This is a genomic window from Shewanella sp. AC34-MNA-CIBAN-0136 (assembly GCF_040309945.1).
Classification (GTDB): Bacteria; Pseudomonadota; Gammaproteobacteria; order Enterobacterales; family Shewanellaceae; genus Shewanella.
Genome location: NZ_JBEOPJ010000001.1, coordinates 173,015 through 230,685 on the forward strand (window position 1 = coordinate 173,015; position 57,671 = coordinate 230,685).

Annotated in this window: 42 protein-coding genes (1 of these 42 cut by a window edge); 24 read left to right on the forward strand and 18 right to left on the reverse strand. The window is 43.3% G+C overall.

The window, feature by feature from the left end:
- The first annotated feature begins 20 nt into the window (after positions 1-20).
- From AAEY94_RS00760 to AAEY94_RS00860, 21 genes are all read left to right on the forward strand, one after another.
- Complete coding sequence (locus AAEY94_RS00760) at positions 21-2,678, forward strand: HzsA-related protein (protein WP_350976509.1); 2,658 nt, start codon at positions 21-23, stop codon at positions 2,676-2,678.
- A 57-nt stretch (positions 2,679-2,735) separates the two neighbouring features.
- On the forward strand, positions 2,736-3,476 hold the full coding sequence (locus AAEY94_RS00765; protein ID WP_350976512.1) for an outer membrane beta-barrel protein: 741 nt from the start codon (positions 2,736-2,738) through the stop codon (positions 3,474-3,476).
- Complete coding sequence (locus tag AAEY94_RS00770) at positions 3,446-4,108, forward strand: outer membrane beta-barrel domain-containing protein (RefSeq protein ID WP_254439879.1); 663 nt, start codon at positions 3,446-3,448, stop codon at positions 4,106-4,108. The genes AAEY94_RS00765 and AAEY94_RS00770 overlap by 31 nt, the downstream gene beginning before the upstream one ends.
- Before the next feature lie 77 nt (positions 4,109-4,185).
- A complete protein-coding gene (locus tag AAEY94_RS00775) occupies positions 4,186-4,689 on the forward strand; it encodes a TlpA family protein disulfide reductase (RefSeq protein ID WP_101087756.1) in 504 nt (167 codons plus the stop codon).
- A gap of 4 nt (positions 4,690-4,693) precedes the next feature.
- A complete protein-coding gene (locus AAEY94_RS00780) occupies positions 4,694-4,954 on the forward strand; it encodes a DUF4266 domain-containing protein (RefSeq protein ID WP_137226525.1) in 261 nt (86 codons plus the stop codon).
- The gene (locus tag AAEY94_RS00785) at positions 4,941-6,095 is read left to right on the forward strand and encodes a DUF3570 domain-containing protein (protein WP_242445187.1); all 1,155 of its coding nucleotides are present in this window, start codon (positions 4,941-4,943) and stop codon (positions 6,093-6,095) included. The genes AAEY94_RS00780 and AAEY94_RS00785 overlap by 14 nt, the downstream gene beginning before the upstream one ends.
- A gap of 54 nt (positions 6,096-6,149) precedes the next feature.
- Positions 6,150-6,710 carry an AraC family transcriptional regulator gene (locus AAEY94_RS00790; RefSeq protein WP_101087753.1) on the forward strand — a complete coding sequence of 187 codons (561 nt, stop codon included), beginning with the start codon at positions 6,150-6,152 and terminating at the stop codon, positions 6,708-6,710.
- A 117-nt stretch (positions 6,711-6,827) separates the two neighbouring features.
- Entirely contained in the window at positions 6,828-8,963 is a 2,136-nt protein-coding gene (locus AAEY94_RS00795) for a tetratricopeptide repeat protein (RefSeq protein WP_350976517.1), read from the forward strand.
- Positions 8,963-12,028, forward strand: a complete 3,066-nt coding sequence (locus AAEY94_RS00800; protein WP_350976519.1) for a tetratricopeptide repeat protein — start codon at positions 8,963-8,965, stop codon at positions 12,026-12,028. The genes AAEY94_RS00795 and AAEY94_RS00800 overlap by 1 nt, the downstream gene beginning before the upstream one ends.
- Positions 12,015-12,806: a tetratricopeptide repeat protein gene (locus AAEY94_RS00805; RefSeq protein ID WP_350976522.1), complete on the forward strand. Its 792-nt coding sequence runs from the start codon at positions 12,015-12,017 to the stop codon at positions 12,804-12,806. Before AAEY94_RS00800 ends, AAEY94_RS00805 begins: the two co-directional genes overlap by 14 nt.
- 1 nt (position 12,807) lies before the next feature.
- Complete coding sequence (locus AAEY94_RS00810; RefSeq protein ID WP_350976524.1) at positions 12,808-13,161, forward strand: hypothetical protein; 354 nt, start codon at positions 12,808-12,810, stop codon at positions 13,159-13,161.
- A 190-nt stretch (positions 13,162-13,351) separates the two neighbouring features.
- Positions 13,352-14,005 carry a MotA/TolQ/ExbB proton channel family protein gene (locus AAEY94_RS00815; protein ID WP_182743854.1) on the forward strand — a complete coding sequence of 218 codons (654 nt, stop codon included), beginning with the start codon at positions 13,352-13,354 and terminating at the stop codon, positions 14,003-14,005.
- A gap of 5 nt (positions 14,006-14,010) precedes the next feature.
- On the forward strand, positions 14,011-14,577 hold the full coding sequence (locus AAEY94_RS00820; RefSeq protein WP_101088193.1) for a biopolymer transporter ExbD: 567 nt from the start codon (positions 14,011-14,013) through the stop codon (positions 14,575-14,577).
- Entirely contained in the window at positions 14,574-15,107 is a 534-nt protein-coding gene (locus AAEY94_RS00825; protein WP_101087747.1) for an ExbD/TolR family protein, read from the forward strand. The genes AAEY94_RS00820 and AAEY94_RS00825 overlap by 4 nt, the downstream gene beginning before the upstream one ends.
- 1 nt (position 15,108) lies before the next feature.
- Entirely contained in the window at positions 15,109-16,107 is a 999-nt protein-coding gene (locus AAEY94_RS00830; protein WP_350976529.1) for an AgmX/PglI C-terminal domain-containing protein, read from the forward strand.
- A gap of 368 nt (positions 16,108-16,475) precedes the next feature.
- Positions 16,476-17,357, forward strand: coding sequence for a COG3415 family protein (locus AAEY94_RS00835; RefSeq protein ID WP_101087745.1), 882 nt, complete (start codon positions 16,476-16,478; stop codon positions 17,355-17,357).
- Entirely contained in the window at positions 17,341-25,272 is a 7,932-nt protein-coding gene (locus AAEY94_RS00840) for an SDR family NAD(P)-dependent oxidoreductase (protein WP_350976533.1), read from the forward strand. The genes AAEY94_RS00835 and AAEY94_RS00840 overlap by 17 nt, the downstream gene beginning before the upstream one ends.
- On the forward strand, positions 25,269-27,362 hold the full coding sequence (locus AAEY94_RS00845) for a PfaB family protein (RefSeq protein ID WP_350976536.1): 2,094 nt from the start codon (positions 25,269-25,271) through the stop codon (positions 27,360-27,362). The genes AAEY94_RS00840 and AAEY94_RS00845 overlap by 4 nt, the downstream gene beginning before the upstream one ends.
- Positions 27,359-33,319, forward strand: a complete 5,961-nt coding sequence (locus AAEY94_RS00850; protein ID WP_350976539.1) for a hotdog fold thioesterase — start codon at positions 27,359-27,361, stop codon at positions 33,317-33,319. The genes AAEY94_RS00845 and AAEY94_RS00850 overlap by 4 nt, the downstream gene beginning before the upstream one ends.
- 20 nt (positions 33,320-33,339) lie before the next feature.
- Positions 33,340-34,968: an eicosapentaenoate synthase subunit PfaD gene (gene pfaD, locus AAEY94_RS00855; protein WP_350976541.1), complete on the forward strand. Its 1,629-nt coding sequence runs from the start codon at positions 33,340-33,342 to the stop codon at positions 34,966-34,968.
- Positions 34,969-35,031: 63 nt separating this feature from the next.
- A complete protein-coding gene (locus AAEY94_RS00860) occupies positions 35,032-35,289 on the forward strand; it encodes a hypothetical protein (RefSeq protein ID WP_162022676.1) in 258 nt (85 codons plus the stop codon).
- Positions 35,290-35,381: 92 nt separating this feature from the next.
- On the opposite strand, the gene AAEY94_RS00865 is transcribed toward AAEY94_RS00860, so the two are convergent.
- A complete protein-coding gene (locus AAEY94_RS00865; protein WP_162022675.1) occupies positions 35,382-36,074 on the reverse strand; it encodes a fumarylacetoacetate hydrolase family protein in 693 nt (230 codons plus the stop codon).
- Between the two features lie 372 nt (positions 36,075-36,446).
- Between AAEY94_RS00865 and AAEY94_RS00870 the strand changes: the two genes are divergently transcribed.
- A complete protein-coding gene (locus AAEY94_RS00870; RefSeq protein ID WP_350976545.1) occupies positions 36,447-38,483 on the forward strand; it encodes a methyl-accepting chemotaxis protein in 2,037 nt (678 codons plus the stop codon).
- Positions 38,484-38,589: 106 nt separating this feature from the next.
- On the opposite strand, the gene AAEY94_RS00875 is transcribed toward AAEY94_RS00870, so the two are convergent.
- From AAEY94_RS00875 to AAEY94_RS00890, 4 genes are all read right to left on the reverse strand, one after another.
- Complete coding sequence (locus AAEY94_RS00875; RefSeq protein WP_182743861.1) at positions 38,590-40,173, reverse strand: methyl-accepting chemotaxis protein; 1,584 nt, start codon at positions 40,171-40,173, stop codon at positions 38,590-38,592.
- A gap of 491 nt (positions 40,174-40,664) precedes the next feature.
- Entirely contained in the window at positions 40,665-41,678 is a 1,014-nt protein-coding gene (locus AAEY94_RS00880; RefSeq protein WP_101087738.1) for a succinylglutamate desuccinylase/aspartoacylase family protein, read from the reverse strand.
- Entirely contained in the window at positions 41,678-42,583 is a 906-nt protein-coding gene (gene rimK / locus AAEY94_RS00885; RefSeq protein WP_101087737.1) for a 30S ribosomal protein S6--L-glutamate ligase, read from the reverse strand. The genes AAEY94_RS00880 and rimK overlap by 1 nt, the downstream gene beginning before the upstream one ends.
- Positions 42,584-42,586: 3 nt before the next feature.
- Positions 42,587-43,018 carry an ATP-dependent zinc protease family protein gene (locus tag AAEY94_RS00890; protein WP_011636685.1) on the reverse strand — a complete coding sequence of 144 codons (432 nt, stop codon included), beginning with the start codon at positions 43,016-43,018 and terminating at the stop codon, positions 42,587-42,589.
- Positions 43,019-43,488: 470 nt separating this feature from the next.
- On the opposite strand from AAEY94_RS00890, the gene AAEY94_RS00895 reads away from it, so the two are divergent.
- Together AAEY94_RS00895 and AAEY94_RS00900 are read left to right on the forward strand one after the other, a co-directional pair.
- Complete coding sequence (locus AAEY94_RS00895; protein WP_192115330.1) at positions 43,489-44,160, forward strand: DUF2461 domain-containing protein; 672 nt, start codon at positions 43,489-43,491, stop codon at positions 44,158-44,160.
- Between the two features lie 443 nt (positions 44,161-44,603).
- Positions 44,604-45,980, forward strand: coding sequence for an RsmB/NOP family class I SAM-dependent RNA methyltransferase (locus tag AAEY94_RS00900; RefSeq protein WP_335690308.1), 1,377 nt, complete (start codon positions 44,604-44,606; stop codon positions 45,978-45,980).
- Positions 45,981-46,067: 87 nt separating this feature from the next.
- On the opposite strand, the gene AAEY94_RS00905 is transcribed toward AAEY94_RS00900, so the two are convergent.
- The 13 genes from AAEY94_RS00905 to flhA all read right to left on the reverse strand — a co-directional run.
- A complete protein-coding gene (locus tag AAEY94_RS00905) occupies positions 46,068-46,466 on the reverse strand; it encodes a DUF2802 domain-containing protein (RefSeq protein ID WP_059747932.1) in 399 nt (132 codons plus the stop codon).
- Positions 46,467-46,560: 94 nt separating this feature from the next.
- Positions 46,561-47,055, reverse strand: a complete 495-nt coding sequence (locus AAEY94_RS00910; protein WP_011636681.1) for a chemotaxis protein CheW — start codon at positions 47,053-47,055, stop codon at positions 46,561-46,563.
- 2 nt (positions 47,056-47,057) lie between these two features.
- A complete protein-coding gene (locus tag AAEY94_RS00915; RefSeq protein ID WP_101085372.1) occupies positions 47,058-48,140 on the reverse strand; it encodes a chemotaxis protein CheW in 1,083 nt (360 codons plus the stop codon).
- Positions 48,124-48,918 carry a ParA family protein gene (locus AAEY94_RS00920; RefSeq protein WP_101085373.1) on the reverse strand — a complete coding sequence of 265 codons (795 nt, stop codon included), beginning with the start codon at positions 48,916-48,918 and terminating at the stop codon, positions 48,124-48,126. Before AAEY94_RS00920 ends, AAEY94_RS00915 begins: the two co-directional genes overlap by 17 nt.
- 45 nt (positions 48,919-48,963) lie before the next feature.
- Positions 48,964-49,428: a membrane anchored protein in chemotaxis locus gene (locus tag AAEY94_RS00925; protein WP_162022670.1), complete on the reverse strand. Its 465-nt coding sequence runs from the start codon at positions 49,426-49,428 to the stop codon at positions 48,964-48,966.
- A complete protein-coding gene (gene cheB / locus AAEY94_RS00930; protein ID WP_350976556.1) occupies positions 49,421-50,617 on the reverse strand; it encodes a chemotaxis-specific protein-glutamate methyltransferase CheB in 1,197 nt (398 codons plus the stop codon). The genes AAEY94_RS00925 and cheB overlap by 8 nt, the downstream gene beginning before the upstream one ends.
- Before the next feature lie 30 nt (positions 50,618-50,647).
- A complete protein-coding gene (locus AAEY94_RS00935; protein ID WP_350976559.1) occupies positions 50,648-52,861 on the reverse strand; it encodes a chemotaxis protein CheA in 2,214 nt (737 codons plus the stop codon).
- A 15-nt stretch (positions 52,862-52,876) separates the two neighbouring features.
- Positions 52,877-53,614 carry a protein phosphatase CheZ gene (locus tag AAEY94_RS00940; RefSeq protein WP_101085377.1) on the reverse strand — a complete coding sequence of 246 codons (738 nt, stop codon included), beginning with the start codon at positions 53,612-53,614 and terminating at the stop codon, positions 52,877-52,879.
- A gap of 13 nt (positions 53,615-53,627) precedes the next feature.
- Entirely contained in the window at positions 53,628-54,011 is a 384-nt protein-coding gene (gene cheY / locus AAEY94_RS00945) for a chemotaxis response regulator CheY (RefSeq protein ID WP_011919599.1), read from the reverse strand.
- Positions 54,012-54,055: 44 nt separating this feature from the next.
- Positions 54,056-54,775, reverse strand: coding sequence for an RNA polymerase sigma factor FliA (locus AAEY94_RS00950; protein ID WP_101085378.1), 720 nt, complete (start codon positions 54,773-54,775; stop codon positions 54,056-54,058).
- Positions 54,768-55,649: a MinD/ParA family protein gene (locus AAEY94_RS00955; protein ID WP_011636672.1), complete on the reverse strand. Its 882-nt coding sequence runs from the start codon at positions 55,647-55,649 to the stop codon at positions 54,768-54,770. The genes AAEY94_RS00950 and AAEY94_RS00955 overlap by 8 nt, the downstream gene beginning before the upstream one ends.
- 4 nt (positions 55,650-55,653) lie before the next feature.
- Positions 55,654-57,039, reverse strand: coding sequence for a flagellar biosynthesis GTPase FlhF (gene flhF / locus AAEY94_RS00960; protein ID WP_162022667.1), 1,386 nt, complete (start codon positions 57,037-57,039; stop codon positions 55,654-55,656).
- 29 nt (positions 57,040-57,068) lie between these two features.
- A protein-coding gene (gene flhA, locus AAEY94_RS00965) for a flagellar biosynthesis protein FlhA (protein WP_350976565.1) crosses the window boundary here: on the reverse strand, positions 57,069-57,671 show its end. Its footprint extends 1,497 nt past the window's final position; only the last 603 of its 2,100 coding nucleotides appear in the window; its start codon lies off the right edge, out of view; its stop codon occupies positions 57,069-57,071.

Here is a 57,671-nt window from a genome sequence, read left to right on the forward strand (position 1 = left end):
TAAATCGTTAAGGAAAACAAATGAGGCCGACTTTGGGCTATAACATTATGATGTTTACGGTAATTACATTGTTATTGGGATGTAACACCGAAACAGCAATTAAAGATCAACAGCCTGATCCCGTTCTTGTTGAATATCCTGTGGCTTATATTGAGCGTAATTTAACTGCGGTCGATCAAAATCCTGCACAATTTGAAGATCTTAATCCAGGCCATTTTAATCCTGGCGCGCAACTGATCATTAAACGCAATGCCTTCGCTGATTCACCTGCGACGAATTTAACAGCCTCCTTATTTGCTGAAGATCAGTTGATTGATATTCGCGATTTGTCGGTGTCAGATGATGGTCAACAACTGCTTATGGCCATTCGCGCACCTGAAATCGACGGTGTTGACGACGATGAACAACCTAAATGGAACATCTGGCGTTATACGGTAGCAAGCCAAATCTTAGAACGAATCATCAGCAGTGACATAACGGCAGAGCAAGGCGATGATTTAATGCCGGCGTTTTTGCCCGATGGCAGAATTATATTTGCCTCAAGCAGGCAGCGTTTATCTCGGGCAATTTTGCTTGATGAAGGTAAACCACAATACACAGCATTAGATGAAAGCCGTGCTAATGAAACCTTTAACATCCATGTAATGGACCCAGACGGCAGCGCCATTAAGCAGTTAACCTTTAACTTAAGCCATGACTTTTACCCATTGGTTCTGCAAAGCGGAAAGATTTTATACAGCCGCTGGGATCGAATGGGCGTCGACCACGGAATTAACCTGTACCGTATGAATCCAGACGGAACAGAAAACGAATTAGTATTTGGCTGGCATTCGCATCAATTGACCCTTGACGGCCAAACCGAATCGATTGATTTTATCAAGCCACAACAATTAGCTAGCGGCGAAATATTGATGTTGCTTTCATCACAGGACGACACCAGGATTCAAAAACGTCCGGTGCTGATTAATATTGACGACTACATTGATGCCCAGCAAGCCACTGCCAATTCTGGCGCGCAAGGCGAAGCGATTACAGACGCCACGTTATCAGAATTTAACTTCTCATTTTCTGCCGCATTATCAGAAACAGGTAGAATCAATCATTTATACCCACTGCCCGATAACAGCCAGCGCTTTTTAATGAGTTGGGATTTGTGTCGTGTTGTTGTAAATGACATCGTCCGCGCCTGCGGTCAACTCACCGCGGAGCAACTCGCTGACGATAATCTGATTCAAGCCGATCCCTTATACGAGCTATGGCTACTCAACAATGCCAACAACACCCAACAATTGGTGGCCACAACAGCTCAAGGGACGGTGCTAACCGAATCGGTGGTGATGCAACCTAGCGCACAACCAAAAACCTTTATCGCGGACAAGGTCGTCGGCAACGAACTTGATTCACAGCTAAGTCAAGAATTGGCTGGTTCTATCCACATTCGCAGCGTATATGACTTTGATGGTATCGACACCACTGCCAACGTAGGTGGTATTAGCCGTTTAAGTGACCCATCGCAAACACCCGCAGCCAACTTACCGGCTCGCTTTTTACGGATTGTGCGTGGTGTTCCCATGCCACCCGACGATGTTAGAGACATTGCCAATACCGATTTTGGCCGCAGTAATAACCAACTCATGCGCGAAATTGTCGGTTATAGCCCAATTCAACCCGATGGTTCAGTCAAAATAAAAGTGCCTGCTAATGTCCCATTGGCCATCAGTGTGTTAGATATCAATGGTCAGCGTATTGGCGGACGCCACAATCAATGGATCACGTTAACTCCGGGTGAAACCCTAGAATGTACCGGCTGTCATACTGCTAACAGTCAACTGCCTCATGGCCGACTCGACGCCCAAGCCCCTAGCATTAATACCGGAGCCGCGGGTGGTTCTGCCTACCCTAATGCCACGAGTAATATCATTCCTGCGCAAGGACAAACCATGGCCGAAGCCAATGAAATGGTCAATGGCCTTGCCGAGCTTAGCGACAGTATTAAATATCAAGATATTTGGACTAACCCAGTATTGTCTGCCGTTAATCCAAATGTTGAATACAGTTACAGTAATTTGGCCACACCGGCGCCTAATGGCAGCGAATGCTTTGACAATTGGACGCCCTATTGCCGCATTCAAATCAATTATGTTGAACATATTCAACCGCTGTGGGACTTAGCTCGACCCGTTATAGACGCAACAACTCAAATAATCGTTGCCGATAACACTTGTACCAATTGCCATAATATCGTCGATGCCGATGGCGCGGCGCAAGTGCCTGCGGGACAGTTGTCGTTAATCAATTCACCTTCAAGCGATCAAGCTGCACACTTAACCTCATACCGTGAACTGTTTTTTAACGATGTTGAGCAAGAAGAAGTCGATGGTATTTTAATCGACAAATTAGTTGAAGTGCTTGATGCCGATGGCAACGTAGTTTATCAAGTAGACAGTAATGGTGAGCTTATTCTTGACGCTGACGGTAACCCTATCCCGGTGTTAACCACAGTCAATGTGCCGGCAATTTTATCGACTAATGGCGCGCGTTCAAGTAACACATTTTTTGAGGTGATGAATAACACCACCCATCAAAATATGCTGTCGGCCGATGAGCTCAAATTACTTAACGAATGGTTAGACATTGGCGCGCAATATTACAACACGCCATTTTACTCACAGGACTAACAAAGCATGCCACAAGCAAAACCATAGGTTTGCTTCATGACTTTGCGATAGGGAATTATGCAAACATATTTACGAAACACCTTTTTGCTACTGACAATACTGTGTTTAAGCCCCGTATTACAGGCCGACGACAACCCAAGTTTGCGGATCGATGTGCCCTTTATTGAGCTGCATTCAGGGCCAAGTGATGGCTATCCGGTGGTTTCAGTTATCGAGCAAAACGAAATGGTAACGGTGTTGCTTAAGCGAACGTCTTGGTTAAAAGTACTAAACAAACGTGGCGTTGAAGGCTGGTTTCATGAAGATAACCTAAAGGGTTTATCCCAAAATGGCCAAGCCATTGACGTTAACTTGATAACAGAACAAGACGTCATCAATCGCCAAATTGAAGCCGGTGTAATGTACGGCGATTTAGAAGGTGCCAACTTCTACAATATTTATGCGGGCTATGCATTTACCCCAGTATTTAGCGCTGAAATATCAGCAGGTAAAGCACTGGGGAGTATTTCAGACAGTGACGTATTTGAAGTCATGCTGTTTAGCCAACTTTTACCCGAGTTAATTGTCGTGCCATACATTGGCGTTGGCGCGGGGATCATTAATACCGAACCCCATAGTGTGTTAGCCGACACCGAAGCGCGCCGCAGCACCATAATGAGTGCGGCAGCTGGCATTAAATATCACCTTGCACGTAACTTTTTATTACGGGCCGAATATAAACTCTCGTTAGCCTTAACCGACCGAGATGAAAATGAAGAGATCCAAACATGGAAAATAGGATTCAGCGTATTTTTTTAGTGCCTTTGTTCACTGCTAGTACTTTAGCGTTGACCGCATTAATGCCAAGCTCAGCAGCATTTGCCGCAGACGATGCCCCTAATACCGTCAAAGCCGATGTAGAACGTCGCACTGTGCTTGATGATGTTATCGATACTGAAAACGTTGAAGTGGGTATTCAAGGCGGTATTTTGTCGATTGAAGATTTTGAATCAAACCCTTGGATAAGTGCGCATGTGGGTTACCACATCAGCGAACATTTTTATGTCAAAGCGCGTTATGCCCAAGCCAAAGCAGGTGAAACCAGTTTTGAAAAACTGTCTAACGCAGCGCCATTGCTAACTGATGCTGAGCGTGAGTTAACTTATTACGGCTTGAATATTGGTTATAACTTACTGCCTGGTGAGATCTTTTTCAGCAAAGACACAGTGTTTAACAGTGTGTTTTCGGTTGAACTGGGCGGCGGCAGTACCGAGTTTGCCGGTGACGAGCAATTTACCGTCAACCTGACTGCAAACTACCGAGTGTTTTTAACCGACTGGATTGCATGGGATTTAAGCATGAGTGATTACCTGTTTAATACCGAGGTCACTGGCGCATCTAAAACAACCCATAACCTGAATTTTGCTACGGGTGTGTCGTTCTATTTTTAATCCACCTCGATAGTGGTCGTTAAAAGAGACCATAGAATATTCGAGTAGCAAAAGTGAAAAACCAATAAGGAAATACAATGTTGTTCAGTCGATTTAGTGGTAAATGTCTTATTGCATTAGGTGCAATATTGTTGTCGATGCAGGTACAGGCGCTCACGCTTGGCCAAGCAGCACCCGACTTCACCTTAAAAAACCAGCAAGGGACTAACCTCAATTTAGCCGAGCAACGTGGCGAGATTATCTTGATCAACTTTTGGGCATCTTGGTGTGGACCATGCCGTAAAGAAATGCCGATTTTGCAAAAATTACAAGACAAGTATCAAGACCTCGGCGTTCAAGTCTGGGGCATTAATGTTGAACAAGAAAACCAAGCAGGCAAAGACTTTCTAGCCGATCTTGATTTACGTTTCCCAATATTTTTCGACCAAACCAATTCTTTGTCTAAGACCTATCAAGTTGAAGCCATGCCAACCACAGTGATTATTGATCGCGATGGTAATGTGCGCTTTGTATTTCAAGGCTATAAAGACGGCTTTGATAAAAAGTATGCTGCCGCTATTAAACAGCTGATTAGGGAGTAAATTGATGAAAAAAACCTTATCTCCTCGTATCACTGCTTTATCGCTTAATTGCATTGCGCTATTAAGCTTAATTACTTTGAGTGGCTGCACGAGTATGGGCATTGAGCCTTGGGTTAAACCTTACGAGCGTCAAAATTTAGCCGACCCCATCATGCGCTTAAATCGCCATCCAAGTGCCAGCATGCATATGGCTCACGTACTTGAAGGTCGTGAATCGGCCCGTGGCGCTGAAGGAACCGGAGGTGGTGGTTGTGGCTGTAACTAATTTGCTCAATAAAAGCATTAAGCTATTCACGGCATTACTTGTCAGTATGACGTGCTTGTCTGCCCAAGCTGCAGTGCTCGATCCTGATCGCGCTGACGTGTTGTATCACAGCTACGAAGGCGGCGGCATGACCATTGATGGCCCGTCAGTGTTACTCAGAAAAAAGACCTCTGAATCGGTCGCATTTACCGCATATTATTATTTAGACAGTATTTCATCCGCATCTGTGGACGTTATCAGCACTGCCAGTGCGTACACAGAAAAGCGTAACGAAGGACAATTTGGGGTTGAATACCTGCATGACAAAACCTTGATGTCGTTTAACCTGCGCCAAAGTGATGAAGATGATTATTTAGCCCAATCATTTAGCATCAATGTGTCACAAGACACCTTTGGCGATTTAACCAATTTAAATCTGGGTTTGTCTTATGGCGATAATGAGATTCGCCGCAATGGTGACGACCAGTTTGAAGAGCAAAGCGAGCAATATCGGATTCGCGCTGGCATCAATCAAGTATTAACCCGCAACCTTACCGCCAGCTTTAACGTTGAAGCGATAGCAGACAGCGGCTATTTAAATAACCCATACCGCACAGTGAGATACATAGACAACAGCGTTCCATCTGGTGTGGCTTATCAGGCAGAAGTGTACCCAGAAACCCGCAACTCGTTTGCAGCAAAGTTCTCGGCCAGTTACTTTTTACCTTATCGCGCAGCCTTGTTTTTTCATTACCGCCACTTTAACGACAGCTGGGAAATCACCGCCAGTGATGTAGAGCTTGGATATCGACATCCACTAGGCGACAGTATCGAATTAGAATTTAAAGTGCGTTATTACCAGCAAACTCAAGCTGAATTTTACAGTGACTTGTTTCCTTATCGCGACGCGCAAAACTACCTTGCACGCGACAAAGAACTCAGTGACTTTAGCGACATCACTTACGGGATAGGCATTACCTATCAATTACCCGCCTCGGTATCGTTTGGCGACACTCGTTCAGAAGCATCGCTGCAATGGGATTATATTGACTTTCAATACAATAACTTTAGAGACCCTACCGCAGATGGCGGAGTGGGCAACGAACCGTTTTATGGGTTCTCTGCCAATGTCATCCGCGCTTTTGTCAGCGTGTATTTTTAATTGTTCGCCCTAAATATTGATACTTTTAACAACGTAATTGCCAAGGCCATAACTATGACTACCGACCGTAAATGGGGTGCTTTTTTAACGCGGTTATTCGCAGCAACGTTACTGATTGCTGGTTTATTTGCATTACCAGCCCAAGCTGAAGATACCAAACAAGGCAATGGTGCATTAGCCAGCGAGCTTGAAGACATTAAAAGCCAAGTACTAAAACTCAATCGCGATCTATTTATTTTAGAAGAAGATTTATTGTTTCCTGCCAGCACCCAAATCGCGGTTTTTGTGTCGGTTGATGTGGGCCGATTTCTCAAACTCGACAGTGTTGAGTTAAAAATTGACGACAATAATGTTAGCGGTTTTTTATATACCGAACGTCAACGCAAAGCATTAGAGCAAGGTGGAATTCAGCGTATTTACCTGGGTAATCTTAAAATGGGCCCTCACCTGCTAACCGCAATATTTACTGGCAATGATGCCGAAGGTCGTACAGTGCAACGGGCCATTAGCCATAATTTTGATAAAACCGATGAAACAGTAATGATAGAACTCAAAGTCGAAGACAGTGAATCAAGCTATCGGGCTGATATCAAAGTCGAACAGTGGGTATTGTAAACAACAATGGCCGTTAACACTCAATCATTTAGCCTTATGCTAGCTCACATCAGTAACCAACTCACACGACGTTTCGGCTGTGCCGCCATGTTTTGCAGTTGCTTGGCACTCTTGCACATGACTGTTCTTCAAGCGGCAGACCTTCAAGCTGCAGAAAATGCTGTGAAGGACTCAATGGAGGCAACGGCAGCTAAAACAGACTTAGAAGATAAGTTTTACCGTCAATCATTGTACTTTTATTTTGCTGGCGATTATGGCGCAGCATTAAGACAAATTAGCCTCAACCGTCAACGCAAAGAGATCTATTCTGATCGCAGCCAATTGTTCGAAGCCGGACTACAAGTGTCGATTGGCTTGCACGAGCAAGCCACCCAAACCTTGGCACAATTTGAACAACAACAAGCAAATACTTCGACCCAAACCACAGCGAATAACAGTACTAATACCAATAGCAGCAAAACGAAGTCAGCCACATCGCCAACTGAATTATTATTAATCGCTTTGTTACAGCTCAGCGAACAACAAATTGAACACGGCGACATTGATACAGCCAAACTTACGCTAGGCAGAATTACCACATTACTGCCCGATTATGTCGAGCAGTATCATGTATTAAACCAATTAGCTTATTGGCCAGATACGCCGCCATTAACCGCGCAAGTACAGCAACAATCAACATCAGAAGATGACCAGCCACCAGCAAGTTCATCTGTCGCTTACATCGCCTTAAACCAGGCGTTGTTGCACATGAAGCAGCAACAATACAGTGCGGCACAACCTATATTAATTGAGCTTAAAAGCCAACAATGGCAGCCACCCAAGATTAATTTTTGGCAGCAAGTGTTTAACCCTTTTGTAGAGCCCGACATTTTTGACGATAACGATGAGTTATTGCCAGAAGTTAAAGACGCCTTGTTGCAACAACAGGCCATCAATGATTATGCAAAGTTACTGTTGGCACAGTTGTATGTCGCCAATAAACAATACGATTTAGCCTATAACGAACTGAGCGATTTTCCTGAGCAAAGTCCTTATGCTGAATCCGCTTTGTTTTTATTTGCCTACTCGGCCCAGCAACAACAGCACTATGACATGTCGTTTAAGTTGCTATCGCTATTGCAGCAGCAATACCCCTACTCAAATTTAGCCTGGCAAGCCGCGTTGTTAACTGCAAAACAAGTCAGTGAGCAGCAATCTTTAGCACAAGGATTAACCTTGTATCAGCAAGCTGAACAACTGTATTTACAAAAAATTGTCGAGATAAAAGGGTTTGCAGAAACAGTTAGCACCATTAGCAATGTCACCGACTTTGCCAGTAAGACAGTAGATCAACAAACACCTTCCTTGGCAACCAAGTCTGACGCGTTAGAGCTTATCCTTACCGAGCGTTTTAGCACTGATTCGCCTTGGCTAAAAAAAGCCTTAAATGATCCGCAATTAGCGACCGATTATCACACCTTATTAAGCCTTGATTTACTTAGCGACAATGTGCAAAAACAACAGATTAACAGTCAATGGTTAAAGGACACCTTAGCCCTCAACACCGAGCGCCAAGCCCGCGTCATTGAACAACAAAAACAGCTCGCCTACACAGAGATGATTAATACGCTAGACGAGCAAAAACAACGTATTGCTAAGATTATTCACCAAGCTGAAGCAGAGCAAAATGGGCAAGTGTTTGCCGACCCAAGCCAGCAACAGTGGATAGACCGTATTGATGCCAGCCAAGCCAGGTTAACTACATTGGCGACTCAACGTAATATCGACGACGAACAACAACGACTTGATAGGATTAAAGGGGTGTTGCAGTGGCAATTACAGCAAACATTGCCACAACGACTTTGGCAGCATAAAAAAAGCCTGAAGCAATTAACAACACAACTTGAACAGCTTGAACGACAAGCCAATCGATTTAGTGCATTGTCGAGTAACACCCGCTTGTTATCTGACTTTGAGTTACGTCAACAACAAACCCAAACCGACATTAACAGCACGAACGTTAATATTACCGGACTGCGTGATAAAACCGACCGAGATATTCGTGGCAAAATGAGCATTTTTACCCAGCAACAACAATATACGTTACAGCAACTACTGCTCACCACTCGCCACCAAATGGCCAATGTATTAGAACAAATGTCACAAGCAGACACTGCGCCAATCAATCCCTTCTCAGCAAACGAATCGGCGGTAAACAAATCGACTGAAAGTGATTCCACTGTAGTTGAGTCAGCTGCACAAGGAGCGCGCTAATGTCAGTATCGGCTTATTTATCAGGCGCATTAATCTTAATCAGTGGTATTGCATTATCGGGGTGCTTTAGCAGTGGCCAGGCTGATTATGCTCAACAAGCTAAACGCACTAGCTTAGGCGATTTGGCCAACAAACGCAGCAGCGAAACGGTGGCGAGTGTTGAAATGAGCCAAACTCAACGCAGTGCCAAGTTGGCTAATATTTATCAGCAATTGCTGACACTTGAACCCGATCCTGAAATCCGGACGCACGTTGAATATCGCTTAGCGCAAATCAATACCGAATCATTTGAAGCCCAGTCTTATGCAGACCTCGATGATGAGTCGCAACCAGACAGTCAAGTGCTAGCTCAGTTGACTCAAAACGATGCGGCACTGCAAAAATTAGTTAACGAATATCAACAATTATTACAGCGTTATCCGCAACGACCTGAAAACGAACACATACAATATCAATTAGCTAAAGCGCTCGATTTACAGGGTAAATTGGATGCGAGTTTGGCTGAAGTTGAATCATTACTGCGACACTATCCGCAGACAATGTATCTTGCCGAGCTTAACTTTAGACGCGGTGAAATCTATTACAACTTACAGAATTACTCTGCAGCCATTACAGCATATCAGCAAGTATTAACCGCTAATGATAATCAAAAATACCAACTGAACAGTTTATATATGCTCGGCTGGTCCGAATTTAAACTCAATCGACTTGCCAATGCCGACAAAGCATTCTTGCAAGTGTTTGAAGCCTTAGTGGCCGGCCAGCAAAGTAATCGTGATATTGCAAACTTAACCTCCGACAACTTTGCTTTTGAAAAGCTCGGCAGCCGCGCGCAAAATTTGGCGATTGATACTCAAAGAGTATTGAGCATTTCTTTAAGCCAACAACTGCAATCTCAGTCGTTAGTTTCCTTAGTTAACGCGAATCAATCCTTGCCGAATATCAACTTATATCAGCATGTATTATTTGCCAATTTGGCCCAATTTTTACTCGACAAAAAACTCGACTACGATGCAGAACTAACTTATCAGGCATACATCGATTTGGCGCCAGACAATATCTGGGCAGCTCGCTATTCGCTAAATTTGCTCGACCTTTATCAGCGTCAAGGCAAGTTTGCCGCCATGCATCAGCTGAAAAATGACTATGTTAATCAATATGGTCTTAGCAGCACTTTTTGGGTAAATGCCAGCACAGCGCAGCAAGCAGAGTTATTACCACAACTGCTTAGCTTTAGTGACGAGCATAGCCGCCGTTTGTATGCCGATGCACAAACTCAGCAAGGTGCACAACGAATTAGCGCTTTCGCACAGGCTGCCAGCGCATTAAACACCTATTTACAATTGGCCAAATTACCTCAAGCCAGCAAGTTACTCACTAAAGATATTCTTAATGACGAATACTTGTTTGCCGACGCCAATTTTGAAGCAAAACAATATCAGCAAGCCCTTGCCAGTTATTACGCCATTGCCTATGACACCACAGAAACGTCGGCAGCCTTGCGTAAGATACAACAGCAATCGGCTTACGCAACAACCGTCACCATACGCGAAATCATTTCGCAACATGATCAAAGCCAACAAGGTCAGAACCAACAAAAACAAAGTGGTCAAAGTAATACTGATGATTACAATAAACTCATTTCACAACGTAATCAGCTAGATAAAGACTTTATCAATCAGTATCCATCTGACGAGCGTGCCTTACAGCTCGCCAGTAACGCCGCCCAATATTCGTTTGATGCTAAAAACTACACCGGCCTTAAATACTTTACTGATTTTGTATTACAAGCCCACGACATTCACACGATCAATAATGCGGTAAGCTCAGTGCAAACTGCCACGCCGTTGTCAGACGTTGCCCGTAAACAAGTGCAGTTTGTCAGCCAGCTTTATGCCAATAGCTTGTATCAGCAAGAGCAATACGCGCAAGCTGAAGAGGGTTACATTTTAGCGCTGCAGTACACAGACAAGAGCACAGACTCATGGTCAGAAATGCGTAACCTGTTGGCTTCAAGCATTTATTTCCAAGCGCAAGCCGTTAAACAAACCGAGCCAGAATTAGCCGTAAGCCAGTTATTACGCGTTGCTCAAGCGGTGCCCGAATCAAAATATGCGGTTAATGCCGAACTCGATGCAGCAAACTTATTGCTTGAACAACAACGCTGGCAAGAAGCGGTCGACGTACTAAAACCGTTTCAGCAACGTTATCCAAACCATGAGTTTAGCGCGGTCATTCCAGCTAAATTAGCTCAATCCTATGAAGCTCTAGCCCAATGGGATTTAGCCGCCGAGCAGCTTTTGATCATTGTCGCCAATGAAAAGCCCGGCGCATTAAAGCGTGAAGCTCAATACACTGCGGCGGAGTATTATTTAAAAGCAGGCGATAACAGTAGCGCACTCAGCACCTTTAGAACTTATGCTAAAACCTACCCACAACCGTTTGATGTAGCACAAGAGGTTCGCTTTAAAATGAGTGAGTTTTACCGCCAAAGCGGTGAAGCTAATAAGCAATATTACTGGTTTAGACAAATCCTAAGCTTTGATCGCAAACAATTGCAGCAAGATGCGAATGCCATTCAAGCTCGTCAAATTGAACTTGCCTCTATCGCAGCATTTTCCTTGGGTGAAGCTGAACAACGCAGTTTTGCGGCAATTAAACTCAACGCACCGTTGCAAAAAAGCTTGAAGCGCAAACAAGATACGATGAAAAAAGCCATTGGTTATTATCAACAAGTGCTCGACTTTCAATTAGCCAAATACGTTCCTCATGCAACATATAACCTCGCTGAAATGTATCGCCAACTTGCAGCCGACATGATGAGCTCACAACGCCCTGGCGACTTAGATGAATTAGCCTTGGAAGAGTACGAGATTTTACTCGAAGAGCTGGCTTACCCGTTTGAAGAGAAAGCCATCGAAATTCACATCAGCAATACCCAAAGAGCATGGGATGATATTGTTGATCAATGGATTGAAAAAAGCTTTGAACGCTTGGCACAAATGTCCCCTGCCCTTTATCAAAAACAAGAGTTAACGCATGAGGTTATCGATGCTATCCATTAAGTCATTATTTACCTCATCGACACCGAAACTGGCACTATTCGCGCTAGTAAGCCTTATGCTGTTACCCGGTTGTAGTACGTCACCTAGCGGCACTTACGCCAACAAGCAAACCACTACGGACCCAAGCCTAAAGGGCATGGACAAAGACATTGTCGACTTAGTTAGCCTCAATACAAAAAGTGTCAATAACAGCACCAGTATCAGTGCTGGCTCAACAGATAACCGTAATGTGTATCTTGAACAAGCCTCACAGCGGTTAGCCGATGTGCCCACATCGGTATTGAGTCAATATCAGCAAGCCATTAGCCAAATGAAAAACCAGCAATGGCAAGCGGCGAATAGTTTGTTTGATAAAGTGATTGTTGCAGAGCCTCAATTGTCGGGCGCCTATGTCAATAAAGCCATCATAGCGATAAATCAGCAGCAATTAGATCAAGCCGATGCACTGCTCGCAAAAGCGATTGCGGTTAATAACAGCAATCCTTATGCGCACCAAATTAAAGCTAATATAGCAAGGGTACAAGGCCAGTATGCTCAGGCTGAGCAAGGTTATTTAACGGCGCTAACTCTGTGGCCTCAATACCCACAAGCACAATTAAATTTGGCGATTTTATTAGAGTTATATCGCGGTAAGTTGTTGCAAGCCCGCCAATACTACCTGGCGTATTTGGCTAACCAGCCAAATGATGAACAAGCCAAACATTGGCTCGCTGGCGTAGAAATAAAAATTCAACGCGCAGGGTTAACATTACCCGACAATGCTAATGGAGCAGGCTAAGATGACCATGCTAAAAGTGTTTCAAACAACGCGTTGTCTTGGCGCATTGCCGCTGTTTTTAGCCACTTGTTTACTGAGTGTCTCTGCTCAGGTGGTTGCCAATGATGACACTGAAAAGCAACAAGCGGTGAAACCTGCGAGCAACAAACCTGTCGTCATTCAAAGCCAAGTGACGGGCTCACAAGAGCAACCCAAAGTGCTTTATATTATGCCGTGGCAAGGGATCAATAATCCGATAGACATTAACAACGAAGGCATGCGACTGACGCTGCCTGAGTTTAGGCCTATCAATCCAAAAGTATTTCGACAACAAGTCAGGGATTTTGCTAGTAGCGCACAAGAAAAAGTTCAATAAACACCCTGTAACAAGCTTTTAAATAAGCTTTTAAATAAGCCATTAAATAAGCCATTAAATAAGCCATTAAATAAGCCATTAAATAAATAACATGCTAGCCAAAAACTGAGTAATACCTAACAAAAACAATTGAACACCTGTAGCCATTACCGCCAGGGTTCAATACGACAATAAAGAGAAGGAACATCACATGAGTTTTACCGACCATATCATTGCGTTTTTACAAAATGGCGGCACATTTATCTACCCTATCGCATTAGTTTTAGTGGTCGGTTTGGCCATTACCATTGAGCGCTGGTTATATTTAAGCTCTGCACATCGTAGTAATCAGCACGCTTTTGCACTGATTAAAAATGCCTTAAAAACAGGTGACATCAATACCATTAGTCAGCATGCACAAAACCATAAAGCGCCTGTGTTTGACGTGTTGCAGTCTGGTATTGCCCGTATATCAAGTGCAAGTCGCCGTGAAGACGTAGAATACGCCATGGAAGAAACCGTGATGGAATACATGTTACGCCTTGAAAAGCGTACGCCATTTATAGCAACGCTCGCTAACATCGCCACCTTATTGGGTCTATTAGGTACCATTATGGGCTTAATCGCAGCATTCTCGGCAGTGGCTAGCGCCGATCCAGCTGAAAAAGCCAACTTATTGTCTTCTAGTATTTCTGTTGCGATGAACACCACCGCATTTGGTTTGATTACCGCCATTCCGCTGATTTTATTTCACTCAAGCCTACAGACTAAAACGGCAACCATCGTTGACTCAATTGAAATGGCAGGCATCAAACTGCTCAATTCATTGTCATTTAACAAGCAAACGGATAACAACCGAGGCTAATGAGTATGAGACGCCGTCGTCGCCCTAATACCCAAGACGCAGAACTGGATATCACCTCATTCATGAATTTGATGATTGTGTTAGTGCCAGTACTCCTGTTGAGTTTGGTGTTCTCACAAGTGCGTATTTTAAATCTGCAATTGCCAGTATTGTCTGAAGCAGAACAAGCACAAGATGATCAAGAGCCCAAAATACTCGAACTAGTGATTACCCCTGCGCGCTTAGCACTAAACTACCCAGCAGGCATGTCACTTAAACAGTTTGAACTGACTGATAAAGGTTATGATTTCGCCGCATTGTCTGTTTATCTACAAGACTTAAAGCTGACATTTCAGCAACAAGGCATAGAAAAAAATGACATCGTATTGTTACTTGATCCTGCGGTTGACTATCAAACCATCGTGTCCGCCATGGACACGGTACGATCATTTAAAGCGGTAGTGGCAGCCAATTTGGTAGATGCGGAACTGTTTCCGATGATCTCATTAGGTGATGCTCCGGCCACTAATGACGCCGATGCTGCTCAGCCGATACAAGCCACTATTGGAAAACCAGTAGGAGCTAAGCCATGATGAAGCAATCGGCAAGAAGCCGCAGATTAGCTAAACACCACAAACGCTTAAAAGCTGGCAGTAAGCTCAACCTTGTTGCATTAATGGATATTTTTACCATTTTGGTGTTTTTCTTAATTGTGAATCAATCTGAAGTGCGAGTACTGCAAAATATCGAAAAAATCAGTTTGCCCGTGTCTGTTGCAGATGTACTGCCAGTTGAAAACCTGGTGATTACAGTGTTTACCGACACCGTATTAGTGCAAGAGCGCCCTATATGGCAAAAAGGTACTGATGAAATAGGCTTAACCGAACAACAAAATCCTGAGTTTATTAATGCCTTAACCAACGAATTGACCTATCAAGCCAGTAAACGCAGCGAGCTTAGCGAAACCGAGCAACAAAATGGCCGGGCAGTAACCATTATTGGCGATGCATCCACGCCTTATGTTGTTCTTAAGCAAATTATGGCTGCTTGTGCTGCAACCGGTTACCGAGATATTTCGTTGGCGGTTGAACAACAAGCAAAACAAGCTAATGGTGAGGGCTAATATGACAACAGCAACCTTACACCATCACCAAACCAATCAGAGCTTTAATGATTTAGGCGACTTATTTAAACCCAGCAAACAAGACAAACTGTTTAAACAGATTTTGTGGTTGTTGCTGTTAGTTTATGTCGTCTTTGCGGTCGTAGTACCCATGCTTGAACAAATTGAACTTCCACGTGAAGTAAAAGAGCAAGTACCACCGCAATTAGCCAAAATCATCTTGCAAGAAAAGCAATTACCGCCACCGGCCAAACCAGAAGAGAGGCCAGAGGTGAAACCGCCTGAGCCATTGCCTGAACCGGAGCCTGCACCACCAGAAGAAAAGGCACCCGAAAAGTCTGTTGAACAAGCTGTAAAGCCATCAATAGTTCAGCCGACGACGCGTGAAGCAGCAAAAGAGAAAGCCAGCACATCAGGCTTAGCGGCGATGAAAGATGAGCTTTTTTCAATGCGCGAAGCCTTTGATGTTAAACCCGCAGCGCAACGTAAACTTGACCAAACGACAGCACAAGAAGTCAAAGTAAAACGCGACTTGTTAGCTGGCGCGGCCAATAAGCAAACCGACAGTTTGGCCAAATCGACCATAAGCCAAACCGTTGCAGCAGAATCGTTAAGTGGCAACCAAACTCAACAAATACGTTTAGCAAAAGAAGAAGTATTAGCTACCCAAGGGGCCGTTTCTGAAAAAGCCAGTCAAGCTAGCCAAGGTGGGCAACGTTCTGAAGCGGCTCTTAGGCGTACATTGGAAGCCAATAAATCGCGGCTTTATTCGTTGTACAATCGCGCACTTCGAAAAGATCCTTTTTTAAAAGGCAAGGTGATGTTTGAAATTGTCATCCAACCCAATGGCAATATCAGCAAGGTAACGATTAAATCAAGTGAGCTCAATAACCCTAAGTTAGAGCGCCAATTAACCTTGGTATTACGTTCAATCAGCTTCCCAGCAGAAAAAGTTGCGCTAATGACCACCATCTGGGCAATCGACTTTTTCCCGAGTTGATGGGTATTAGATGTCGATTGATCAAAAAAACAGGTAATGAGACAACTCATTACCTATTTTTTATTTGGGGGAAAGTATCAAATGATTAACTGACAACATAATCGCCAAAACAAGGTAAATTCAGTGCAATTTTAGATCTAGAGATGCCTTGACCTATTTCTCAGATAATCATTTTTTACACCTCATATCTTGTTTTCAGTCTCGGGTGATTGTATCGGAGTGAAACCTCAGGTAATCTGCTTTGTGTTAAAAAAAGCATAAATGGATATTTAGACTAATTTTTTATCTTCTTTAAGTATGACTTAAGTAAGTATCGGTAAGTTTAAATGCGCTAAAGTCCCAATAGATTATTTGGAATTCCTGTCTAGATGACAAAAAAGATAACCACACATTTAGAATCTGGTCTATTTAAGGGTAAGCCTCGCCCAAAAACGGTCCAACACCGTAATGCGACGACAACACCTGAAATGCGTCAATTTATTCAGCAATCCGATTACAGCGTCAGTCAATTATCCAAAATCCTCAATATCAGCGAAGCTACAGTACGTAAGTGGCGTAAACGTGACTCAATCGATAACACCCCAAATACCCCGCACAAACTCAACACGACACTATCTCCGATGGAAGAGTACGTGATGCTGGGTTTGCGTTATCAATTAAAAATGCCTTTAGATAGGCTATTAAAAGTCACCCAAGAATTTATCAACCCCAATGTCTCTCGCTCCGGTCTTGCCCGCTGCTTAAAGCGTTTTGGGGTCTCTAAACTAGACGAATTTGACAGCCCTTTTGTGCCAGAAAAATTCTTCAATCAGCTGCCTATTACTCAAGGCGCCGATATTCAAACCTATACCGTTAACCCGCAGACATTAGCCGACACTTTAGCCCTGCCGAGTCCAGATCCAGACAACGTAGTGCAAGTAGTGTCGTTAAGTATTCCGCCTCAATTAACGAAGCAGCAAGCCTATTCTGTTTTGCTTGGAGTCGATTTTAAGTCTGACTGGGTTTACCTCGATATTTATCAAGACAGCCATACCCAAGCGAGTAATCGCTATATCACGCATGTCTTAAAGCACGGACCATTTCATTTACGTAAGTTATTGGTTCGCAATTATCACACTTTTCTTGCTCGATTTCCTGGAGCAGGTCAACCAGCCGCAGTATCCACTAGCACCATTGATGCAGCTGGATCCCAACACCAGATAACTGAACCTCAGTTATCAAACGGAGACTCATATGAGCCAATCCAGTAATAAAGATAAGCGTTTAAACAAACGCTTAAAAGACATGCCTGTCGCGATTGTCGGCATGGCGAGTATTTTTGCTAACTCACGTTACCTAAACAAGTTTTGGGATTTAATCAGCGAAAAAATTGATGCGATTATCGACGTTCCAGAAAGCCATTGGAATGCTGAAGATTACTACAATGCCGATAAATCAATGGCCGACAAAAGTTACTGTAAACGCGGTGGTTTTTTACCTGAAGTCGATTTCAATCCAATGGAATTTGGCTTGCCCCCTAATATCCTCGAACTAACAGACACCTCACAACTTTTATCGTTAGTGGTCGCCAAAGAAGTGCTAGCTGATGCAGGTATTGATGCACAGTACGATACCGATCGCATCGGTATTACACTAGGCGTCGGCGGTGGTCAAAAAATTAATCACAGTCTCAGCGGTCGCTTACAGTACCCAATACTCAAAAAAGTATTTAAAAATAGTGGTCTAAGTGATGAAGACACTGAGATGTTGATCAAAAAGTTTCAGGATCAATATATTCACTGGGAAGAGAACTCATTTCCAGGTTCACTCGGCAATGTGATTGCTGGGCGTATCGCTAACCGCTTTGATCTAGGCGGCATGAATTGCGTGGTTGACGCAGCTTGTGCAGGTTCTTTAGCGGCAATGCGCATGGCGATTACAGAGTTAGTTGAAGGCCGCAGTGACATGATGCTCACTGGTGGTGTGTGTACCGATAACTCGCCTTCTATGTACATGAGCTTTTCAAAAACACCGGCATTTACCACTAATGACACCATTCAACCTTTCGATATCGATTCTAAAGGTATGATGATTGGTGAAGGTATTGGCATGATGGCGCTTAAACGTCTTGATGATGCTGAGCGTGATGGTGACCGAATTTATGCTGTTATCAAAGGTATTGGCTCATCATCAGACGGTAAGTTTAAAAGTATCTACGCACCGCGCCCAGAAGGCCAGGCAAAAGCATTAAGACGCGCTTATGACGACGCAGGTTTTGCGCCGCACACTGTTGGCTTAATTGAAGCCCATGGTACTGGTACTGCAGCTGGTGATGTCGCAGAGTTCAATGGTTTAAAATCAGTGTTTGCCGACGGTAATGACACTCAACAGCACATTGCTCTTGGGTCAGTTAAATCACAAGTTGGCCACACTAAATCAACAGCAGGAACCGCTGGTGTGATTAAAGCAGCGCTGGCTTTGCATCATAAAGTGTTGCCACCGACCATTAACGTCAGTAAGCCGAATCCTAAATTAAACATTCAGGACTCGCCATTTTATTTAAATACCGAAACCCGTCCATGGTTACCAAGAGTCGACAATACACCGCGCCGCGCGGGTATTAGTGCCTTTGGTTTTGGCGGTACCAACTTCCACATTGTGTTGGAAGAATATCGTCAAGAACATGTTCGAGGCGATAAGTATCGTCAACGTTCAGTGCCACAAAGTCTATTGATCCATGCTGAAAACAAAGCCGCATTACAGGCTCAATTAACCGCACTGCAAAGTGAAATTAATGCTGTTGATACCACACAGCAAAATCGCCAAGAAATTGTATTAGCCGATTTTGGTAAACGTTTTGCCTTGAATACCATCGCCCCTAATGCGGCCCGTATAGGCTTAGTGGTTGCTTCATTAGCAGACTTAACCATTCAGCTGACTCAGGCGCTGGCGCAGTTAAGCTCAAATACTGCCGACAGCTGGCAGTTGCCTTCTGGCACCAGTTATCGCGCGGCTGCATTGATTCATCCTGAAGCGGCAAGCCATAAAGTGGCAGCACTATTTGCCGGACAAGGGGCGCAATATCTGAACATGGGCGCCGATTTAGCCTGTTTGTATCCAGAAATGCGTCAGCAACTGATGCAAGCAGATAAGGTGTTTGCCCAACATAAACAAACACCACTATCGCAAATTATGTACCCAAATCCTGCTTTTGAAGCCGAAGATATTGCCGCGCAACAGGCAGCATTAACCAATACCGCCAATGCCCAAAGTGCTATTGGTGCGGTGAGCATGGGCCAATATGCATTATTGACTCAAGCAGGTTTTAAAGCTGATATGGTTGCCGGCCATAGTTTTGGTGAACTGTCAGCATTATGTGCGGCAGGCGTTATTAGCCAAGCTGATTATTATCAATTGGCCTTTGCTCGTGGCCAAGCAATGGCGGCGACACCTAAAGATCAAGACGCTGGGGTAATGTACGCCATTATTATCCCCGCTCAATCTGTTGACAACGGTGTTGAAAAGCTTGAACAGTGCATTAGTGCATTTGAAGGCGTCAAGGTGGCTAATTACAATGCACCAACCCAATTGGTTATTGCAGGCCCAACAGCGTCATGTACCCTAGCGGCACAAGCAATCACTACTGAACTTGGTTTTAAAGCAATCGCCTTGCCGGTTTCTGGCGCGTTCCACACTCCATTAGTAGCCCATGCTCAACAACCTTTTGCTGCGGCAATCAATAAGATTAAATTTGCTAAGCCAAAACTAAGCCTTTATGCCAATGGCACAGGTAAAGCACATCCTAACGATGCTAAAGCAATCCAAGCAGCATTTAGTGAACATATGTTGCAATCGGTTCGTTTTAGCGAGCAACTAAACGCCATGTATGATGCGGGTGCTCGAGTATTTGTTGAGTTTGGCCCTAAAAACATCCTCCAAAAATTGGTGGAGGCTACCCTAGGCAATAAAGCAGAATCAGTCAGTGTAGTGAGCTTGAACCCAAATCCTAAAGGCAATAGTGACACTCAACTGCGCCAAGCGGCTTGTCAGCTTGCAGTATTAGGGGTGGCATTAACTGAGGTTGATCCGTATCAAGCGCCTATCGCTGAGCTTGCCAAAGTGTCACCGATGAACGTTAAGTTAACCGCGAGTAATTATATTAGTCCGGCCACTCAAGCCAAAATGCAAAAGTCATTGCAAACCGGCACCGTTACCAGCCAGACAGTGGAAGTGCCTGTCGAGAAAGTTGTGGAAAGAATTGTGGAAAAAGAAGTCATTAAAACTGAATATATTGAAGTGCCAGCAACATCCGCACCAGCTCAAGCGCCAGCATCTGCAACAGCGGCACCTTTAACGGCAACAGCTCCTATCGCTAAAGCTCAAGCAGTTAGCTCAAGTGTGTCAGCGTCGACCGATAGTATCGGTGCATTTTTTGCGGCGCAGCAACAAACCGCTGAATTACATCAGCAGTTTTTAGCCATACCACAGCAATATGGCGACACGTTTGCTCACCTGATGACAGCCCAAGCGCAAATGGCGTCATCGGGATTAGCCATTCCAGAAAGCTTGCAACGTTCGATGGAGATGTTCCACCAGCATCAAGCACAAACATTGCAAAGTCATACTCAATTCTTAACGTTGCAAGCACAAGCAAGCCAAGCTGCGTTAGCCATGTTGCAAGGGCAAACACCAATGCCAATGGCGGCTTCTGCACCTGTATCGCTACCTGCTGCATCAGTACAGCCTGCGTTTGTGCCGCAAAGCCAAGTTGCTCAAGCAGCAATACCTTCGCCAGTGGTAGCACCCGTTGCTCCAGCTTCAGCTCAGGTTCAAACAGCTCAAACAGCTCAAACAGCTCAAACCGCTCAAGCGGTTCAACCTCAACCGACAGCCAGTATACCTGTTCAAGCTCCTGTGGCTCAGCAAGTTAGCTCAGCAGCGGTTTCTGCACCAACAGCCGGACTAACACAGCAACAAGTGTTAGACACTATGCTCAATGTGGTCGCAGACAAAACCGGTTACCCAACAGAAATGCTTGAACTTGGCATGGACATGGAAGCAGACCTTGGTATTGACTCAATCAAGCGGGTAGAAATTCTCGGCACAGTCCAAGATGAGCTTCCAGGTTTACCAGAACTGAGCCCAGAAGATTTAGCCGAGTGTCGCACCCTGGGCGAAATCGTTAGCTACATGCAAACTAAACTGCCTGCGGCAAACACAACTACTATAGCGTCAACAGGATCAACATCGGTAGTTACTGCAGCACCAGCATCAACGGGCTTAACCGCTGAAAACGTTCAGCGCACCATGCTCGCTGTGGTTGCCGACAAAACCGGTTACCCAACTGAAATGCTTGAACTTGGCATGGACATGGAAGCAGACCTTGGTATTGACTCAATCAAACGTGTAGAAATTTTAGGCACAGTACAAGATGAGCTTCCAGGCTTACCTGAACTGAGCCCTGAAGATTTAGCTGAGTGTCGCACCTTGGGCGAAATCGTTAGCTACATGCAAACCAAATTACCAGCGGCCAACTCGGTTGCTGTAGCGTCAACGGGATCAACATCGGCAAATGCTGCTGCACCGGCAGCAACGGGCTTAACCGCTGAAAACGTCCAACGCACCATGTTAGCTGTAGTTGCCGATAAAACTGGTTACCCAACGGAAATGCTTGAACTGGGCATGGACATGGAAGCAGACCTTGGTATCGACTCAATTAAACGCGTTGAAATTCTCGGCACAGTGCAAGACGAGCTACCAGGTTTACCTGAACTGAACCCAGAAGATTTAGCCGAGTGTCGTACCTTGGGCGAAATCGTCAGCTACATGCAGACTAAACTGCCAGCAGTCAGCACTGCGGCTCCAGTAGCAACTGTATCTGCAACGTCAACAACGGGCTTGAGTGCTGATACAGTATTAAGCACCATGATGTCAGTAGTAGCCGACAAAACCGGTTACCCTGCAGAAATGCTTGAACTGAGCATGGACATGGAAGCCGACCTTGGTATCGACTCAATCAAACGTGTTGAAATTCTAGGCACAGTGCAAGACGAACTACCCAGTTTGCCTGAACTGAACCCAGAAGATTTAGCCGAGTGTCGTACCTTGGGCGAAATCGTCAGTTATATGCAAACAAAATTGCCTGCAACTAACACTGTGGCTCCAGTATCTGCACCTGCAACAACTGGCTTAAGTGCTGATACCGTATTAAGCACCATGATGTCAGTGGTAGCCAACAAAACCGGTTACCCTGCTGAAATGCTTGAACTGAGCATGGACATGGAAGCCGATTTAGGTATCGACTCAATCAAACGCGTTGAAATTCTAGGTACAGTGCAAGACGAACTACCAGGCTTACCTGAGCTGAACCCAGAAGATTTAGCCGAATGTCGCACCTTAGGTGAAATCGTCAGCTACATGCAAACCAAATTGCCTGCAGCAACCGCTATTGCGTCGGTCGCACCAGCATCAACTGCAAACAAGGCTGACGTTAACACCGCGGCATTACCGCCACACAGCGAGGTAGCGCTAAAAAAGTTACCAGCGGCGGATAAACTCGTAGATTGCTTTTCAACAGACTCTTGTATTGTCATCACAGACGATGGCCACAATGCAGGTTTACTGGCTGAAAAGCTAAATGCAAAGGGATTAACCGTCGCCGTTATTCGTAACCCACAAACCATTAGCGTGGCACATTCACCCTTAAGCAGCGATATTAAAAGCTATACGTTGAGCAGCATTGATGATGCCCAAATTGCACAAGTCATTGCCGATATTAAAGCCGATTTGGGCGCTGAACATGCCATTGCAGGCTTTATTCATTTACAGCCTCAAGCTACCGCTAACAGCAGCGAATTAATGTCGTGCACTGTTGCAGCAAAAGCCGCTGTCGACAACGCGTTTTTATGGGCTAAGCATCTTCATGCTGAATTTGCTAAACCAGCTCAAGGTTCGCGCTTATGCTACTTTACCGTGAGCCGTTTAGACGGCGGATTTGGTTATCTTGATAATACTCAGCTAGCAACAGCAGAGCTTAACCAAGCAGCCTTATCTGGTCTAAGCAAAACCCTAAGCCATGAATGGCCTCAGGTGTTTTGCCGCGCATTAGACATTGCCAACAACATTGATACAGCAAACTTTGCCGATGCCATCGTTGCTGAGTTATTTGATATCAATGGTGCCAATGCTAGCGCGGACCGCATTAATGAAGTGGGGATCAGTAATCAAGGTCGAGTAACCTTAGTTGCCGGCAACGCTAGCGAACAGTTTGCACCAGCAAGCCTAAACAAAAATGACACGATTTTGGTCACCGGCGGTGCAAAAGGCGTAACGTTTGAATGCGCCCTCACCTTAGCCAGACAATGCCAATCACATTTTGTGTTAGCAGGTCGTAGCCAACATTTTGGTAGCGACTTACCGGTTTGGGCGCAAGGCAAACAAGCTTCAGAATTAAAAGCCGCAGCCATCGCTTACATTCAATCTCAAGGCAACAAACCGACGCCAAAACAGATTGATGCACTCGTGTGGCCAATCAGCAGTAGCCTAGAAATCGATGCTGCGTTAAATGCGTTCAGCAAGGTCGGCGCCAGTGCTCAATATGTCTCGATGGATGTCAGCGACGCCAAAGCAGTAGCTGCCAGTCTTAACAGCCTAACGAATGCTAAGGGTGAATCATTAACCATTAATGGGGTTATTCACGGTGCGGGCGTGTTAGCCGATAAGCACATTCAAGATAAAACCTTGGATGAACTTAACCGCGTATACCACACCAAAGTGACTGGGCTTGCTAGCATTATTAATGCACTCGACCCACTACAAATTAAGCTTATTGCACTGTTTTCATCGGCGGCCGGTTTTTACGGTAATACCGGACAGAGTGATTACGCTATGTCGAATGAAATCCTTAATAAAACCGCACTGAAACTAGCGCACACCTTACCGCAAGCTAAAGTGATGAGTTTTAATTGGGGCCCTTGGGATGGCGGTATGGTCAGTTCAGCATTAAAGAAAATGTTTGTTGAACGTGGCGTTTACGTTATTCCACTACAAGCGGGTGCCGAGCTATTTGCTCACAGTTTATTAAGCCCACAAGGAGCACAACTGCTCATTGGCTCTGATATGCAAGGTTCATCAGAGCAAGACAACGCTGTAAAAAAGCTTAATGCGGACGCTTTGCTTATTGCCAAGGGTTCGCTGACATTTGCTACTAATACACTTGTGACTAAAGCATTTACGGCTAACGCAGTTACGACTGAGGCCGTTACGACTAAGACATCGGCTGCTGATGTTATCAGTCAGACGGTGACTCGAGTATTAACCCCGGCTGAAATGCCTTTTGTTAGCGATCATTGTATTGCTGGCAATTCGGTATTGCCGACGGTATGCGCCATGCAATGGATGCGTGATGCGGCAGAAACCTTATGTCATGTGCCTGTCAGTATTGCTGAATACAAATTGCTTAAAGGGGTTATTTTTGACACCAATGAGCCACATTTGTTGCAACTGGAACTAACGCACACTGACGCGGGGATCAGCGCGCTGATCTCCTCTCGTTTGGTAAACGATCCTAGCGCAGTCATGAAACCGCAATACCAAGCTCAATTGGTGATCAATAAAGCAATATTGGCAACTGATGTTGCTAAACCCACTGTTGGCGACAGCAGTTTGGCTCAATGGGCTAACATGGCACCATTGTATTCAGGCGCTGAACTGTATCAAAACGGAACCTTGTTTCATGGCCCGCGTTTGCAAGGCATTAAGCAAGTGTTGGCATTTGATGATGCTCAGCTCTTGTGTCAGGTTCAATTGCCGAGCATTAATGCTAACGATTGCCAAGGTTTTATACCGTCATCGGCATTAGGTGGTAGCCAAGTTTTCGCGGAAGATTTGCTACTACAAGCCATGCTGGTATGGGCAAGACTGAAATACGATGCCGCAAGTTTACCGTCAACAACCGGTGAGTGTGTTACGGCTTGGCCATTTGCAAATGGTGATAAAGGTTATATTCAACTTGATGTGGTTAAGCACAGCGGAAGAATGCTAGTGGCTAACGTGAGTTTATATCATCAAGACGGCCGCCTGAGTTGCCAAATGCTCAATGCTAAAGTGACCATTAGTAAGAGTTTGAATGGGGCATTTATTCCACATCAAGCATCTGCTGAACTTTCACACAAGGACACAGTGTGACAGCCACAGATAACATGGCGCTAAAATCCATTAGTGAGCGTATTTTGCAGCAACAAACCAAGCCAATGCGCTTGGCTTTGTTGCTGAGAAAACCCAATGTCGACTCGGTTAATGAGCACAAGGTTGCGATTGATACTCAGCATAGCGACGGTTTTGAACTGGCGTTATTACACAGCATAGAGCGGCTATCATCCACTACAGATGAAATGATCAATATTGCCGATCGGTTGTGGATAATGCCGGGGCTACTTGCCGCGAAAAATAGCGTCAATGCGCACGCTTATCTCAATGGTGTTGCACTTGGTAGCAATCAGGCTGAAGCAATAACACTGGCGCTGAATCATGCAAAACGTTTACATACTCAACCGCAGATTGTCGCGTTAGATGGCAGCGTAAAATCCAATACTGCTAATAATGCACAAACCGCATTGGCCGCAATGACCGCCCTAGTAGAGTCTATCGCCAGTCGCTGTATACCAACACAGGACAAGGTCAACAGCCAGTATTGGTTTAGCCCACTTCACCAAAGTCGAGTTGCAGCTTTATGTTACCCAAGTGCCAACGGTGTTCAGGCAATGATCTTGACCCAAGGACGTGCATTAGTCGCCTCAAAGCAATTGGTTAACCCCCAACGTTTATGGCTGCCATTGTGTGCCACTTCATTGGTGCAACTGCACACTAAACTGATGGCTTTTTCTGCGCAGGTCAATTCGGCGACAGACGATGTCAGCTTACTAAAACTTATCAAAAGTACATTGGCCGATTATCAAACTGATGCCCCCCTAGCCTTAGTGTTAATGGCGCAGGATCGTAGCGGATTAATCGTAGAAGTTAGTGCGATGTTGGCAATGATGTCGACTCATCTAGAGCCTGACGTTAGCGATAAGCCGCCGATAGAATATAAAACCCCAGCTGGCAGTTGCTTCTATTCTGCACCGCTTGGTGATCATGGCTTGAGTTTTGTCTATCCCGGCGTAGGTACTGTGTATCCAAACATGCTCAGTCAAATGGGATTAGTGTTCCCCAATGTGTATGCCGAACTCGAAAGCCAAGGTGACATGCAGTCGATGTTACAGACAGAGTTTATTTACGCGGCAGATAAAAACCGTGCCACACAGATGAGCTTAAGCCAATTAGCCATTGCCGGTGTTGGCGCCAGTTATATTTTAACCAAGCTGTTGCAGCAAGAGTTTGCCATTGAGCCCAAATTTGCTTTGGGTTACTCCATGGGTGAAGCTGCCATGTGGGCGAGTTTAGATGTATGGCAAGCGCCACACACTATGATTGAAGCAACCCAAAACAGCAGTATCTTTACCCAAGATATCTCTGGAGAGCTTCGCTGTGTTCGCCAGCAATGGCAATTAACCGATGACGAACCCATTGTCTGGAACAGCTTTGTGACTCGAGCCAGTATTGATGAACTCACGCCCCATTTAACGGATTATCCACGCGTTTATATTGCCATTATTCAAGGTGATACCTGTGTTATCGCAGGTTGTGAATCCAGTTGTAAAGCATTGTTAAAGCAAGCAGGTAAACGTGGTATTACAGCCAATCGAATTACCGCAATGCATACGCCAGCCGCGCTAAATATTGTCGACGATGTACGCCAGTTTTATCAGCAACCGCTGCTGGAAAATTTACCCAAGCAATTGCAGTTTATCTCGGCGGCTCAAACAGCACCTGTCACGCTAGACTCGCACGCTATTGCACAATCGATTGCCGATACTTTTTGTCATCAGTTGGATTTTACTCAGTTAATCCACAATGCTCGAGAGCAAGGCTGCCGATTATTTGTTGAGGTAGGAGCCGATAGGCAAACCACCACCTTAATAGACAAAATCAATGCTCAGAGTGGTAAAACGTCCCCAGCGATGGCGATTGCTGTTAATGCCAAGGGCGGCGACGATGTCAGCAGTTTACTCAAGTGTTTGGGACAATTAATAGCGCATCGCGTGCCGATGTCATTAACGCCCTTTTTTCGCAGCCTTGACGATGCAATTAACTCATTATCTCAGCAGACGGCAATAGCCGGCGGCTCACCACTGTCTCGTTGCAGTGAAACATCATTAGAAGGAGAACCTCATTGAGTTCTCAAGCCACCCCTAAAATCGCCATTGTCGGTTTAGCCAATCAGTATCCCGACGCGGATACTCCGGCTAAATTTTGGCAAAACTTATTAGACAAAAAAGATTCGCGCAGCCAAATCAGTGCGAGCAAACTCAATGCTTCACCGAGTGACTACTTGGGTGTACAAGGCGAGTCGGACCGTTTTTATTGTGATAAAGGCGGCTATATTCAGGACTTTCAATTTAACCCTCAAGGTTATCGTATTGAACCCGACGCATTTACTGGTTTGGATGACAGTTTCTTGTGGGCAACCGACACAGCGCGAAATGCGTTAACTGATGCAGGTATTGACCTTAATCATAACGTGCTGCAGCGCACTGGTATTGTCATGGGCACCTTATCGTTCCCTACTGCCAAGTCTAACGAGCTATTTGTGCCGCTTTATCACAGCGCGGTCGAAAAAGCCTTACAGACTAAACTCCAACAGCCAAACTTTAATCTGCAATCGTTTAATCAAGCATCGCAAAGCAATACCGCAGAAAATGCCAATAACAATAATAATGTAGCGCCTAAAATCGTTAACTTGCGTAATGGTGCTGTTGCCCATAATGCCTCAAAAATCGTTGCCGATGCTTTAGGTTTGGGTGGTACGCAACTGAGTTTAGATGCCGCCTGCGCAAGTTCAGTTTACGCATTAAAATTAGCCTGCGACTACTTGCATACCGGCAAAGCAGACATGATGCTGGCTGGCGCGGTGTCGGGAGCCGATCCGTTCTTTATCAACATGGGCTTTTCGATATTTCATGCCTATCCCGACCACGGTATTTCCGCCCCATTTGATAGTAACAGTAAAGGCTTATTCGCTGGCGAAGGTGCGGGAGTATTAGTGCTCAAACGCCTTGAAGATGCCGAGCGTGATGGCGACCATATTTACGCTTTGGTCAGTGGCATTGGCTTGTCGAATGATGGTAAAGGCCAGTTTGTGTTAAGCCCAAACAGCAAAGGCCAAGTGCAAGCATTCGAGCGCGCTTATCGCGATGCAGCAGCAATCGATCCAAGTATCACCCCTGCCAGCATTGAAGTGATTGAATGTCATGCTACGGGGACACCATTAGGCGACAAAGTTGAATTAACCTCGATGGAGCGTTTTTTTGAAGACAAACTTCAAGGAAGCGCTACACCATTAATTGGTTCAGCAAAATCCAATTTAGGCCATTTACTCACCGCGGCAGGCATGCCTGGGATCATGAAAATGATTTTTGCGATGCGCCAAGGCGTGTTGCCACCGAGTATTAATATCAGCTCGCCTATCACTTCACCTAATGGCTTATTTGGCCAAGCAACCTTGCCAAATGCAGTGCTACCTTGGCCCGATAAAGTTGGCAATAAAGCCCGCCATGCTGGCGTATCAGTATTTGGTTTTGGCGGGTGTAACGCTCATTTATTGATTGAGTCGTATCAAGCTAAAACCGTCGCTGACAATACGCTGAATAATCATTCTCAAAATAATCATTCTCTAAATAATAATGCTCAAAATAATAACGCTCTGAACAATAGCATTCAAACTCGCAACACGACGCTAGTTGATGCAGAAACGCCAATGCACATTACCGGCATGGCGGCGCATTTTGGTCAATGCAGTAGTATTGATGCACTGGCGAAAAAAATCATCGCCAAACAAGCCATCTTTAGCACGCTACCCACTCAACGCTGGAAAGGCTTAGACAAACATCCTGAACTATTAGCCCAATATGGCATCACCCAAGTGCCGCAAGGCGCGTATATCGATCAGTTCGATTTTGATTTCTTGCGTTTTAAAGTGCCACCCAATGAAGATGATCGCCTAATATCGCAACAACTACTGTTGATCAAAGTCGCCGATGAAGCTATCGCCGATGCCAAGCTAACGCCAGGCAGCAAAGTCGCCGTGTTAGTTGCCATGGAAACCGAACTTGAACTTCATCAATTCCGTGGTCGAGTTAACTTACATAGCCAAATAACGCAAAGCCTTAACGCTCAAGGAATCCAATTATCTACAGCGGAATATGACAGTCTTGAAACCATTGCGATGGACAGTGTGCTCGACGCCGCTAAGCTTAACCAGTACACCAGCTTTATTGGTAATATTATGGCGTCGCGGATAGCCTCATTATGGGATTTCAACGGCCCAGCATTTACCATTTCTGCAGGCGAGCAATCAGTTAACCGCTGTATCGATGTGGCGCAAAACTTGTTTGCTTTAGGCTCGTTACAAGAGCCATTAGATGCAATCATTATTGCCGCTGTAGACCTGTCTGGCAGCATTGAAAATATGTTGTTCAATACCGCAAAACTTAACGCCAAAGGATTAAGTTCAACAGATTGGTTAGTGGGTGAAGGGGCTGGCGCACTCGTGCTGCAACAAACTAGTTCTGCACACACTCAGCTTGACAGCTATGCCAGTATCGACAGCGTTAACTTTACGCCATTGTCACAATTACCAACACAATTACCAGCCGAATTATCAGCAGATGTTGTTGAGTTAAACCAATCACCTGAATGTATATTATCGACTCAAGGTCAACAGTTTGCCCAAGGATTAACTGATGCTGCAATCGCGGTCAGCTCAGCGCCGTTATTGAGTAAAGCTCATGATATTCTCGGTCATACATTTGCTGCTTCTGGCATGGCCAGTTTGCTGCACGGTTTAGTGCAAACTCGTCACATCGATAAACCGTCTATCAATGCCAGTGTATTCACCAGCAGCGACAATCAATACTCACAAGTTAATCTGTCTGTTTCTGCGGCGCAACAACACGCATTGCACGCTAGACTGGGCAATAATTTAACTCAACAACTGGCTACGGGCAGTAAGTTAAGTTTAATTAAACAAGTCAGTTTAGGTGGTCGAGATATTTACCAACACATTATCGACAGCCCACTTGATGCGCTCGACAGTATTATCAATCAATGTGCAGATATCGCCCCAACTGTAGTCAACACCATTGAAAGTAAGCAACCAACTATTCGTGATAATAATCCTCTTAGCGTCAATAATAGCGAGAATATCGCCGAGCCTCTTATGTCAGAAAATATGCCCGATAAAACAATTCCAAAGCAACCAAGGGTTGCTAGTATGACAAATCATGCTATCCCACCTGCACATTTAACGGCATTTCAACAAAATCAGTGGTTAGCACAACAAGCGCATTTAGCTTATTTGGCCAGCAGAGATGCAGGCTTGAAAGTAGCCGACAGTTTATTACGATCTCAATTGGCTGGTTTTAGCCATCAGACAGCTGCGACTCAAGTCGCGTCTCCGGCTACTAATACTTATGCGGTTAATGCTGCAGTACAAACCGCGGTTAAGAGTGAAACCATTAGCCCTGCCAGGTTAATCCAACCTAATCATGCTTGTGTGCCCGCTTACACTGCACCTATTCCAGCGAATAAACCGTGTATTTGGAATTACGCTGATTTAGTTGAATATGCCGAAGGCGATATCGCTAAAGTATTTGGCTCAGATTACGCCATTATCGACAGTTACTCGCGCCGAGTTCGCTTACCGACAACAGATTATTTATTGGTGTCACGCGTCACTAAACTCGATGCCACCATGAATCAATACAAACCGTGTTCAATGACTACAGAATACGACATCCCCGTCGATGCGCCGTATTTAGTGGATGGTCAAATCCCTTGGGCTGTCGCGGTAGAATCGGGCCAGTGCGATTTAATGTTGATCAGTTATTTAGGTATCGACTTTGAAAACAAAGGCGAGCGGGTTTATCGCTTATTAGATTGTACTTTGACCTTCTTAGCCGATTTACCTCGTGGCGGCGACACACTGCGTTACGACATTAAAATCAATAACTTTGCCAGCAATGGCGACACGTTATTATTCTTTTTCTCTTACGAGTGTTTCGTAGGCGACAAGATGATCCTAAAAATGGATGGTGGCTGTGCGGGCTTCTTTACCGACCAAGAGCTGGCCGATGGTAAAGGGGTTATTCAAACTGAAGATGAAATAAAACATCGCCAACAAGTGCTCAACAATCCAAATAAACCAACCTTTACCCCATTACTCCACTGTAGCCAAACGGCATTTGATTATGGTCAAATCCATCATTTACTGACTGGTGATATTGGCAGCTGTTTTGGTGGCGACCATGTCGCGCACCAACTGCAAACTGGAATACAAAAATCGCTTTGTTTTGCCTCAGAAAAATTCTTAATGATTGAGCGAGTGAGTCAATTACAAACACAAGGTGGCGCGTGGGGCTTAGGCTTACTCGAAGGTCATAAACACATTGCGCCAGACCATTGGTATTTCCCTTGTCATTTCCAAGGCGACCAAGTGATGGCAGGCTCGTTAATGGCCGAAGGTTGTGGCCAGCTATTACAGTTCTTTATGATCCACATTGGCATGCATACTCTAGTAGAAAATGGCCGATTCCAACCGTTGGAAAATGCTTCGCAAAAAGTTCGTTGTCGTGGCCAAGTGTTACCACAAACGGCAGAGCTGACCTATCGCATGGAAGTGACTGAAATAGGTATTCATCCCCGTCCTTATGCCAAAGCCAATATTGATATTTTACTCAATGGTAAAGTCGTGGTCGATTTCCAAAACTTGGGTGTAATGATTAAAGAAGATGCCGAATGTACTCGTTATCCGCTTATCTCGTTAGACGCTAGCCCTGCCGTTGATTCAAACGCTAGCAGTAAAGTGATTGCTAACAAAGCCCCGTTAATGGCGCAAGTTCCAGATTTAAACGCCCCGAGTAACAAGGGCGTTATTCCACTAAAACACGTTGAAGCGCCCATAGTCAGTGCCGATTCAAAGTACGCTAATCGCGTGCCTGATACCGTGCCATTTACCCCATACCATATGTTTGAATTTGCTACTGGCGATATCGAAAAATGCTTTGGTCCTGACTTTAGTATTTACCGCGGACTTATCCCACCGCGCACACCTTGTGGCGATTTACAGTTAACCACCCGCGTGGTTGAAATTAATGGTAAACGCGGCGAATTGAAAAAGCCATCATCGTGTATCGCTGAATACGAAGTACCAGCAGATGCTTGGTACTTTGCTAAAAACAGCCACCAAGCGGTAATGCCTTATTCGGTGTTAATGGAAATTTCATTACAACCCAATGGCTTTATTTCTGGCTACATGGGCACCACCTTAGGCTTTCCTGGGCAAGAGCTATTTTTCCGTAACTTAGACGGTGGCGGAAAATTATTACGTCATGTGGATTTACGCGGCAAAACTATCGTCAATGATTCAAAGCTATTATCAACCGTCATTGCTGGCAGTAACATTATTCAAAGCTTCACCTTTGAGTTAAGTGTCGATAACGAGCCGTTTTACACCGGTAGTGCGGTATTTGGTTACTTTAAAGGTGATGCGCTCAAAAACCAGCTCGGCATAGATAATGGCAAAATTACTCAGCCATGGCATATTGATAATAACGTCGCGGCAGACATCAGCGTTAATTTATTGGATAAACAGTCACGGGTGTTTAATCCGCCAACTAGCCAACCGCATTATTGTTTAGCGGGCGGCCAGCTTAACTTTATCGACCAAGCCGAAATTGTTGAAGCTGGCGGCAAATACGGTAAAGGTTATCTTGCTGCGTCACGCACTATTGACCCAAGTGATTGGTTCTTCCAATTCCACTTCCATCAAGATCCGGTTATGCCCGGTTCATTAGGTGTTGAAGCCGTGATCGAGTTGATGCAAACTTACGCCATCAGTACAGACTTAGGTAAAGGTTTCACTAATCCAAAATTTGGCCAAATATTGTCGGATATTAAATGGAAATATCGCGGTCAAATTAACCCACTTAACAAACAAATGTCACTTGATGTACATATCAGTGCAGTAAAAGATGAAGACGGTAAACGCATCATAATAGGCGACGCAAACCTCAGTAAAGATGGTCTGCGTATTTATGAAGTCAAAGATATCGCCATCTGTATTGAAGAAGCTTAGGCCAAATAGGAATAATAATAATGACAACACAAGTGCATAACGAAAAGCTTTCTCCTTGGCCATGGCAAGTTAGCCAGCAACACGTCAGTTTTGAGCCTACTGGGATGGACAAAAAGCTTAAAGATTTATCACAAGCGTGTTATGTGGTTAACGACACGCAACAAGGCTTAGGCGTTGCTCAGCAAGCCCAAGTCGTAACCGATGCTATTACTGCAGCAAATGCACTGCCAGTCAGCGCATTTGCCCCTGCCCTTGGCACCCAAAGCTTAGGTGACAGTAATTTCCGCCGCGTGCATGGGGTAAAATTCGCCTATCATGCTGGCGCAATGGCCAATGGTATTTCTTCTGAAGAACTGGTTATTGCGTTAGGTCAGGCTGGTATTTTATGTTCATTTGGCGCAGCAGGGTTAATTCCATCTCGAGTTGAGCAAGCGATTAACCGCATTCAAGCCGCGCTGCCAAACGGGCCTTATGCGTTTAATTTAATCCACAGCCCAAGTGAACCCGCACTTGAACGTGGCAGTGTCGAGCTATTTTTAAAACACAAAGTGCGTACTGTTGAGGCATCTGCCTTTTTAGGCTTAACCCCACAAATTGTCTATTACCGCGCAGCAGGCTTAAGCCGTGACGCACACGGTGATGTGCAAATAGACAATAAAGTAATTGCGAAAATTAGCCGTACTGAAGTGGCGATTAAGTTTATGCAACCTGCGCCAGTTAAAATACTGCAACAGTTGGTGGATGAAGGTCTTATTAGCGCAGAACAAATGGAACTGGCTCAATTAGTGCCTATGGCTGATGATATTACTGCCGAAGCAGACTCTGGCGGTCATACAGACAATCGACCATTAGTCACTTTACTGCCGACTATTTTGGCATTAAAAGATCAAGTACAAGCACAGTACAAGTATAAAACCCCTATTCGGGTTGGTGCCGGTGGTGGTGTTGGCACGCCTGACGCAGCACTGGCGACTTTTCATATGGGCGCAGCCTACATTGTTACCGGTTCAATCAACCAGGCTTGTGTAGAAGCGGGAGCCAGCGAGCATACTCGCAAATTACTGGCCACCACCGAAATGGCCGATGTGACGATGGCACCTGCTGCCGATATGTTCGAAATGGGCGTTAAGCTGCAAGTCGTAAAACGTGGCACCTTATTTCCAATGCGCGCCAACAAGTTATACGAAATTTATACCCGCTATGACTCTATTGAAGCCATTCCAAGCGACGAGCGTGAAAAACTTGAAAAACAAGTATTCCGCTCAAGCCTGGATGATATTTGGGCTGGCACGGTAGCGCATTTTAATGAGCGCGATCCAAAGCAAATCGAGCGTGCTAAAGATAATCCTAAACGTAAAATGGCGCTGATTTTCCGTTGGTACTTAGGTCTGTCTAGCCGTTGGTCAAACACTGGTGAGCTTGGTCGCGAGATGGATTATCAAATCTGGGCTGGTCCGGCACTCGGCGCATTTAACGCATGGGCTAAAGGCAGTTATTTAGATGACTACACCCAGCGTCATGCAGTAGACTTAGCCAAACACTTAATGCATGGCGCAGCTTATTTGGCCCGAGTTAATTTATTAACAGCACAAGGTGTTAGCCTTCCGGTAGCATTACAACGCTGGCGCCCAGTTGATCAAGTAAAGTGATCGACCAAGTGAATAGATTGATCTCGCTTTATTGCGAGCTCAACGAGATAGACAGGAACCGACATGAGCGATACACAGAAACTCGATTTTTCAGCGATTAATGAACCGACATTGGCATCCTTTAATCAACAAAAAAATCTGATAAAACGCATGCTCAAAGGCAACAGCGCAACTTGCAGCGACTGTAATAAACCACTAACACTGCAATTACCGCCTAATACTAAAAAGGCACCAAAAAACGCTAAAGCCCCAGGGATTTATTGCGCTAAAGGTTGCACTGATATCGAGCTAGACATGGAAGCCGTAGCGTTAATGCAATAGCATTAATAACCATTTAATGTCTTCATAAAAAAATGACCCTCTTTAGTAAGAGGGTCATTTTTTTCGAGTATTCTTTATTGCACGGCCTAACGTTATTTAGCCAGCCATTGCTTAACGATCTTTGGGTTACCACAAAGCTGTTCAATCGGTTTTTCCCCCGACAGCGCAGCCTCAAATACAGTAAATGGTACATTTGCCCATAAGCTCAACTCAAAGGTAGTATTTTCCGTCACCACGCCTACGCCTTTGGGTGTCCCTGTCATCACAATGTCACCATCATTTAAGCTCATAAACTCACTGACGGCGTTATAAATAGCGTGTGGCTGGTACATCATTAATTGCTGATGACCTAATTGCGTCACGGCATTATCAATGGTTAATTGAAAGCACCAATCTTTGATGTCTGGCGTTATAGCAATAAATTCGCTGAATAACGCCGAACCATCAAAAGCTTTAGAACGCTCCCACGGTAAGCCTTTAGTTTTTAAATTGGTTTGCAGCTCACGCTTAGTCATATCAAGCCCAACACCAACTGCACTAAACTGACCATTATTTACCATAAAGCATAATTCGGCTTCATAATGTAAAGGCTCACCTAAGTGACTACACAAAGTAGTGGTAATGGCTGAGTTTGGTTTAAGGAACACTACCATATCATCAGGAATTTCGTTACCGAGCTCGTCAATATGCTCAGCATAATTACGCCCAATACAAATGATTTTTGATGGCGAGACGAGGCGTACTTGGCCATTTGATTGCGTTAGCGAAACGGATTGTAAACTCACATTAACCTCGAATAATTGAAATAGTGATAAGAGTAATCCTTCTAACAATAAAGCGAATTATTTCAAAATAGAACAACGACTCTTTTTAAATCATACCCAAAGCATTATCGCTTGCCTATTAGATTGTGAATGGTTCAATGATATTGCTCATTAATCATAATCAATTGGCACACATGCTCAATACCTATTTGGATTGAAAAAGTAAAATATAACTATAAAAACAAAGGTATATTTCTATTTTCACACAATGCCATTTACATTATTTTAACAACCAACTACTCTAGAGTTTGTCACTATTAGACAAAAATCATGCTTGATTAAGTATTAATACAGTAAGAATGACGTCAAAAAAATAACAATATGAGAGACTAAATGACAATATTCGAATTGACAATCAAACAAAAAATAGCATTAGGATTTGCCTCAATTGGCTTATTACTGCTTGCTGGAAGTAGTTTTTTTTATCATTCCTTGAGTAAAATTCAAACAGCCAATATTAATATCGAAACGTTAGCAGTACCGGTACAAAACCAGTCAAATGCCTTACAAATTACCTTATTAAAAATGGCTAAAACCGGCAGTTTAGCTTATTCACAAATCGATAATGACAATATTGACCTCAGTTATAAGCAGTTCAAGCAATTGCAACTAGAGTTCAGAGAGGTATTAAAGACATTATCGGCAAAAGTTGCTGATCAACCCACAATGCTTCAGTCATTAACTCAAGCTCAAAAATCATACCAGCAGTACGAACAGCAATCGCACATCATGTTCGGCGCTAAACTTGAAATTGGACAAAACCGCGACAACTTCACTGCATTAAAAAAACAATTTGATGATGTTCGAATTAATGCCAGTAATAATATGATTGATTTAGAACTGATAGAAGCCCCTTCAGGCGAGCAGCAGTTATTAAACGAAGTCATTGGCGGCGGAGTACGCATCGACGATATGCTATTTACTCTGGGCAATACCATGACGGAACTTGGCCGATTAACCTCTGTTGATACCGTTAATATCCATAAACAAGATGTGGCCATGTTATTGGGTAATATTACGGTTAATGGCAACTACTTAACCCAACAAGCAGAGCCTTTGGGTGCAACTGCGCTATTTGTAGATTTTGACACTAACTTGCAAGCAATTAAAAACTTCACCGATAACCCCGGTAGCTTGTATCTCGCGCAACAAAATGTCGTCAATCAGCAGCGCTTAGCTGAGAATAGTAACCTGCAAGCCAACACCTTTTTTGATGCCACTAACAATCAGTTAGATCAATTAGTAAAGCTTGCGAACGAAAGGTTCCATCAATTACAAATGGTTGCGATTGATGAAGTAAGTACCGCACAAACTTTTGCTATTACAATGGCGGTGGTGTTTGTGTTAATGGCGATGTTTATCTATTACTTTACCTCAAAAGCCATGTTAGGCCCTCTACAAGCCATTAACAGTGCATTATCGCGCATTGCCAGCGGTGATTTATCTCGGAGATTAACCAAACGAAATAATGATGAATTTGGCGAGCTGATGGATAACATCAATAAACTGTCTGACGATCTAACTAATTTATTGCAAGCCATTAGCCGTGATGCACACTTGCTAGATGAATCCGCTCTTCGCTCGCAAGCGCAAAGCGAGACAATATCCCATTCGGCCGCCGGACAAATTAACAATATTAATCAAGCTAAACAGCTTGCAGAGCAAATACATCACAGTTCAAATCAGGTCAATGAGCAAGCTTCAGAATCAGAACAACATGTTAAATTAGCCTCTTCGCAAGGAGTACAAATAAAAACCATTGCTAATGATAACCGTTTCCGTATTGAAGCCTTATCAACCAGCTTGCGCGACTCAGTCGAGACTATGGCAAAGCTCAGTCAACACAGTGATAATATTGGTGGGATTTTAACCACCATCAGTGCGATTGCCGATCAAACTAATTTGTTGGCCTTAAATGCAGCTATTGAAGCTGCTAGGGCCGGTGAGCATGGGCGTGGATTTGCCGTTGTTGCTGATGAGGTGCGTTCATTAGCCTCTAGAACGCAATTAGCAACCGCCGAAATTCAAACCATGATTAGTGCCTTACAACAAGAAACAACCTATGCCGTGACAGCCATCTCACAAGGGCAAAGACAAGCCAGTGAATGTGTAGAACAAAGCCAGTCGTTGCATGATGCAATCGAACAAATAGAGGCGGCGCTTAGCACCATTAATGGCATGAGCCAAAGCATTACTCATGCAGCCAATGAACAAGTAAGCCATAGCCAACAAATAGAGCAAACGATGACTCAAACAGCCGATTCAGCAGAACAAAATGCCCATGAGTCAGCTTCAATGACACAGCAAAGCCAGCAATTAAATCAATTAGCTCACTCACTTACCACCTCTGTTGAACGCTTTAAACTCTAATCAGTAGCGTAATAAAATCTTTAATAAGAGACACAATAAAATAGGCCAGTAATCGCAATGATTTCTGGCCTATTTTGACGCTGTAAAAGATGCTGTGGTATATCGTCTATTTCTTACCTAAGGTCCCTACAGCAAAGCGCCTGATAATAGATCGAACCATTAACACTGACTGGCCCAATTCACTACTGTTATGTAGCGATTTTTCTGATGAAGCTTTAGTAATTTCTGCAGAATCAGCAATATCAATAATTTGCTGATTAATATGCTCAGCTACTGCACTCTGCTGCTCTACCGCCGCGGACATATCTAAAGTAAGTTGGGTGATTTGTTCAACGGATTGGTTAATCGACGCTAATGCATTACGTGTTTTATCAACAATTTCAACACCTTTACTGGCCGCTTGTTCACCACTAACCGACACTTGAACGGCATTACTGGCTCGCTTCGTTAATACGCTCACAATGCTGTGAATTCTGTCGGTGGATTCGCGGGTTTTCAGTGCTAGGGAGCGCACTTCATCTGCAACAACGCTAAAGCCACGACCTTGTTCTCCCGCCCTTGCTGCTTCAATCGCGGCATTTAAGGCCAACAAATTAGTTTGGTCGGCAATACTCGAAATCAGGCTGGCGGCTTGTCCTATCTCACTTGTAGATTCAGATAACTCGCGTACTGTTTTGGCGATATCCGCGACAGAGAGATTTAACTCATCAATAGATTGCTTAGCTTCATTAGCCAGTTGAGCCCCTGCATTAACATTGTCTAACGCTTCTTTTGCACTATAAGCATTACGTTCAACGTTCGCGGACACTTCTTGGATAGCAGTGGACATTTGGGTAATTGCCGAGGCAATTTGTTGTGTTGCTCCACTTTGTAAGCTCACCGCTTTAGCCGTTGACTCAGCCTCTATTTGGGTGTGTTCGACAATGCCATCTAATGATTTTGCAGCATCTTCAATCCGCGTCATCGCAGTACGACAACGGGCAACTTCGCAACCCAACGCTAATTTTGCCTGCGCTTTGGCGCCAAAGTCAGCAAAATAGGTTTCTGCAACAATGAGATCTGTAAACGAATTAGGATTAAGTTGGACCACTTCATACCAATCTTGTTGCTGTTTATAGCCCAACCATGCCGTTGATACTACAAGCGTGAATAACCCTATTGCACCAGGGAGAACGCCCCAAAATTCAGTTAATACAAGGGAAAAAATAAACATGGGTAACCAAGCCGGTAATAATTTAATGACTTGATGTTTTATTTTTGCATGAAGTGGTCTTGGTGACTTTTTAGCTTTTATTCTGGCATAAGCCGCTTCAGCACGGGCAATTTCGCTTGGTAATGCAGTCACCCTAACGGACTCGTAACCGGCGACTTTATTATTATCAAATACTGGCGTAACAAATGCACTAACCCAATAATAATCACCATTTTTACGGCGATTCTTAACCAGCCCCATCCACACTTTACCACTAGAGATACATGCCCACATATCCTTAAATACTTCACTTGGCATATCAGGATGACGCACAAGATTATGTGGCTTACCAATCAATTCATTTTTGTCGAAGCCGCTGACGTCAACAAAAGCATCATTGCAGTAGATAATATGACCGCGCAGATCGGTTCCTGAAATTAAACGAACATCATCATCGAAGTGGTACTGATTAAGGGTAATGGGTTGATTATTGCGCATAGGCACTGACATCCTTGTCTCGGTATAGTGAATAAGAAAACTCATTAATGCTATCTGTTACACCAAAGGTGCATAGACAGAACTTCCATTTAATAAGGTGGTTGAGAAATGTCATCACTAATGTGAGTGTGCCATATCCCTATTTATTATAAGTCATTATAGTTTGATATGTATTTGAAAATTGTCAATTAAATAATTAATTTAACCCTAATACTTACCACTCGCACAGTGATATAGATAAATTCTGCTAAGACGTTTCTCTCGATTTACCCAAGCGACTACCCAGGGCAGAGCTTAACAGGTTAACTGCAAAAGTGAGTTATTACTTAAGGGGATATAGTGGTGAAGGCTTAATATGTGAGGCAATGTATTGCCCCACATATTAATTTGACGCTCAAATGATCCAAGTCGTGCTCTCAATCAGCTAACAATATTCAATTTGAGCAGCAACAGGGCCATTTACACAAAACAAACATCAATGTACAAATGTATTAAGCGTATTCTTGCATAAAATCGTCAAGGTTATCGTTGATGATTTCTATCTCGTCACCGCTAAATTGCGCAATATGAAACAAGGCTTCGCCTTCATTGGTCACGGGAATATTACTGTTGCCAATAATAATTCCGTCTGTCGGCGCTAGCAATGGCAATGGTTCACCACCCAAAGGGTTAACGATATTGGCTAACACCTGCCCTTTAGAGACGCGCTCACCCAATTTAAGCTTAATATTTACTAATCCATCAGACTCACTACGGACCCAATAACTGCGGCTGGCATTGACGCTGGTACTTTTAGTTTTAATTTTGCCTTTAGTCATACTTAAACAGCGCATCACATTGATAACACCATTAACGCCAGATTTAATCGACATATCACTAAAGCGCAGTGCTTCACCTGCTTCATATAAAATACAAGGAATATTCAGGCTGTTGGCATAACCACGCATTGAACCCTCACGTGCTTTTGATGACATTATCACCGGAGCACCAAAGGCATTTGCCATGTCGAGCATCACTTCATCGTCGGTGTCACAACGGATCTGCGGTAAATTATCGCGATGGATAGCACCAGTATGCAAATCGACAATGTGGGTTGCACGTTTCACTAAAATACTGCTGAATAAATGGGCTAAACGACTCGCTAGCGCACCTTTAGCAGAGCCCGGAAAACAGCGATTTAAATCGCGACGATCCGGTAAATAACGAGATTGTTGAATAAAACCAAACACGTTAACGATGGGAACAATTAATAGGGTTCCCGTTAAGGTTTTAGCATTAACACGACCGAGCAAACGTCGACATATTTCAATGCCATTTAACTCATCACCATGGATTGCTGCACAAACCAATAAAACAGGTCCCGCTTTAGTGCCGTGAAACACTTCAACGTGCAAATCCATCGGTGTATCGTTATACAGTTTTGCTGCGGGCAATTTGACACTTTGTTGAGTGCCTGCCGCTACGCTAACATCACCGATAACAAACGGTTCATGCTTTTTTACCATTAACCAACACCTTTCGTTTTTGAACTGGTGGATTTAACGTTTTTCTCAATAAACTGAATGATTTTTTCAGCAACATCAATGCCGGTAGCTTTTTCAATACCTTCAAGACCAGGAGATGAGTTAACTTCCATCACTAATGGACCGTGTTTAGAACGTAAAATATCTACGCCAGCAACATTTAAACCCATTGTTTTAGCGGCACGTAACGCGGTTGAGCGCTCTTCAGGCGTTAATTTAACAATGCTAGCAGAACCACCACGGTGTAAATTAGAACGGAACTCGCCAGGTAATGCTTGGCGTTTCATCGCGGCAATCACTTTGTCACCAATAACAAAACAACGAATATCTGCACCACCGGCTTCTGCGATATATTCTTGCACCATGATATTAGCTTTTAGGCCCATAAAGGCTTCAATAACAGATTCAGCCGCTTTGCGAGTTTCAGCTAAGACAACACCAATACCTTGGGTTCCTTCAAGTAGCTTAATCACACAAGGGGCGCCACCGACCATGTCTAATAAATCGGGGATGTCTGCCGGTTTATTGGCAAAACCTGTTACTGGTAAACCAATATTTTTACGTGATAATAGTTGCAATGAACGTAACTTATCACGTGAGCGAGTAATCGCGACCGACTCATTTAATGGATGTGTTCCCATCATCTCAAACTGGCGCAATACCGCGGTGCCATAAAAGGTGACAGATGCGCCAATACGCGGAATAACCGCATCAAATTTTGGCAGTTCTTCACCGCGAACATGGATGCTAGGCGCATTCATGTTGATGTTCATATAACACTTTAATGGGTCAACAATATTGACAATATGACCACGAGCTTCAGCAGCTTCTTTTAACCGACTTGTCGAGTATAAATTCTTATTTCTCGACATTATTGCAATATGCATTTGTTATTCTCCTGCTAGAAATGATTCTGCTGAATTAACCAAAAAACGCCCTTCTAATGCGCGGCGTCCCAATAACATTCTAAATTTCATGTGATCTCTATTGGTTAACGTCAGTTCGATGTCAAAAAGTTGATCACCGATTAAGATCGGCGTTTTTATCACGTAGCGTTTCGTTACATGACCACCAGAGTCACTAACATCTCGGCGATCAAATACATGAAATTCACAGACGACTTCACGATCTGAACCTTGGTCAGGATGAAGCCAGACTCGAACCCATTTTTGGTTTTCTTTTTGAAACGGTTTTATTTTGAACGCATGTAAACAAGATGTTTTTGCGCCAGTATCCACTTTGATTTTGACTCTTTCGTTGCCAATATCAGGAAAAGTGCCCCATTCACGCCAACCCACAATACCGAGGGAATGTTCAGTCATGGTCTATCCTTTCTTGTAGAGGAATTATTCATTCCAAAGTGTTATCTTTCTATAAATTCAATATTTGAGCAGACGCCACAATTAAGTTTTTGATTGCACTGCTCAACGTATACGCTTTGTTAACCAAACGTTAACCGACAAAGTTTTTGTCAAAAATATAGCCTTCAAAACAATTTTAACACCAACACTTTATTTATATCAAACTAACATTAACAACATATCTAAAAAAAATTTCTATGTCAGTAAGTTACAACAACAACACGACCACACCTAAAGCGCCAAAAACTAACGTTTACCTTGTTTTTTAATACAAAAAATACAGAGTTAACATTTAAATGTTCAAATAACGTGCACAATATTAATGGCTTAAATCAACCCTAGCTATTTCACTCAGAGTAGACATTGTTTAACATGATAGCCAAATTATAACATTAATATCTGCATCGCTATTGTAAAAAAAAGGTACCGTCATGTTCAGTCAACATAGTTTCGATTTTTTAAACAGTCTAGCAGTTAACAACGATAGAGAATGGTTTAAAGCCAACCAACAGCAATACGAAGATCAAGTGAGAACGCCAGCTTTACAGTTTATAGAAGCCATGCAAGGGCCTATTTTAGCGATGTCGCCACGATTCATCGCCGTGGCTAAAAAAGTTGGCGGCAGTCTAATGCGTCCACAACGCGACAGTCGCTTTAGCAAAGATAAAACGCCTTATAAAACCAATGTCGGCATTCAGTTTAAACACTTTCAAGCCAAAGATGTCCATGCTCCGGGGTTTTATGTTCACATCGCTAATGATGAATGCTTCATTGCCGCGGGTATTTGGCACCCAGAATCAAAAGATCTCAATGCCATTCGTCATTGTATTGATGAAAACCCTAATGCTTATCAAAAAGCATTAACTCAACTATCACAAGCAGGATTTGAATTAACGGGAGATAGTTTAATTAGACCTCCACGAGGATTTGATAAACATCACCCAATGATTGCCGAGCTCAGGCGAAAAGACTTTATTGCCATCAAACCAATTAGTTCAGAACAAGTATGTCAGGCTGATTTTGTTGAATTTTGTGCACAAGAATATCAACATACCCGCGCGCTAATGGCCTATCTATGTTTTGCATTAGATTTAGACTTTTAGTGAGAGTGAATCATAACATCATCATAGAAGCGTCGTTTCGACGACGTGAATAAGCGTATTTAACCTGAACTCGGGATAAGGAATGAACTTAGCTATTTAAAATCAGCATGTTAACCAAGCTCACTTTTAAGCTTGTCATTTGTTATGCTAGCAAGGCGAATTGACGCGTCAATAGCTAGCCTATAGTAAGTCGATTCAACACAGTTAGCAGGACAAAGGGCTGTTTGAAAGGCGTTTATTATCCCGAGCTCAGGTTATTTAACACAGAACGCGGGTGATAACCTTTGAGAATTATTTATTATTACAAGATTGTCGCTAAGGTATGATGTCATTTTGGCCAACATAGTTTTAGCTCATCATTTAGATAAGCCGTGTTAAACTAGCAAGAAATAGTCCCCTGTACAGCATCGGTTATGTGCTGTGCGGCAATATCAGGTCAATTCATGAGTCATAATATTCCCGCCATGTCTAACGCAACCACATCAGACGAGACACATGCGCAAGAAATAGCTGCGACGACACCAGCACAAAAGCGAGCCCTAAGTTATTCAACCACTATTGAGACACTGTTTAATCAGGTTATGAGTACCAACATGCCTGCCGATCGAATCATTGGCCAATATTTTCGTGAACATAAAAAACATGGGTCAAAAGATAGGCGAGTGATCCGCGAAAGTTTGTTTGGTCTATTTCGCTGGTGGGGCTGGTTAAAGCAATTAAATTCAAGCCAAAAACACACTACATGGTTTCAACAGCTAAGCACATGCGCGATGTTGGAACAACATGAATGGAATGACGTTACTACTGCCTGGAATGACTTCGCAAGTTGGCCTCAAACCCGCCCGGACCAGGTTGAACTGATAAATACCCCTTCATTAAATGACAAATTAACCGCCTTTATTAATGTAAGTGGCATTGATACCTGTCAACTAACCCAGTTGTTACCACAATGGTTTTGGCAACTTTGCCCTATTGATGATGTTGATCAATATGCTGTTGTTAATGCAATGAGCAGTCGACCTCCGATCTGGGCTCGTGCACAAACATTATCAACAGAAAAAGTGATCGAATCTCTTCGACAAGCGGGCGTTGAAGCAAAAGCGAATAGTTACTTTTCTGATGCCATAAATTTAGGTCATAAAAGTATTAATCTAAATGAAATAAATGTTTATAAACAAGGTTATCTTGAAATCCAAGATTTAGCCTCGCAAGTAATTGGTCAAATTTGTCAACCAAGTAACCATGAAAAATGGTGGGATGCTTGTAGTGGTGCTGGCGGCAAAACACTGCAATTATATTCATTAATGTTGCAGCAAAGCTCTGCCTTAACGGGCAGTATTATTGCATCTGATATTCGAACTAAACCGTTGGAAGAGCTACGCAAGCGTGCCAAACGTGCAGGTTTTGATAATATTAGTGTTGCACCTTGGAAAGGCGACGTATTGCCCGTAGATGCGAATACCTTTGACGGAGTGTTAGTCGATGCACCCTGTAGCTGCATAGGTACTTGGCGTAGAAATCCAGATATGCGATGGCTTGATGATGCCAGTGCAGTAACAGATAAACCGATGCTACAGCTAGCCATTTTACGACGTAGCGCAGTGGCAGTAAAAGTAGGCGGTAAATTGGTTTATGCTACGTGCTCTTTATCACCTAGTGAAAATGAACAAATTGTAAAAGACTTTTTATCAGAAACATCCGAGTTTGAACTTGAACCGGTCATCCATCCCTTTACTGGGCAACCGTGTAATATGCTGACAATTTGGCCTCAGCAAGCCAACAGTGATGGCATGTTTGTCGCAAAAATGCGCCGCAAATAGTACGCCTAGCCGAAAGAGAATTAAAATTTCCCACTAAAAAGCCATCATATCGATGGCTTTTATTATTGCGAGCTAATGGTTAACGGGCTATTTTCGATGTAGGCGTAATATTAATTCAGCTTCTGCTTTAGGTAACTCACACTCTTGCATTAACTCTTCAATACCGGCCCCCAAACCCACCATTTTTACTGCCCTAGAATATAATTTGGCTTGAGGGTCTTGCTGGCTAGCTTCTTCCAACATGTCAAATTGCTTGGAGAGTTTTTTCTCTAATTCGACAACTCGCCTTCCTACACCAATAGTACCACTGCGCAATTCGTGTAGTTCACGTTTAACAGCTTCCCGCTGACGGTCGCTTTCTTTTACTAGCACTGTTAGGGCATTAACTTTAGTCTTTAATTTACTCGACTGTTTTTGTAAGTAAAGTACCAAACCAAGACATGCAATAACATACACTAAAGCCGCAATTAGAAATTCATCACCCATTAACATACCTTTGTTGCTTCAACCAAAAAAACAAAATTAAAGCCAAAACAAAAAGCCAACAGTAATTCGGTTGGCTTTTTTCATCAGATTACGATTAAATTTGTGTTAACTCTACCCACTCATCATCAGATAATAATTTATCCAAGTCGACTAGAATCAATAATTCGTTATCGCGGTTGCTTACGCCTTGAATATATTTAGCGCTTTCTTCAGTGCCCACATTCGGCGCGTTATCAATTTCTGAGCGACGTAAATAAACCACTTCAGCGACACTATCAACTAAAATCCCGATCACTTGTTTTTCAGCTTCAATAATAACCACTCGAGTAGAATCATCCAGTTCGGCTGATGGCAAACCAAAACGTGAACGAGTATCGATAACCGTTACCACGTTTCCGCGTAAGTTAATAATACCTAACACATAATCTGGTGCACCTGGTACAGGAGCAATTTCGGTGTAACGTAATATTTCTTGAACTTGCATTACGTTAATACCGTAGGTTTCATTATCTAGCTTAAATATAACCCATTGTAATACTAAATCGTCTTTAGCTGCAGTAGCCGCTGCTACACTTCTAGAATTGCTCATAGTTAACCTCGGTCAATCGAATCCTGACAACCTAAACCTGCATCAAGCATTTTGATTAATGCTTGAACATGTAAAATGCCACACATTTGTTGTTTTACTACCCCAGCAAGCCAAGGACGCTTACCCGGTTTCTCACGCCAATTGACGTGTGATTTATCTATTTTAACGGCGTTAACTAACGATTCGCACGTTAATCCCCACTGACTATCTTCAAGCATAACAAGATATTGATAATTTACTGTCTGTGCTAATTCTGGAGTATATTTTTCAGGCATCACCCACGCGCACGTATCAACCACATTTATTTTAGTATCTCGGTGGGTTTGCACCCCTTTAAACCAAGATGGCCTACCGATAAGATGGCTTATCTTCTCTATTTTTATAATCCCACCCAAACTCACCAATGGCACCGCGAGTGTTAACCCTGCTACATTGAAGAATAACACCTGAAATTCATCTTCAAGTAACTCTTGCAAATCATGAGTGATACTGGGCGGTTGGTGTCCAACCTGAGTCTGTGGCGCATTGTGCTCTTGCGTCGGCGAATTCTCTACCAACTGTTCATGCTTAATAATAGCGTCTTTTATATCAGCATGTGAACTTTCGTTATTGTTTATATCGACTAACGGCTTGATTTCTTTATTCGTTAATTCTGTTTGTTGTATTTTTGCACGACTAATGCCAACTTCAGGCTCAATATGAGTGATAGCCTGACGAACTCGTTCTGCACTGGCTTTAATCTGTTGCGTTAAATCGGTTTCTACTCTGGGTTTAGACACAGCAGATAATAATTTTTCAAGTGCCTGTTTATCGACACTGGTAGTTGGCTCTGCATATTGCCTAGCAATGACAGGAGAGGCTTTAGATGATGTTAGTTGTGAATAATGTGCCGATAACGTCATTTCAGCCGACATACGAGTCGGTTTGTCGTCGTTAATAATGGACACTTTATCGGTGATGTCATTAACGGAATTAACAGAAAGACTTGGTTTTACCTCAAGGCTTTGCTCAGTAATCGGTTTAGGCGATTCCTGTAATAAAAGACTGAAATAATCAAAAACAGTTTCATCAACCGATTTTGACATGAGTAAACTCCTGAGAAAATAAAAAATCCAGCAAACGATTATATGCTTTTACACCTCGGCTACTGGCTGAATAATGTGATGCGGGTAAATGAGCCAAACTTGCATCTCTAAATTTTGTATCTACAGGTATTACATCATTGGGCCACAGTGTTGAAGCATATTTATCCTGCAAAAATTGTAACGCTATTGGGGACGCTTTAGTGCGCTTGTCATACATTGTAGGTAATACGGTATAGCTATAACGGGTTTTCTTAGAACGCCCCATTATTTCCATGGTTTTCACCATACGTTCGAGTCCTTTTATCGCCAAAAACTCAGTCTGAACAGGAATAATAATGTGATGACTTGCTGCTAATGCATTAACCATTAACACCCCTAATACTGGCGGACAATCGATAATAGCAACATCATATTTATCTTCAAGCAATGACAATAAGTTACGTAACACCAACCCCATTCCTTCTTGATGACCTAGTGACCTATCAAGTGTCGCTAACGCCATATTAGCCGGAATGATATCAAGCCCTTCAATTTGAGTTGGAAGCACATTTTGTAAAATAAACTCTTGGGTCAGTGTTTGATGATTCAAAAAAACATCATAAAGCGAGCAAGGCACTTCGTCTGAATCAATACCTAAGTAATAGCCCAATGAAGCATGAGGATCGGTATCGATTATCAACACTCGTTGGCCACGTTTAACCAATGCTCCGGCTAAACTGGCTACTGTGGTGGTTTTACCTACCCCACCTTTTTGGTTAGCTACCGTCCATACTTTCAAAGAAGCCTCTCAACTCATTATAATGATATTGTTATGGTAAATTGACTACTGCTTGTGTTGTTTATCATCGCGGGTTGTTACACGGATGCCACCATTAGGTAAACGGATCACTTTAACCCCCTGAGCATCTTCTGACACTATGACTTCTTGATCATTTTGTTCAGCAGAAACATCAGTATCGTGCTCAACCTTATCAATATCAGTAAGCGGTGCATCATCTAAAGAACCCGGACCAAACAGCACACTTTGTGCTTGTTTTTTTCCTGCTGACGCTATGATTGCTTGAGTTTGTTCAGGATGTTGAGTTAACCAATTAGCAATATTCGCGGCCTGATCATCGGGTACCATCAATAACACTTGAGACGCCGTTAATCGTGCTACATCCTGCTCTAATAAAGTCACTTTTTGATCAGCGTCAATATATAAACCCGCTAATACTACTATGGCAATAAAGGACAAAAAAAATCCCAGTTTTTGCTTCGTCTGCAATGAGTATTCTGGCTTAGCCACGACTAGACTCTTTTAAAATAGCTTCAGCCATATTATCTAATGAAATAGAGTGAGTTGCGATACCGGTTGATGCTACAGCTTGAGGCATACCATATACCACGCAGCTTGCTTCATCCTGCGCCCAAATAGTGGCACCGACAGACTTTAACATTCTGGCACCTTCTCTACCGTCTGCGCCCATTCCCGTTAATACAACCGCTAAAACATCACCGCCAAAAGCTTTGGATGCTGATGCAAAAGTAATATCAACACACGGTTTATAGTTCATTTCTTGGGTTCCGGAAATGACTTTAAGTCTTCCAGAAATACCGCTTCGCTCAATCATGAGTTGCATGCCTCCAGGCGCTAAATAAGCACAACCAGGGCGCATGGCATCACCATTTTCGGCTTCTTTTACCTCAATTTTACACAAGGTATTTAAACGAGCTGCAAAGGCTGGAGTAAACGCCGCAGGCATATGCTGTATCAACACTATGGGATGAGGATAATTTGCAGGAAATGCAGTTAATACTTTCTGTAATGCTACTGGCCCACCGGTTGAAGTCCCGATGAGTAACAATTTATATTGCTTACCACTGGCCCGAATAGACGATATTGAAGACGTTGTCGGATTCGCGCTCTGACGATCTGCTAAGGTTGTGGATAAACTGGAACGAGTCGCTACAGGCGTTGTTGTGGAAGCTAAACGACTGCTTAGCGGACGACGAGGCGTGTTGATATCTGGAGCCACAATCGTTGAACGACGAGATTCTGGTGATGAAGCAGGTGTTAACGAACTTGGCCGATATATCCTACGTCGACCTAATGCTTTAATTCGTTGCTGTAACAAAAGAATCGCATCGTCTTTATTGGTTGCTATATCTTCAAAACGTTTTGGCAAAAAATCTAGTGCACCGGCTTCTAACGCATCAAGTGTCGCTTTAGCACCATCATGAGTTAACGATGAAAACATTAAAATGGGAGTAGGATTATTAGCCATAATTTCACGGACAGCAGTTATACCGTCCATCACAGGCATTTCAATATCCATCGTAATGACTTGAGGCTTTAACTTTGCAGCCATATCAACAGCTTCTTTGCCATTAACAGCAACGGCAACGACTTCGAGATCAGGATCTTGATTGACAATCTCACTGACTCGACGTCGAAAAAAGCTAGAATCATCTACAACTAGTACTTTTATGGCCATTTAATTCCTTAAATAATGGAACTTTTATTTTTATTTTATTTTTTTGCTTTTAGCGTAATGTTTTAGCAGTCCTGGCACATCTAAAATCAGTGCAATACCACCATCGGATGTAATTGTCGCACCCGCCATACCTGGGGTACCTTGTAACATACTGCCAAGCGGTTTAATGACCACTTCTTCTTGTCCAATCAATGCATCTACAACAAAACCAATTTGCATAGTGCCAAGCTGAACAATAACCACATGACCATGCTTCTTATCACCATGTTTAAAGGTTGATTTTTTACTGTGCAGCCAATGTTCTAGGTAAAATAATGGCACGGCCTTATTACGGAAAATCACCGTCAATTGACCATCGACTATATTGGTTTTTGTTAAATCTAAATTAAAGATTTCATTCACACTTGATAATGGTAGTGCAAAAACTTGATTAGACACATCAACCATCAATGTCGGCATAATAGCCAAGGTTAATGGCACTTTAATTTCGAGAACAGTACCCTTACCTTTCATTGAGTCAATATAAACAGTACCGTTAAGTTGGTTGATGCGGGTTTTCACCACATCCATGCCCACTCCACGGCCTGAAATATCTGAAATTTCAACTTTGGTTGAAAACCCTGGGGCAAAAATCAAATTGTAAGCTTCGTTATCGGTCATTCTCGAGGCGGCATCTTCATCAAGCACACCACGACTTATCGCAATTTGTTTTAGCTTCTCAGGGTCCATTCCCGCGCCATCATCCTCAATTTTAAGCAGGATGTGGTCACCTTCTTGGCTAGCCGATAAGGTAATGGTACCGGTTCGAGATTTACCGCTAGCTTCACGAGTTATCGGCATTTCGATACCGTGATCGACTGAGTTTCGAACCAAGTGGACTAAAGGATCGGCTAACGCTTCAACTAAGTTTTTATCAAGGTCGGTTTCTTCACCAATCATGATTAAATCAATTTCTTTATTTAAGGTACGGGCTAAATCACGAACAACACGCGGGAAACGACCAAAAACTTTCTTAATCGGTTGCATGCGGGTTTTCATCACCGCACCTTGTAAATCAGCCGTAACCAAATCCAGGTTTGCTAGCGCTTTGGACATCTCCTCGTCTTCACGATTAATGCCTAAACTAACCAATCGGTTACGCACTAACACTAACTCACCAACCATATTCATGATTTGATCTAAACGGGCAGTATCAACACGAACCGTTGTTTCACCTTGTGGGACAGACGCCGCTTTAGCAGGTGTTTTGTCTTTTACAGGTTCAACCTTTGGAGCAACTACAGGGACTGATGTCGCTACTGGTTTAACAACAGGAGCTGGGCTAACTTTTGCTGCTTGCACAGGAGCAACGGCTTTAGTAGGTTGAGCTGGAGGAGGCGTTTGCGATTTAGCAACTGGCGCAGTACCTTTTCCGTGTAATTCATCTAAAAGACGTTCAAATTCATCGTCGGTGATTTCATCAGAATCAACAAGGGGTTCAATAATAGGCGTTGCAGCAGGCTTAGTTGGAGCTGCAGGTTTGGTTTTAGCTTCAAATGAACCTGAGCCATGTAATTCATCTAATAATGCTTCAAACTCATCATCAGTGATTTCATCGCTACTACTTGCGGCAGGCTTTGAATCAATATTGTCTTTTTTTACTTCAGAAGGTTTAGCTGCAACAGGACTTTTACCCGGACCATGTAAGGCATCAAGCAACGCCTCAAATTCTGACTCATCAATGTCATCAATACTGCCAGTGTCAGATACTTCCGCTGAGGGAATGTTAATATCTTCGACATATTCAGGATCACTGAATTCAACAATATTTTCAATTGGTTCTGGCTCATCTGCCGACATTTCTGAAGGTAATGGCGCTCCTGAACTTAATAATTTGAGTTTAGCAAGTAATGCAGAATCAGCAGGGTCTTGTGATTCTCCCTGTTGAGTTTGAGCAAACATGGAATTAATCGCGTCGACCGCTTGCAAAATAATATCCATTAATTCTGCATTTACGCCACGTTTACCGGTGCGTAATAAATCGAACGTGTTTTCAGCTTCATGACACACGTCAACCATCGGTTTTAGACTTAAAAAACCAGCCCCACCTTTAACAGTATGGAATCCACGGAAAATAGCATTGAGTAAATCACTGTCATCAGGATTATTTTCAAGAGCAACTAGCTGCTCCTGTAGAAGCTCTAAAATCTCGCCAGCTTCAATTAAAAAGTCCTGGAGTATCTCTTCATCAACATCAAAAGACATTAAATTGACTCCTAATTAGAAACCCAGACTTGATAGCAGATCGTCTACTTCATCTTGACCTGTCACCACATCTTCACGCAGTTCAGCATGCATGATGGGACCTTCTGCTTCTATTTTATTTTCGTTTATAGTTGGCAATGATTCGGTAGTATGATCTCCGAATACCGTTAGCATTGAGACCAGATTACTTTCTACTTCACGAACTAAATCAATCACTCGACGGATCATTTGCCCCGTCAAATCTTGGAAGTCTTGCGCCATCAAAATTTCATTTAATAACTCGCGAAGACGATTAGAATCATTTTCACTATGTAACATAAACTGCTGAACATCATGACAAAGTGACTTAAACTCACCCATTTCTATGTCACGACGCATCAATTTATCCCACATTGGCGTCACTGATTGTATATTGCTAATGATGGTATCGGCCAAAGGTAGACATTCTTCAACTGCATCCATGGTTTTATTTGCAGCTTGTTCTGTCATGTCGATAACATAGTTCAATCTTTCTTTAGCATCTGGTATTTCGGTATTGGCTAATTCAGATAAACGGTTATCAACTTGAAAATCTTTTAGTGCACTATGGAGTTGTCGAGTTAGCTTACCGACTTCTTCAAAAAGCTCACGCTGCAATGGCGTTGCAAGCTCTCTGATCATTTCATCGGCTTTATCTTGTTGACCCAAGGTAAGCAATTCAACAAGTTCTTGGGCCTGTTCGAGAGTGATTAACCCCGATATTGATGCCTGCATGACTTATCCTTGCTTATGCGAGTCGTTCAAAGATTTTGTCTAACTTTTCTTTTAATGTAGCTGCGGTAAAAGGTTTTACGACATAACCATTTACACCGGCTTGCGCTGCAGCAATAATCTGTTCACGCTTAGCTTCTGCAGTTACCATTAGCACAGGTAAATGCTTTAACGAATCATCTGCACGGATTGCTCTAAGTAAATCAATACCTTGCATTCCAGGCATATTCCAGTCTGTTACCACAAAATCAAAATCGCCTTTTTGTAACATAGGTAGGGCTGTTGAGCCATCATCTGCTTCTTGGGTATTATTAAATCCCAAATCTCGCAACAAGTTCTTAATGATACGCCTCATTGTTGAAAAATCGTCAACAATAAGAATCTTCATATTCTTGTCCAAGGTTTCCTCCGGTGAGCTGACACTCGTTTGCTCTAGATAAGTTATTATTCTTGTGTCCAATGCTTGAGTTTCGCTTTTAATCTGAGCATTGCCTGACTTAATATCTGGCTTACTCGCGATTCGCTAACTTCAAGGATGGCACCGATTTCTTTTAAATTTAATGCTTCGTCGTAATACAACGACAACACTAATGCATCTCTTTCTGGCAATGTCTTAATTGCTTCAACCAATGCAGATTGGAATTGAATTTCAGCAAGCGAGTCAAAGGTTTCATCTGGCGTTTCGTTGTCTGTGATTAACACATCTTGCGACACACCAAGGTCTTCTATGCCTATGATTTTACCAACAGAAACATCATTTAAGATATGATGGTATTCATCGAGAGACATATCAAGTTTTTCAGCAATTTCTGTATCATTGGCATCTCTTCCAAGCAGTTGCCCCAATTCATCAATTGCATGTGCTACTAGACGATTATTACGATGAACTGAGCGCGGAACCCAGTCACCACGTCGAATTTCATCTATCATTGCACCACGAATTCTGATGCCTGCAAAGGTTTCAAACTTAGCCCCTTTACTGTTATCAAATTTAGATGAGGCCTCAAGTAACCCCATCATCCCAGCTTGTAATAAATCATCAAGTTGCACCGATGCTGGTAATCTTGCCAGCATATGATGAGCAATTCTTTTTACCAACGGTGCATACTGTTCAACAATAGACGTTTTGTTATCGAACTGAGTATACGCGGCGGCTTTATTCACTCGTTCTTCCTTCTTGTATCGGCTTACGTTGTACAAGACGTTCAACAAAAAACTCTAAATGACCACCTGGCTGTTGTGGAACTGGCCAAGTCATAATTTTATTGGCTAATCCATGATAAGCAATAGCTGAAGGCGACTTAGGATACGCTTCAACAACTAACTTTTGCTTACGAACAGCTTTACGTAAATTTTCATCGAATGGTATTGTTGCCACTAATTCTAAAGCAACATCTAAAAATCTATCCGTCACTTTACTGAGTTTAGCAAATAATTCCATACCTTCTCGTAAACTACGTACCATATTTGCCACAATTTTGAAGTGGAACACACCATGTTCACGACTTAAAATTTTAATCAGCGCATAAGCATCAGTAATTGATGTTGGTTCGTCGCAAACGACTATCAATACATCCTGTGATGCACGAGAAAAACTCAGCACCATGTCTGATATACCAGCAGCAGTATCCACAATTAAAATATCGAACTGAGTTCGCATTTCACTAAATGCACGGATAAGTCCAGCATGTTGTGCTGGCGACAACTCAACCATCGCTTGAGAACCCGATGTGGCAGGAACAATACCAATACCTTTAGGTCCACGAACAATGATGTCATCTAATTCGGCATCTCCGGACAAAACATGAGATAAATTTTTCTCAGCACGTATCCCAAGCATGACATCGACGTTGGCTAAACCTAAATCGGCATCAAGCACTAATACGCGTTTGCCTTTTTCAGCTAGTGCTACCGCAGTATTAATTGACACACTGGTTTTACCCACTCCGCCTTTACCACCGGATACGGCAATTACTTTAACTTTATCGTTATTTGGTTGATTCATCATACGTAAACCACTTGCTTGATCCCGAGTCATATCTTTACTCAAATGCATAGGCTGTGTCATTAGACCACACTGTGTCTTGTGACGATTGTTGTTCTGTTTCATTTAACGCCGCGAGAGCCTTTTTAGCCAACTCTAACGTATCTGCTACTTTCATGTCCTCAGGAACACGTTGACCGTCAGTAACATAGCTTAATGGTAACTCATTTTGAATCAATACGCTCAATGCACCTGCAATTGATATCGATTCATCTAACTTTGTTAAAATCGCACCCGCTAATGGAATTCGTTTAAAATGTTCTACAGCATCTTGTAACACACGACGTTGACCAGTCGCAGATAAGACTAAGTAGCTCCGAATTGGGATCCTACTATTTGCTGTTAAATTATCCAGTTGCTGATATAAGCGCATATCTCGCTGTCCCATACCTGCGGTATCAATTAATACTAACTTACGATTTCTAAATTGATATAAAATTTGTTCTAATTCGGTTAAATCATGTGCTTGCTTAACCGGACAGCCCATTATTTTGCCATAAGTCGCTAATTGCTCATAGGCACCAATACGATAATGGTCTGTGGTAATCAATGCTACCTGCTCTGGGCCATGATGGGCGGCAAAGCGAGCGGCTATTTTAGCTAAAGAAGTTGTCTTACCTACACCGGTTGGACCAACAAACGCCACAACACCACCACGTTTAACTATATCGTCGCCTTGATTGTCGAGTAAATTGGCTAAACTTTGTGGTAATGCTCTCACTAAATCGGCTGGGGTATAGTGTTGACTTAGCCCCGCTAGTTTAGCAGCAACGGCTGGAGAAAACTCTGCTGCAATCAATTTACTTTCTAGCATTGCGCCAACAGGATCGGTACGCTTTTTTTGATCTTTCATCAACGATGAAACTTGATGGGTCAATAAGTTACGCAATGAAGCCATTTCTTCGCGCAGAGCATCCATATCAGCAGATTGATTTTTATTGGTTTTTTTAGCTTGCTCTGGTGCCGCTTGCGATTGAAAAGTTGATGCTGGTTTAGCAGACTTTGCCCCTTGTAATTGGCGGGCCCATTCTGGTAAATCCGGTTCATCTTGGCTGACAGACATTTGTTGTGTCATGCGATTATGTTGTTTTTGAAGTAAGGCTTGTAAAGAGTCGGCCTCAGGAGGTGGGTTCACCTTTGATTGAGCTTTCATCACAGGCTTAGCGCCTAATGACACCCTATCGTCACTAACATCCATAAAACCGGTAGTCGGCGCTTGTGATGCGATGGCGGCTTTAGGTTCATCATAATCTACAGCAGCGACAATTTCGATTCCGCCAGTGACTTTTTTATTTGACATAATGACAGCGTCAGAACCTAAGGTTTCTTTTACTTGAGCCAATGCAGCGCGCATATCTTTGGCAAAAAATCGTTTAATTTTCACTTATGCACCTCTATAAACTGACGTTATCACTATTGGCCTACTGCAGAAACAATTCTAATTTGTTTCTCGTCCGGGATTTCCTGATATGAAATCACTCGTAAATTTGGAATAGTGTATTTAACAAATCTTGACAGCGTTGACCTAAGCATACCCGATGTCAATAAAATGGCTGGTTGCCCTACCATTTCTTGCTTCTGTGCAGCGTCTAATAATGACTGCTGCATACGCTCTGCAAGACCAGGTTCAATATTAGGTCCTTCACCGCCAGTCGCCTGCATAGATTTATGCAACATCTGTTCCAACTCTGGCGCCAATGTTATGACAGGGATTTCGAGTTCTGGTCCAGAGATTTCTTGTACGATCATACGTTTTAACGCTATACGCACTGCCGCCGTTAATACTTCAGTGTCATTGCTCTTAGTACCGTACTCTAATAGTGTCTGCACTATGGTGCGTAAATCTCGTACCGATACCCCTTCGTTAAGTAAGTTCTGCATCACTTTAACAACTGATCCCAGAGGCATGACATCTGGTACAAAACCATCCACTAATTTAGGAGAGTTCTTAGCAAGCATATCCATTAACTGCTGGACTTCTTCGTAACCTAATAACTTAGCAGCATTATTACTCAG

Bases quoted from the DNA above. Each gene is read 5' to 3' on its own strand.
- AAEY94_RS00760 (WP_350976509.1), top strand. From the start codon at position 21: ATGAGGCCGACTTTGGGCTATAACATTATGATGTTTACGGTAATTACA.
- AAEY94_RS00765 (WP_350976512.1), top strand. From the start codon at position 2,736: ATGCAAACATATTTACGAAACACCTTTTTGCTACTGACAATACTGTGT.
- AAEY94_RS00770 (WP_254439879.1), top strand. From the start codon at position 3,446: ATGGAAAATAGGATTCAGCGTATTTTTTTAGTGCCTTTGTTCACTGCT.
- AAEY94_RS00775 (WP_101087756.1), top strand. From the start codon at position 4,186: ATGTTGTTCAGTCGATTTAGTGGTAAATGTCTTATTGCATTAGGTGCA.
- AAEY94_RS00780 (WP_137226525.1), top strand. From the start codon at position 4,694: ATGAAAAAAACCTTATCTCCTCGTATCACTGCTTTATCGCTTAATTGC.
- AAEY94_RS00790 (WP_101087753.1), top strand. From the start codon at position 6,150: ATGACTACCGACCGTAAATGGGGTGCTTTTTTAACGCGGTTATTCGCA.
- AAEY94_RS00795 (WP_350976517.1), top strand. From the start codon at position 6,828: ATGACTGTTCTTCAAGCGGCAGACCTTCAAGCTGCAGAAAATGCTGTG.
- AAEY94_RS00800 (WP_350976519.1), top strand. From the start codon at position 8,963: ATGTCAGTATCGGCTTATTTATCAGGCGCATTAATCTTAATCAGTGGT.
- AAEY94_RS00805 (WP_350976522.1), top strand. From the start codon at position 12,015: ATGCTATCCATTAAGTCATTATTTACCTCATCGACACCGAAACTGGCA.
- AAEY94_RS00810 (WP_350976524.1), top strand. From the start codon at position 12,808: ATGACCATGCTAAAAGTGTTTCAAACAACGCGTTGTCTTGGCGCATTG.
- AAEY94_RS00815 (WP_182743854.1), top strand. From the start codon at position 13,352: ATGAGTTTTACCGACCATATCATTGCGTTTTTACAAAATGGCGGCACA.
- AAEY94_RS00820 (WP_101088193.1), top strand. From the start codon at position 14,011: ATGAGACGCCGTCGTCGCCCTAATACCCAAGACGCAGAACTGGATATC.
- AAEY94_RS00825 (WP_101087747.1), top strand. From the start codon at position 14,574: ATGATGAAGCAATCGGCAAGAAGCCGCAGATTAGCTAAACACCACAAA.
- AAEY94_RS00830 (WP_350976529.1), top strand. From the start codon at position 15,109: ATGACAACAGCAACCTTACACCATCACCAAACCAATCAGAGCTTTAAT.
- AAEY94_RS00835 (WP_101087745.1), top strand. From the start codon at position 16,476: ATGACAAAAAAGATAACCACACATTTAGAATCTGGTCTATTTAAGGGT.
- AAEY94_RS00840 (WP_350976533.1), top strand. From the start codon at position 17,341: ATGAGCCAATCCAGTAATAAAGATAAGCGTTTAAACAAACGCTTAAAA.
- pfaD (WP_350976541.1), top strand. From the start codon at position 33,340: ATGACAACACAAGTGCATAACGAAAAGCTTTCTCCTTGGCCATGGCAA.
- AAEY94_RS00860 (WP_162022676.1), top strand. From the start codon at position 35,032: ATGAGCGATACACAGAAACTCGATTTTTCAGCGATTAATGAACCGACA.
- AAEY94_RS00870 (WP_350976545.1), top strand. From the start codon at position 36,447: ATGACAATATTCGAATTGACAATCAAACAAAAAATAGCATTAGGATTT.
- AAEY94_RS00875 (WP_182743861.1), bottom strand. From the start codon at position 40,173: ATGCGCAATAATCAACCCATTACCCTTAATCAGTACCACTTCGATGAT.
- AAEY94_RS00880 (WP_101087738.1), bottom strand. From the start codon at position 41,678: ATGGTAAAAAAGCATGAACCGTTTGTTATCGGTGATGTTAGCGTAGCG.
- rimK (WP_101087737.1), bottom strand. From the start codon at position 42,583: ATGCATATTGCAATAATGTCGAGAAATAAGAATTTATACTCGACAAGT.
- AAEY94_RS00890 (WP_011636685.1), bottom strand. From the start codon at position 43,018: ATGACTGAACATTCCCTCGGTATTGTGGGTTGGCGTGAATGGGGCACT.
- AAEY94_RS00895 (WP_192115330.1), top strand. From the start codon at position 43,489: ATGTTCAGTCAACATAGTTTCGATTTTTTAAACAGTCTAGCAGTTAAC.
- AAEY94_RS00900 (WP_335690308.1), top strand. From the start codon at position 44,604: ATGAGTCATAATATTCCCGCCATGTCTAACGCAACCACATCAGACGAG.
- AAEY94_RS00905 (WP_059747932.1), bottom strand. From the start codon at position 46,466: ATGGGTGATGAATTTCTAATTGCGGCTTTAGTGTATGTTATTGCATGT.
- AAEY94_RS00910 (WP_011636681.1), bottom strand. From the start codon at position 47,055: ATGAGCAATTCTAGAAGTGTAGCAGCGGCTACTGCAGCTAAAGACGAT.
- AAEY94_RS00915 (WP_101085372.1), bottom strand. From the start codon at position 48,140: ATGTCAAAATCGGTTGATGAAACTGTTTTTGATTATTTCAGTCTTTTA.
- cheB (WP_350976556.1), bottom strand. From the start codon at position 50,617: ATGGCCATAAAAGTACTAGTTGTAGATGATTCTAGCTTTTTTCGACGT.
- AAEY94_RS00935 (WP_350976559.1), bottom strand. From the start codon at position 52,861: ATGTCTTTTGATGTTGATGAAGAGATACTCCAGGACTTTTTAATTGAA.
- AAEY94_RS00940 (WP_101085377.1), bottom strand. From the start codon at position 53,614: ATGCAGGCATCAATATCGGGGTTAATCACTCTCGAACAGGCCCAAGAA.
- AAEY94_RS00955 (WP_011636672.1), bottom strand. From the start codon at position 55,649: ATGACTCGGGATCAAGCAAGTGGTTTACGTATGATGAATCAACCAAAT.